Below are 57,671 nucleotides of genomic sequence, written 5' to 3'. Positions count from 1 at the left end.
CGCTGCTGCGTGCCTATAAGCTGCAGAGCAAGGCTGCCAAGGTAGGCTTTGACTGGCAGGACAGCGCATCCGTATGGGCTAAGGTACAGGAGGAGCTGGGCGAGCTGCAGGAGGCTTTGCAGGCAGGCGATAAGGCTGCTGCCGAGAGTGAGCTTGGCGATGTATTGTTTGCCGTGGTAAATTATGCGCGCCATAACGGTATCGAGCCGGAGGTTGCTTTGGACGGAACTAATAACCGTTTCGCTTCCCGCTTTAATTACGTGGAAAAGCAGGTGGAAGCCAGCGGCAAAACATGGCAGGATTTCACTTTGACTGAGCTGGATAAATTTTGGAATCAGGCTAAGGATTTGGAACGAAAGAACGATTTATAAGGTGAATTTACAATAAAGTTACTAAAATAACGCTATTTTCCCCGTAATTTATAAATATTTTCGGAAAAGGCTTGCAGGAAAACGTTTGACAGTGTAGAATACTATTGCTAGTTAAATTTGAGTTACGTTACGAAGTTACGAAGTTACGTGCTCCGCAAGCATTTGCAATAATAACTAAAGTCATAATTAAGGAGGAATTTTTGATGAACAAGACTGAGTTAATCGCTGCTGTTGCTGAAAAAGCCGGCTTAACCAAAAAAGACGTTGAAAAAACTATCACCGCTACCCTGGAAACCGTTAAAGAGGTAGTTGCTAAGGGTGACAAAGTACAAGTAGTAGGCTTTGGTACTTTTGAAGCACGTGCTCGTAAAGAACGTGAAGGTAAAAATCCGCAAAATGGTGAGAAGGTAGTTATTCCTGCTGCAACCATCCCTGCTTTCAAAGCCGGCAAAGCTTTCAAGGATGCTGTTAACGTAAAATAATAAGCTGTTTTAGTGCTTTAGGCCCGGCAGCTGCTGCCGGGCTTTTCTAAAAATATACTGCGGAATACTCAATGCTGGGGGGCTTTGATATGGTAAGACGTCGTGTAAGACATAAATCTAAAGCTTTTAATGTCTTTATGATGCTGCTGTTTGTTGCCTGCCTGTTCGTTATCGGCAAGCAGGAGTATTCTATTTATCAGATTAAACAGGAACAGGCTGCTACACAGCAACGTATTGCTGCTTTACAAAAACAGAAGACTGAGCTGGAGGCAGAGCGTAAACGTCTGGATGACCCGCGTTATATTGAAAAGCTCGCCCGTGAGGATTACAACATGGTGGGTAAAGACGAGGTGCCGCTGTTTATAGTTGATGAGAAAAAATAAGGCAGAACAAGAAATGATAGCTTTTGTTCTGCTTTTTTTATTGACACCATGAAAAATTAAAGAGTATAATACAAGAGTATTAAGAATTTTTAAGGGGGATTTTTTTCTCGATGTCACTTGAAGTAGGTGCAATTGTAGAGGGTGAAGTTACAGGTATCACCAATTTTGGCGCATTTGTCCAACTGCCTGAGGGCAAGGTTGGCCTGATTCACATTTCTGAGGTTTCTAATGTTTATGTAAAAGACGTGCATGACTTTTTAAAGGAGCACGACAAGGTTAAGGTTAAGGTATTATCTGTAGATGATCGCGGCAAAATTGGTCTGTCTATAAAACAGCTTACTCCGCCGCCTGCAAATCCGCAGCCGAGACCGCAGCGTCCGCAAAACGATAACCGCGAGCGCCGCAACAACAATGGTATGCGTCCGCAAGGCGACAATCGTGAACGCCGTGGCGGTATGCGCCCGCAAAGCGCAAGACCTATGGCGCCCGTTTCCTTTGAGGATAAATTATCCAAATTCCTGAAAGACAGCGATGACCGTATGCTGGATTTAAAACGTAATACTGAGTCCAAACGCGGTGGTCGTGGTGCCAGACGTGATAAATAAGCAAGCTGGTAATTAATGAAATGGCACTCCTGAGAGTGCCTTTTCTTTTATAGCATAGAAAAATGCGATACGACACGTTTAAACCGCTGCTGAAGGAGATATGCTATGAGGCAGATTGCACCTGCAGTCTACAAGCTGCGCAAAACAATTAAAAATTTGCTGCAGCCGGATGCTCATTACCTGCTGGCTGTTAGCGGCGGTGCCGATTCTCTGGCTTTGGCACATGCCTGTGCTGCTTTGGCAGCCCAGGGATGGGGAAGCTACAGCGTCTGTCACGTAGAACACGGACTTCGTGGTGAAGAGGCTTTGCGCGACATGCAGGCTGTGCAGCGTGCATGCGAAGCATGGGGACTGCCCTGCTTTACGGAGCACGTGCAGGCTGCAGCATATGCGGCGCAGAACCGGCTTTCTACAGAAGATGCTGCGCGCCGCCTGCGCTATGCGGCGCTTAGGCGCATAGCGGCGCAGCAGGGTGCTGTGGCGATTGTTACGGCGCATCACGAGGGTGACCAGGCGGAAACGCTGCTCTTAAGGCTGTTGCGCGGCGCAGGGCTGCAGGGACTTGCCGGAATGCGGGCGCAGCAGGGCGATATCATCAGACCGCTGCTGACTTTACCGAAAAGCCTGCTGGAGGAATACTGCAGCGCAGAAGGCATTGAAGTATGCTTTGACAGCACTAACGCAGATACAGCGTATACTCGTAACCGCGTGCGGCTGGAGCTGCTGCCTTATCTGGAGCGCAGCTTTAACCCTGCTGTGGTGCCGACGTTGGCGCGTACTGCCGCCTTGCTGGCGCAGGATGCGGAATGTCTGGAGCAAATGGCTGACGATGCTTACAGGCAGCTGGTGCGCAGGCAGGATGATGCTGTCAGTTTTCCGGTGACGCAGCTTACGGCGCTGCACAGTGCCGTAAGGCTGAGAGTATTGCGACGCGCGTATTTCGAGCTGGGCGGCGAGGAGCTGTCCTTCGAGCGTAGTCAGGCGATTGACTCTCTGCTGTTCCGACGCAGCGGTGGCAAGATCATCCAGCTGCCGCAGGGAATAAACGTAGTCTACAAAAATAAACAGCTTATTTTTGTTAAAATAATATAATATAAAGTATAAGGAGAATGAAAAAATGCATGACGATATTAAGACAGTTTTGCTGACCAAAGAAGAAATTGATGCTCGCGTACAGGAAATGGGTAAGCAGATTGCAGCTGATTATGCAGACAAGGAGCTTGTTGTCATTGTGCTGCTGAAGGGTGCTGCCTGGTTCGCTACCGACCTGACCCGCGCTATTGATATGCCGCTGCGCGTAGACTTCATGGTTGCTTCTTCCTATGGCAACGGAACCAGCACCAGCGGCAGTGTTAAGGTTAAGCTGGATGTCAGCGAGGATATCAAGGGTAAGGATGTGCTGGTAATCGATGATATCATTGACAGCGGCGTTACCTTCGCTTCTATTACCGACATGCTGCGTCACTATAAGCCCGCAACATTGAAAACCGCTGCTCTTTGCGACAAGGCCGAGCGTCGTGTAAACGGTCTGGAGGCTGATTATGTAGGTTTTAAAATTCCTGACGAATTCGTTGTAGGCTACGGTCTGGACTATGCGGGGGATTACCGCAATCTGCCGTTTATCGGTATCCTGAAGCCTGCTGTATACGCACGCAAATAAAAGCCTGTAAATTGCATAAAACAGTTGCTAGTTTTTCCTATCTATAATATAATAAAATATTATGAGCTAAGTGGAAGGAGGCTACGTGCTTGAATAAATTTTTTAAGAACGTACTTTTTTATCTGCTGATTATCATGGTAATTATCTGGATGTTTGACCTTTACGGTGAAAAGAATTCTAAGCCTGCCGATATAAGCTATACCAGCTTTATGCAGCATGTACAGCAGGACGAAATCAAACAGGTAACTATTGTTGATAATGTTATCAGCGGTAAATTAAAGGATGGCAAGGAATTTTCTACCGTTGCGCCTAATGACAGCAAGCTGGTAGAAAAGCTGGAAGCAAAGAAAGTAGATATTAAGGCAGAGCTGCCGCCGCAGCCACCTTGGTGGATGAGCATTCTCAGCTCTATTTTGCCGATGCTGATTATCGTAGGCCTGTGGTTCATGCTGATGAATCAGGGCGGTGCCGGTGGCGGCAAGGTGATGAACTTTGGCAAGAGCCGTGCGCGTCGCTACGATGAGGAAAAACTGAAGATAACCTTTAAGGATGTTGCCGGTGCCGAGGAAGCCAAGCAGGAGCTGGAAGAGGTTGTCGAATTCTTGAAGCATCCGCAGAAGTATAATGACTTGGGAGCTAAGATTCCTAAAGGTGTTTTGCTCTATGGCCCTCCGGGTACAGGCAAAACATTGTTGGCGAAGGCAGTTGCCGGTGAAGCGGGCGTTCCGTTCTTCAGCATTTCCGGTTCTGACTTCGTAGAAATGTTTGTCGGTGTCGGCGCATCCCGTGTACGTGATTTGTTCGACCAAGCAAAGAAAAGTGCACCATGCATCGTATTCATCGATGAGATTGATGCTGTAGGCCGTCAGCGCGGCGCCGGTCTTGGCGGTGGCCATGACGAGCGCGAGCAGACTCTGAACCAATTGCTGGTTGAGATGGACGGTTTCAGTGCTAACGAAGGCATCATTATGATTGCTGCAACCAACCGTCCGGACATTCTGGACCCGGCGCTGTTGCGTCCCGGCCGTTTCGACCGTCAGATTGTAGTAGACCGTCCTGATATCAAGGGACGTACCGAAATCCTGAAGGTACATGTTAAGGGCAAACCTATAGGACAGGATGTAAATCTGGACGTAATTGCTCAGCGTACCCCCGGCTTTACCGGTGCTGATTTATCCAATCTGGTTAATGAAGCAGCGCTGCTGACTGCCCGTAAGGACAAGAAGGCTATCAATATGCCGGAAATGGAAGAGGCTGCCGAGCGTGTTATCATGGGACCGGAGCGCAAGAGCCGTGTCATCAGCGATAAGGAAAAACGCCTGACTGCTTACCATGAAGGCGGTCATACTATCGTCGGTATGCTGCTTGAGCACACTGACCCTGTACATAAGGTTACCATCATTCCGCGTGGCCGTGCAGGTGGTTATACCCTGAGCCTGCCTAAGGAAGATAAGTATTATGCAACCCGCAGCGAAATGCTCGATGAGCTGAAGGTGCTGTTGGGCGGCCGTGTTGCCGAAGCTCTAGTGCTGAAGGAAATTTCCAGCGGCGCCAGCAATGATCTGCAGCGTGCAACTCAACTGGCACGTCAGATGATTTGCGAATATGGTATGAGCGAAAACATCGGACCTGTAACCTTTGGTCATCGTCAGGATCAGGTATTCCTGGGTCGCGACATTGCCCGCGACAAGGATTACAGTGAAGAAGTGGCAGCCGAAATTGATAAAGAGGTACGCTCCTTTATGGAAGATGCCTATGCTGCTACTGAAAAGCTGCTGTCCGACAATATCGACAAGCTGCATGTGATTGCTAAAGCTCTGATGGAGAAGGAAACTTTGGAAGAGGAAGAAATCAACCAGCTGGTAAAATACGGTCATATCCTTACCGCAGAAGAAAAGCTGCAATTAGTACAGCAATCTGTTGTGGATGAGGAAATAGCTGCTGCTCCCGTTGCCGAAGCTGACGCAAAGGCTGAAGCGCCTACCGCCGAAGCAGATGCACCGAAAGCTGCTGCGAATGCAGACGAAGAAGCACCCAAAGAATAAAAGCAAAAAATTAACGCTCGCGTTCTGAAGAACGCGGGCGTTTTTTGTGCTTCGCATATATAATTTTCCCTCCGCATGTTCCACACACTTCAAGCCGCGCCCGACAGGAACGGATGCTGGCCACAGTCGAGCATCTTTGTTCGTACAGCCTGCGCTGTTTTGGGAACTTCTCCTTCGTTTGACGCTCAACCGACATTGCTCTCTTTTATAGCACACCAACGTAACTTCGGTTCGCGGCAAACGTATGGCGAAAAGCACCGGAATCCTGCGCGCGGCCAAAGGAACTTTTGGTTACTTTTCCTTCCGTGGAAAAGTAACATAACCAGCTTATCTCTTATATCATCCTAACGGATGCACGCAACATGCCTTGCGCACGTCTAAAGGAACTTTTGGTTACTTTTCCTTCCGTGGAAAAGTAACATTATTAGCGTATCTTGCGGAAAAACTCCAAAAACCCCTCCGCCGCAGGCGATAATTTATATCCCTTACTCCAATACAACGTCTGATCAAAATGCAGCTTCTCATCAACAAGCTGCCGCCGCACCATCCCCTGCGGTACAGCATCACCATCCAACGCCGCAACAACCGCAACTCCCAGTCCGCTTGTCGCAAAGGTAAGCGCACTCTCCGCTGTAGTAGCAATAAAGGCAACACTCGGCTTAACAGCATAATCCTTAAACACATTGCGCAAAAGCGCATAACTGCCATAATTACAGCACAAGGGCACACATGCCAAATCCTCCGGCGAAAGCATACTTTTATTTGCCCACGGAACCGAAAATTCAGCATTATAGAAAGCATAAAAACTCTCCCGCTGCACCTTAATAGTAGCAAAATTGTGCGCTGCAGGCAGTGGTGCATTGGCAAAAGCAAAGTCAATACTGCCTGCCTCCAACTGCTGCTGCTGCTGCTCTACCGTAGCATCGTGAAACTGATAGCTGATGCCGGGATTTTCCTTGGCAAAGGGAATAAGATAGCTGCGCAGGAAATAGTCGGTACGCACGTGCGACACGCTGAAGCGCAGCGTACCTGCGGCACGCCTGCCGAAGGCCTGCATACGCAGGCTGATATCGTCTTCCGTATTGCACAGCTGACGCGACTGCTGCAAAAAGGTTTCGCCTGCTTCCGTCAGTTCAATGTGGCGCTTACCGCGCTGCATTTTGAAAAGCTGCACGCCGTAGTTTCTTTCGATAGCCTTCATCTGCGCACTTAGCGCCGGCTGTACGATGCCCAGACGTTTCGCCGCGGCGCTAAGATTACCTGTTTCGGCAACAGTGATAAAGTTTCTGTAAAAAGCGAAATCCATAGCAGTATCTCCTTAAAATATCAAAAAATATGATTATAATAATCAAAATAAAGTCTTTTACTTAATTATAGAACGGGAGTAGAATTAAGTAAATGCAAAAATAGAAGGCAAACTTCTATTTAACTCGGAGAGGAAGCTGTTATTATGAAAAAACACCGTTCGTTGAATGTTTTGTCAGGACCGTTACTTTTTCTGCTTGTCCTGCTTATACTGGCACCTGTTATTGAATTTAAGCAGGCGGCCGCTATTGCCACGATTTTCTGGATGGGCCTTTGGTGGGTGCTGCGTCCGGTAAATATTGCCGTAACCTCGTTGCTGCCGATTCCGCTGAACGCTATCTTCGGCATGGTGCCGATGGAGGGGATTATCAGCAAATACTTTTCGGAAATTGTCGTGCTGCTTGTCGGCAGTGACCTTATCAGTCTGGTGTGGGAAAAAACACATCTTGATAAGCGTCTGGCGATTAAAAGCCTTTGCGGCTTGGGAACATCGATGCGCGAGCAGATTTGCGTCTGGCTGGTAGCTTCAACGTTGCTGTCCATCTTTTTGCCTAACGTTGTTGTAGTTATGATTCTGTTGCCGGTGGCTGTAAGCATGCTGCGCTTTTTGGGGCAGCAGCAGATTACCGACAATCCCGTAGCAACACCGATTTTGCTGGCCATCGTCTGGGGCGCAGGCTTCGGCGGTTTCGGCTCACCTTTGGGCAGCAGCTCTAATCTGGTAGCAATCAGTTATCTGGAAAAGCTCACGGGACACGAATTCATGTATGTGGATTGGATTATCCGCTTTCTGCCGCTGCTGTTCATCATCATGCTGCTCATTCTGGCTTATCTGCTGCATCTGCCGCTGCCTGTTAAACGTCTTGACGGCGGCAATGAATACTTTCGTGCTGCTTATGCCAAGCTCGGCCCGATGAGCCGCGGCGAAAAATTAGGCCTGTGGCTTTTTATTCTCGCAACAGGCTTGGCCTTCGTCCGTCCGCTTTATGTGCAGTATCTGCCGCTGATGAAACCTGCCTATGTTTTCTTCACCTTCGGCATGCTCACTTTTATGCTTCGTAACGAAACAGGCCAGCTGCTTTTGACCTGGCGTGAGGCTGAAAAGGGCATCATGTGGGGAATGATTTTCCTTTTTTCCGGCGGTCTGGCGTTGGGCCAGCTGATTACAAAGACCGGTGCGGCAACGCAGATTGCCAAGGTAATTACGCTGCTGCCGTTGAGCGGAGGCTGGGAAACGATGTTCAGCCTGACGCTCTTTGCTACCTTCCTGACGGAAATCAGCAGCAATACCGCGGCGGCCTCCATCTCGATTCCTGTAGTACAAAGTATTTCGCAGCAGCTGGGGCTAAATCCTATTCCTTATATCCTGACCTCAATCGTTGCCGTAAACTGTGCCTTTATCCTGCCGGTCAGCACGCGTGCCGTGGGTGTAACCTACGGTCTGAATCCTGACGATTTACTGAAAAACGGTATCAAGCTTTCGGTAATCTGCATGTTGCTCGTCAGTGCGCTTGGCTGTATCTGCATGCATTGCTGGAGTCTTTTCAACCATCTTTAAAGGAGCCTTCTTTGTTTACTCCCTTGTCATTGCTGGGATGGCGGGGGAGTATTTTTTGCATAGAATTGTGGAGAAGTACGCTTGAAAATGATGCAAAATAGCGGAAAAATGAGGAAAATAGATTTTTTTTGTAAAATCGCTGATTTTAGTGCATTTTTTGCTATACAAACGCGGTTTTTTGTAGTAAAATCATATCACAAGAATTAAGGCGGAACGGAAGGTTCCACACATATGCTCAAGAAAGGTTGTGTTATTAAGGTAATGAACGAGCAATCCATGAATAGAAGTTTAAAGAACAGACACTTACAGATGATTTCTTTAGGTGGCATTATCGGCAGCTGTTATTTTTTAGGTGCCGGATATGCGATTGAGCAGGCCGGACCTGCTATTATTCTTTCTTATCTTTTTGGCGGTGCAATCGTCTTATGCGTTATGCTGTGCCTGGCGGAGCTGGCTGTAGCTAAGCCTATTTCCGGTTCCTTTGTTACCTATGCACGTGAGAATATATCCTCAACCTGGGCTTGCGGCGTTGGCTGGGCCTATTGGCTGAACTGGATGGCTTACGTGCCGTCTGAAATGATTGCTGCGGGTATCATTATGAATAATTTTGTACCTGCCGTCAGTCAACTGTGGTGGGCAATTCTTTTTGGCCTGCTGGTGACTGTAATTAACCTTTTTCATGTTGATAATTTTGGCGAAAGCGAATTCTGGCTTTCCATTATCAAAATTGCTGCCCTTGTGGGCTTTTGCGGCGTTGCCGGTCTGATCGTTTGCGGTCTTGTCGGTGACCAGGGCTATTTAGGCGCTAAGGTGCTGCTGAGCCAGGGCGGTTTTGCTCCTCAGGGATATTGGCCGATTGTGCTGACCATGGTTATTATTCTGGTTAACTTCCAGGGTACCGAAATTATCGGTCTGGCTGCGGGCGAATGCAAGGATCCTGCTAAAAGCATTCCTATTGCGGTTCGTAATGTTTCCTGGCGTGTCATTGCTTTATATATCATTCCTATTACATTACTGCTGTCCATTATGCCGTGGGATAAGGCCAGCCTGAAGGAGAGCGTATTTGCCGCTGCTTTGGCGGAATACGGCTTTGACGGCTTAGCCTCTGCGATTGCCTTTGTTGTACTGGTTGCTGGCGTTTCCTGCGCCAACTCCGGCTTGTACGGCGGTGCTCGTGCTCTGCATGCACTGGCTCGCATGGATATGGCACCGGCGTTTTTGGGCAAGCTCAATAAAAACGGTATGCCGCAGAATTCCATTATCGTTTCTGTGTGCGCCTGCTGGGCAGTTATCGTTTTCTATACCTTTAATCCCGATTCTACACTGTATACTTATTTGCTGGCAGTATCCGGCTTTACCGGAGCAATGGCTTGGATTTCCATTTGCTGGAGCCAATATAATTTCCGCCGCCGTCTGATTGCCGAAGGCAAGGAGGATACTCTGAAGTATAAAACACCGTTCTTCCCGTATGTTACGCATTTCGGTATCTGGTCGCAGGTTTTCTGCCTGGCAGTAATTGCTTTGACACCGGATTTGCGTCAGACGCTGTATGCAGGTGTACCGATGTTGGTGGTGCCGATGCTGTGCTATCGTTGGCGCAAGCATCACAAGAGCTTGCTCCAGACTAAAACTCAGGTAGCAATGGCACATAAATCTTAAAAGTATATGGAGGTTGCCGCAGATGCGGCAGCCTCTTTTTATGTAATGCACGAAAATATAAGAATATAGCAGAGCCTTTTGAGTATAATGCCGGAAGGTGTTATAATAGGTGTTAAAAGGAGAATGGTTATGCAATTAGTAGTAGATAAAATCGCCAAAGCATTTGGCATTCATGAAATATTTAAAGATGTAAGCTTTATGGTGGAGCAGGGAGAGCATGTCGGTCTTGTAGGCGTCAACGGCAGCGGCAAGACGACGCTGCTGCGTTGCCTGTTGCAGCCTGAATGGGTTGACAGCGGTGCGGTAAAATTCGAGCCCGGTATCAGTGTGGGCTATGTACAGCAGGGCTTTACCGATATCAGAGGTACTATCTGGCAGTTTATGCAGACAGCCTGTCCGGAAATCAGCAGCCTGCGCCAAAAGCTGGCACAGCTGGAGGCTGATTCCGGCAAGCTGCAGGGCGAAAAGCTGGACAGCTGCCTGGAGGAATACGGACGCGTACTTAAACGTTATGAGTTTATCGATGGTTATAATTACGAAAACCGCATTAAGCGTGTGCTTATCGGTTTGGGCTATACCGAGGATTGGTGGCAGCATGATGCGGCAACGCTGAGCGGCGGTCAGAAAACACGTCTGATGCTGGCGGCGGCACTGGTGCGTAATCCCGACTTCATGATTCTGGACGAACCGACAAACCATCTGGATATTGTTATGACGCAGTGGCTGGAAAAGTATCTGCAGGAATTTAAGGGCGGTCTGCTCGTTGTCAGCCATGACCGTGCCTTCCTTGATAATGTTGCTATGCGCATTCTGGAGATGGAGGGCGGCAAGCTGCAATCCTTTAAGGGCAATTACAGCCGCTATCTGGAGCAGAAGGCGATTCAGAGCAGTACGCTGACTGCTGCCTACAATGCACAGCAGGATTATATTGCGCGCACTGAGGCGTATATCCGTCGCTTCAAGGCAGGCATCAAGAGTAAAATGGCGCGTGGCCGTCAATCACAGCTCGACCGTCTGGAGCGCATTGATGCGCCGGTGCAGCACGAGGAGTTTGAACTGCGTTTGCCGCCGGCTGCCGAATGTGCGGACAGAGTGCTGATTATGGAGGACCTCACCATAGGCTACGGGGAGAAGGTGTTGGCCAAGGGTATTAACCTGACACTGCGCCGCGGCGAAAAGGCTGCGCTTTTGGGTGCCAACGGCACCGGTAAGACGACGCTGCTGCGTACTATCTTAGGTGAAATCACACCGCTGAAGGGCAAGGCAAAGATTGGCAGCAGAGTGCAGATCGGTTATTTTTCGCAGAGCTATGAGCGATTAAACCCGGAGCAGACGCTGCTGGAAAACTTTGTTGTTGAATACGGCTTTACGGAAGAGCATACACGCTCGATGCTTGGCGGTATGCTGTTCCACGGTGACGATGTGTTCAAAAAAATCGGTGAGCTGAGCGGCGGTCAGAAGGCACGTCTGGTGCTGCTGAAACTGGTGCTGGACGGTGCCAACTGTCTGGTGCTTGACGAACCGACAAACCATCTGGATATTATGGCACGCGAAGCCGTAGAGGCTGCGCTGGAGGCCTTTGACGGCACAGTGCTGGTAGTAAGCCATGACCGTTATTTCGTCAATGAGGTTGCGGACCGCATCTGGGAGATTGAGGATTTAGAGGTTAAGGACTACAAGGGCAATTACGATTTTTACCTCGAAGAGAAGCAGAAAAAGGCTGCGGCTTTGGCGCAGGCACAGGAGGAAGCGGAAAAGGCTGCGGCCTATGCGGAGGCACAGGCTAAAAAGCAGCAACAGCAGGTTGCTGCTGCGCCGGCGAAAGCGAAAAAGCAGGATGATAAAAAGCGCCGTTACAGTCCTGACGAGGCTGCGCGACTGCTGCCCAAGGTAGAGCTGCAGATTCGTGAGCAGGAGGCTATGATGGGCCTTTTGGAAAAGCAGATGGCGGACCCGGCAAATCACACCAGTCCTGAGCATAGCGCAGCTATGGCAGCAGAGCATGAGGAATACGAGCAAACCATTGCCGAGCTGATGGAAAAATGGGAGCTGCTGATGGAAGCGGCGGAGGATGCCTGATGGACGATAAAAAGTATATGCAGCTGGCGCTGGCTGAAGCACGCAAGGCCGCAGAGCTTGGTGAAATTCCTATCGGTGCGGTACTGGCGGACATGACAACGGGCGAGGTTATCGCCGCTGCGCACAATATGCGTGAAACGTGGCATGACGCAACGGCGCACGCTGAGGTCATCGTCATCCGCAAGGCCTGCGAGCGCCTGGGGCGTTGGCGTCTGAGCGGCTGTGCGCTTTACGTTACCGTTGAGCCCTGCCCGATGTGCAGCGGTGCCATTGTCAACGGCCGTGTCGACCGCGTTGTTTATGGCTGTCCTGATGTGAAGGCCGGCGGTGCGGAATCCATTTTCAATATTATTACGAATCCTAATCTTAATCACTGCGCGGAGGTTGTCAGCGGCATCTGTGAGGAGGAATGCGCGCAGGTGATGCGCGACTTTTTCCACCGTCGCCGTCAGGAAAACAAGGCGAAGCGCAGGAGTGAAGCTGGTGTGTCGCAGGAATAATTTCAGTATGCGGTTGCCAAGACGGGATTTTTCCTATATAATATTAATGTTAACCTGATGCGAATATATTCGCGCCAACAGAATAATGGAGACGTAGCGAAGTGGTCATAACGCGGCTGACTCGAAATCAGTTTGCCGTTTGCGCGGCACGTGGGTTCGAATCCCACCGTCTCCGCCAACGAAATTCAATCCCGCAGCTTATTTGGTTGCGGGATTTTTAGTGTGTAACATATTTATCATTTTGGTAGGTTTTATCGCCTATTAGTTAATTTCTTCTGCTTTTTGTTTGCCAAAGATGTCGCTAACTGTTAAAATGTCATACGAATGCTTTTGATTTTGGGGGATTATTATGACATCGGAAAAAATAATTGATATCTTAAAAAACGGTAAAATTCATCTGTCGTGCGAGCTGTTTCCGCCTAAGCAGGGCGCAGAACTGCAAAACAGTCTGGAGATTGTCAACAAAATTGCAGCCAGCAAGCCGTCCTATATGAGCGTCACCTATGGCGCAGGCGGCAGCACGGTAGGCTATTCGGCAGCACTGGCCAAAAAAGTAGAGGATAACGGCATGCCGGCTCTGGCTCATCTGACTTGTGTAAAGGCTGATGAAGCAAAGCTGGCAGAGGTACTTGGACAGCTGCAGGGCTTTGGCGTAAAAAATATTCTGGCGCTGCGCGGCGATATCCCGGCAGATATGCAGGGCGAGGCAATCGGCAGCTTTGCCCATGCCAGTGAGCTGATGCGCTTTGTGAAGCAGCAGGGCGATTTCTGCGTCGGCGGTGCTGCTTATCCCGAAGGCCATCCCGAATCCGGTTCCTTGGAACAGGATATAGAAAACACCAAGTACAAGGTAGATGCCGGCGTTGACTTTTTAGTGACGCAGATGTTTTTTGATAATACGATTTTATATAACTATATGTTCCGCCTGCTGCGTGCAGGCATCAATGTGCCGGTAGTGCCGGGTATTATGCCGGTGACAAATGCCAAGCAGATTATCCGTATCTGCCAGCTGAGCGGTACTAAGCTGCCGCCGCAGTTCCGTGCGATGGTAGAAAAATTTGCCGATAAGCCGGATGCACTGAAGCAGGCAGGTATCGCCTATGCTACCGGTCAAATTATTGATTTGATTGCCAATGGTTTTGACAATGTACACATCTATACGATGAACAAGCCGGAAATTTTTGCCGGTATTATGAATAATCTCGGAGAGATTGTAGATAAATAGTCCTGCGCTATGGCGCAAAAGTCAGGTTGTTGTTATGGAATTTAAGCAAAAGGAAGCGCTGCGCTATCTGCGGGCCAAGCCGGGAGATAAGGCAGCAGAAATTTTAGTGGATACGGTTTATCTGAAGCTGCGCAATGAGGTGCAGGCGCGTTATATCCTGCAAAAGCATGCGATAACGGCAGATGAGGCAGGCGTAACGCTGGACTGCGGCGTACGCTTTCATTCGCGTGCGTTGGCGCGTCATTTAAAGGGTTGCGACACTGTGCTGCTTATGGGTGCAACACTCGGCAGCAGGGTGGACGCAGCCATCCGCCGCCTTGCGCTCATCAGCGTTGCTGAAGGTGCGGCGGCTCAGGCTGTGGCAGCGGCGCTGATTGAAAGCTATTGCGATGAAGTGCAGGCGCAGGCTGAAACCGGCGGTCTGCTGCAGCGTCCGCGCTTTTCGCCTGGTTACGGAGATTGGCCGCTGGAGGAGCAGCGTCAGCTGTTCGCAGTGCTGAACTGCGCCAAACGCATCGGCCTGACGCTGACGGACGGACTGATGATGGCTCCGTCCAAGTCGGTGACGGCAATCATCGGCTTATCGGAAGATGCTGCCTGCGTGCAGAATAAATGTATGACCTGCAGTAATATAAACTGTCCTTACAGAGATACTGATATTAAGAAAGTTTGAGGAGAAGATTTAATTTATGAATTTTAAGGAATTGTTAGGCAAGCAAATGCTGTTCTTTGATGGTGCCACCGGCACACAGCTGCAGGCACGCGGTCTGCAGCCGGGTGAGCTGCCCGAAAGCTGGAATTTTACACACCCCGATATTGTAGAGGCTGTGCATCGCAGTTATCTTGATGTAGGCTCCAATATCGTAAAATCCAATACCTTCGGCGCTAATCCGTTGAAGCTGGCAGGCTCCGGCCTGGATTGCAAGGAAACCATCGAAGCGGCTGTGGCGATTGCCAAGAAGGCCTGCGGTGGCAGGGAAAATAAATTTGTTGCGCTGAATTTGGGACCGACAGGCAAGCTGTTGGCTCCTTATGGCGATTTGCCTTTTGAAAAGGCAGTAGAAGCCTACGGCGAAATGGTACGTTACGGTGCTGCTGCCGGTGCGGATCTTATTCTTATCGAAACGATGAGCGACACCTATGAAATCAAAGCTGCGGTTTTGGCGTCTAAGGAAAACTGTGATTTGCCGATTTGCGTGACCATGACCTTTGACGAGGATGGCAAGCTGTTGACCGGTGCTACGGTAGAGGCTGCCGCTCTGATGTGCGAAGGCCTGGGCGTAGATGCCATCGGCTTTAACTGCGGTCTGGGACCGGTGCAGGTGGGTAAGCTGTTCCAGCAGATGCTGGCGGCAACTAGCCTGCCATTGATTATCAATCCGAATGCCGGACTGCCGGTACAGCGTGACGGCAAGACCTGCTTTGATGTCGGCCCGGAGGAATATGCGGAGCTGATGTACGAGCTTGCAGGCAAGGGAGCAAGCATCGTCGGCGGCTGCTGCGGTACAACGCCGGAGCATATTGCGCAGATGATTGCCAAATGCAAAACTCTGCAGCCCGGAGGTACGCGTGATTGCCGTCTGACGGCGGTATCCTCCTACGGCAAGGCAGTGCATCTTGGCGAAGGTCCTATAATTATCGGCGAACGCATCAATCCTACAGGCAAAAAGCGTTTGAAGGAAGCATTGGTCAACAGTGACCTTGATTATGTGTGCCGCCTCGGTCTGGAGCAGATTGGCGTAGGCGCGCAGATTCTGGACGTTAACGTTGGAACGCCGGGCATTGACGAAGCGGCAATGGCCGCAAAGGCTGTGCCGGCGCTGCAGGCGATTACCGATACCCCGCTGCAGATTGATACATCTAATTACGAAGCAATGGAAAAAGCACTGCGCCTTTATAACGGCAAGCCGATGCTCAATTCCGTCAACGGCAAGGAGGACAGCCTGCAGCATGTGCTGCCGCTGGCTAAAAAATACGGCGCTGTGCTGGTTGCACTGTGTCTTGATGACAGCGGTATTCCCGCTACTGCAGCAGGACGTATCGCTGTGGCCGAAAAAATTATCGCCCGTGCGGCCGAATACGGCATTGAAAGCCGCAATATAGTTGTGGACCCGCTGGCACTGACGATTTCCACCGGTGCCGATAACGCGGCGATTGCCTGTGAGGTTATCCGCACGATGAAGGCACGCGGCATCAACACTGTTATGGGTGTTTCCAATATTTCCTTCGGTCTTCCCGGCCGTGATGCCGTCAACAGCACCTTCTTCAGCATGGCGATGGCAGCAGGCCTTTCCTGTGGCATTATCAATCCGCAGAGCAAGCCGATGATGGATGCTTATTACGGTTATCGTGCGCTGGCAGGCTATGACGAGGGTTGCAAGGAATACGTGCAGCATTATGCAGATGCACCGAAGGCTGCAGCAACAACAGTAAGCGAAATGGGTCTTTACGATGCCATTGTCAAAGGACTGCAGGGACCTGCGCGTCAGGCCGCAGCCAAGGCTCTGGAAAGCGAAAAGCCTTTGGATATCATTAACAAGTATATGATTCCTGCGCTTGATTTTGTCGGTCATGGCTTTGAAAAGAAAACTCTCTTCCTGCCGCAGCTTCTGATGAGCGCTGATGCGGCGAAGGCAGCCTTTGAGGTTATCCGTGAGGCTGTCGGCGTGGGTGAAACACAGGGAGAAACAGTGATTATTGCTACCGTCCACGGTGATATCCATGATATCGGCAAAAACATCGTTAAGGTACTGTTGGAAAACTATGGTTATCGCGTGCTTGACTTGGGCAAGGATGTGCCTGTGGAAGCAGTTGTGGAGGCAGCCAAGAAAACTGACGCCAAGGTTGTCGGTTTATCTGCATTGATGACAACGACAGTAGGCGCAATGGAAGAAACTATTGCTGCGTTGCATAATGAATGTGACTGTCAGGTTGTTGTCGGCGGTGCGGTGCTCACGCAGGAATACGCTGATACCATCGGTGCCGAGCATTATGCACCGAACGCTGTCAGTGCGGTAAACTACGTCAACGAAATCCTGGGCAAATAATTTATATACAGATAATTTGAGGACTATCATGCTTAGCGTGGTAGTCCTTTTTTACGTTGTTTCGACTTTGGGGTCTTTCAGCAGGAAAAACTGCTCCCTCCCAAGAATTAAACAAATATCACCATGAACGGAGGGATGCTGCATGAACATTTACGTTTGGCGACACAACAAAACATATCACAGTCACAGTATGATTGATGAGCCCTGCGTCAACAGCGAATTTTATCTTGATGCGATTGCTGTTGTGCTCGCACATGATTTGGAAGAAGCACTGACCAAGCTGGCGGAAGAAAACAAAGGCTGGCGCACGGAGGATCTGCGGCAGCTGCCGTGCAGCGTATATCCTGCAGATAAGGCGGCAGTAATTTTTTCCGAGCTGCGCGGGATTATTCCGCATCTCTAAAAACAAAAAAAGCCCGAATTCCCACATGAAATGTATGTGAGAATTTGGGCTTTTGCTTTATCTGCTTACCAGATGCTTTTTAAAATCGGCAGTAAAATCGGTGCCAGGATAGAGGTGCTGATGCCGGTAAGGGCAATCGCTACACCGCCGATAGCCAGCTGAACGGGGCTGACATTGGCGCAGACGCTGGTGCCGAGGCCGTGGCTGGAGGCGCCGATAGCGAGGCCGGCAGCCAAATGGCTTTTGATTCCCAGAAGACGCAGCAGCTTGTGATTAAAGGTTGAACCCAGCATGCCGGTAAAGATAACAGCAGCCGTAGTCAATGCCGGAATGCCGCCGATGGTTTTGGAAACGTCAATGGCGATTGGCGTGGTAATGGATTTGGGGATGAGCGAAAGCAGAACCTGCTCGCTGGTACCCATGGCCTTGCCACAGAAGTAAACCACTATGATAGCCGAAAGCGTTGCCAATGTAACGCCGCCGGCAATAGCACCGGCCTTGGCCATGATGAGTTCACGATTCTTGTACAGGGGCAGGGCCAGAGCGATGGTTGCCGGTCCTAAAAGAAAGTTAATGAATTCCGCACCTGCCTCGTACTGTTTGTACTCTACGCCGGGCGCCAGAACGATGACAGCAATGACCAGAGGGCAGGCGATAACGAAGGGCGGAATGATGTTCAGGCTGAAGCGGTCGATGATGATTTCGCTGATAACGTACAGGATAACTGTCAGACCGATGCCAAAGAGCGGTGAGTTAAGTAAAACGTCAGGAAAAAGCATCATTGACTCTCCTTTCCTTTAAGCATTGCTTCGATAAAGAAGGCTGTAATGCTCAGAACGACAATGCTGCAGACAACAATGGTAACAGTAATGGGCAGCAGCTCAGCTTTGATAACATCTACATATAATATAACGCTGACGCCTGCCGGTAAAAACAGCATGCCCATTTTGGAAATCAGGATATCGCAGATGCCCTCGATGGAGCTTGCCGGAATAACGTTGCCGCAGAGAAGTGCCGTTAAAATCAGCATTCCCAAAAGAGCGGGCGGAAATGGTACGCCGAGGGCGTTGATGATAAGCGTGGATACCCATTGCAAAAGCAGCAAAAAGGCAATACCGCGCAATAAGCTGGTGGGTGACATTTTGTTTCCTCCTCATAAAACATGACAAATAATATAATTATAGACCTGTTGGTGGAAGTACGCATAAAGGTCAAAACGGCCGGGGTTAGCCGATGGTCTTTGGGGTTAAGGGTACTTGGCCGACAGAACGACATGCTATTAATATTGCCACAAAGCTAACAATATGTCAACAAAATGATGGTAATTTTTCACTGAATTAACACAGAAAACTATTTGACTTTTTGACTTTTGCTGATATAATAGCAATTAGAAAGTGAATAGTGGTCCGGAAATGGAAAAGAGTCCATTCGGTTATTGACTGCTATTGAACCTGATAGAAGGAGGTGCAGCGTGATGAATGAACGCTACAGTGAAGAGGTAAAGGCTATATTGGAGGCTGCTCAGCAGCAGGCAGTTATGAACTATCACCAGGAGCTGACAACGGCACATGTTCTGGCAGCATTGTGCGGCAGCGACGGCTTCTTTAAATATTTGCTGCAGAGCCTGCACATTGATGAAAATGCTTTCAGCAAGGATGCTAAGGCTTTAGTAAAGAAAATCCCCGGAGTTAAAGGTCAGGACCGTCAGCTGATGATGGGTACCGGCTTTGCCAGAGTAATGGCTATTTTGGGACAAAGTAAGGAAGAAATCGGCATCGGCCAGCTGGTTGCGGCTATGGCAAGTGACGGTGACAGCGATGTAGTATCGCTCTTCCGTAAATATGGTATAGACAAGAAAAAAGTTGAGGCGGCATTTATGCAGTATCAAAATAGCGAAGCAAATGATGAAACTAAAAAGACGCTGGAAAAATACGGCCAGGATTTGACGGCAAAAGCTAAAGAAGGCAAGCTGGATCCGGTAATCGGCCGTGATGAGGAAATCCGTCGTACGATTGAAATCCTTTCGCGTCGTAAGAAAAATAATCCGGTGCTTATCGGTGAGCCTGGCGTTGGTAAAACTGCCATCGTCGAAGGTCTGGCAAGACGTATTATTGCCGGCGATGTACCGGAGAGCCTGAAGAATAAAACCCTGTATGCTCTGGACCTGGCAGCTCTGGTTGCCGGTGCCAAATACCGTGGTGAGTTCGAAGAGCGTCTGAAAAAAGTATTGAAGGCTGTCAGCGAAAGCGCCGGTCAGATTATCATGTTTATTGATGAGCTGCATACCGTTGTCGGTGCTGGTGCTGCTGAAGGTGCTATGGATGCAGGCAATATCCTGAAACCGATGCTGGCACGTGGCGAGCTGCGCTGCATCGGTGCAACTACGCTGAACGAATACCGTAAGTATATTGAAAAGGACAGTGCACTGGAGCGTCGTTTCCAGCCGGTAATGGTTAAGGAGCCAAGCGTTGAAGATACAATTTCCATCCTGCGTGGCCTGCGTGAGCGCTATGAGGTACATCATGGCGTGCGCATTAAAGACGCTGCCCTGGTGGCTGCTGCTGTGCTTTCTAACCGTTATATCAATGACCGTTTCTTACCTGATAAGGCTATTGACCTGGTAGATGAGGCTGCTGCCCGTCTGCGTACCGAAATTGATTCGCTGCCGACCGAGCTTGATGAAAGCAAACGTCGTATCCTGCAGCTGGAAATCGAAGCTCAGGCTTTGGGCAAAGAGGAGGATGCTCAGTCCAAGGATCGTTTGGCTAAGCTGAATGAGGAGCTGGCAAAGCTGCGTAAGGAAAATGACGAGCTTGTTAAACGCTGGGATGCAGAAAAGGCTTCTATTGCCCGCGTGCGTGAGGTAAAGAAGGAAATCGATGCTGTGAAAAACCAGATGGAGCAGGCTGAGCGCGACTATGACCTGAATAAAATGGCTGAATTGAAATACGGCCGTCTGCCTGAGCTGCAGAAGGAATTGGCTGCTTTGTCCAAGAAGGATGAAAACGGCAATGACAATGTTATGCTCAAGGAAGAGGTTGACGAAGAGGATATCGCCAAAGTTGTCAGCACCTGGACCGGCATTCCTGTTGCTCGCTTAGGCACCGGTGAACGTGCTAAACTTGTTCACCTGGAGGAAATCCTGCACGAGCATGTTATCGGTCAGGATGAAGCAGTCAAGGCTGTCAGCGAGGCTGTTATCCGTGCACGTGCCGGTATCAAGGATCCTAACCGTCCGATTGGTTCCTTTATCTTCCTTGGTCCTACCGGTGTCGGCAAGACTGAGCTGGCTAAGACCTTGGCCGAGGTGCTCTTTGATGATGAACGCAACATGGTTCGTATCGATATGAGCGAATACATGGAGAAGCATACCGTATCTCGTCTGATCGGTGCGCCTCCCGGATACGTCGGCTATGACGAAGGCGGTCAGCTGACCGAGGCTGTACGCCGTCATCCGTACAGCGTAATCCTGTTGGACGAAATCGAAAAGGCACATGCAGATGTCTTTAACGTATTGCTGCAGGTTCTGGACGATGGCCGTTTGACTGATGGTAAAGGCCGTATCGTTGACTTCAAGAATACTTTGATTATCATGACCAGTAACCTTGGCAGTAGCGAGATTATGAAGGCGCAGGGCTCTATGGACAGAGAAAAGATTCAGCAGATGCTGATGAACTTCTTCCGTCCGGAATTCCTGAACCGTGTTGATGACATCGTTGTGTTTAAACCGCTGCAGGCAGAACAGATTAAGGAAATCGTTAAACTGGTACTGCATGAACTGGGCGACCGTCTGAACAAGCAGCTTGAGTTGACGCTTACTTATACTGACGAGGCTGTTGCTTTCCTGGCAAAGGCCGGCTTTGATCCTGCCTTCGGTGCCCGTCCGTTGAAACGTCTGATTGTCCACACTGTTGAAAACATCCTGGGCAAGAAGATTGTTGCAGGCGAAATTAAAAATGGCGACAAGGTTGAGGTTGTGCTTGCTGATGATGCCATCGACGTTGTTGTAAAATAAAATATGCTGTGAGACTTGGCGCACTCTCTGCTGCCGTGAAAACGGCGGCAGGGGGTGCGCTTTTTGTGTGCGTGGACATATCTAAAGTAAGTTTAGCATTTTTGCCTTGTTTATTCTAAGATGGATATTGATGAGAAACCTAAAAGTGTTTGACTATTTTAGTATCTATAGTTGATAATAACAATAGATGTTAAAAACATTTGACTCTAGGGAGGGGAGAATGATATACTTTCTATAGATCAATTTGGAAAGGTGTGATATTTGTGGATGAGTATTCAAAGGATAATTGGGAATCAGTATTTTACACTACATATAATAGCATTGTAAATGGAGAGATAGCTCGACATAAAGCTGCTAAGAATTTAAAAAAATGTGTTTTGATGTCATTTAAGTTAATAGAAAATGATTATGGTATAGATAGAACGTTAGCTATTACTGATATAGTGAACAAGTGTGAAAATTATGCTGAAAAGGAATTTTCTATCTTGAAAGGGGAAAAACTTAAAACAGATAAAGTTAATGTTGAAATTAAATTGGAGATGTTAGATCTTTGTGATTTGATGAAGTCGTTAGGAGATGAGTTAGAACTTAAATTTAAATATGTGGATTCTATTGATGAGTATATTGGAAAGTGTCGTAGATTTGATAATGAAAAAAGAGTAGAGATAGAAAAATTATATCCTGATTTATTTAAAAGTACCAAATGGGTTGCATTAACAGTATATGCAATTTTTGGTGTAATTATGTTTTTGTTAGTGAAATTTGTTCCTTGTACAACTAGTGTAGAAAATAAAAAGATAGAAAATCAAACTAGTGAAAATAGAGTTGTGGACGTAACAAAAAATAAAACGCCAGAAATAGAAGAGGAAAAGAAAAAAATTGTTGATGCAGCAGTATTAAAAGAATTAATAGAATCATATGATAAAGTCCTTAGTAATACTCTAAATGGCCTATATGATGGATGCAGATTTAGAGGGCAATATTTTGTTGTTGTTTATGTAAATTCTAATTGGTATTATTTGAATAAGGGGCAAAAAGAAATAGTTGTGGAGAGAGTGGTAAAGACATATGCTGGAATGAATGGTGCAAGAGGATTAGAATTTGATATTGATAAGTTACATGTATATATTAAAAGTCCAACGTCTGAAAGAACTTTGGCTGATTGGGGACCTATCATGGGGATTGAGATAGAGGAGTGAGAATATTCAATGTGTAATACATAAATGTACTAAACATAGCGAAGTACATAACTGTCATGGAAGCGTATGGCTTTGGGGGCAGGCTTAACAGCGAAGCGACGTGCGTAGCAGAGCTGATGAAAATGTATAAGGTGTTGGTGGAGAAGTAGGGAAAGAAAAATTTGACAAGTTCAGTTATGTATAGTAAGATATGAATAGAGAACTGGCAACGGAGTGTGTCAGTATAAGTGGTGATGCCAAGAAGCGTGTCAGGATGCGGGACTTGGAGGAGCTTTATGTAGGGTTTTGCTATAGAAACCTCAACCTGACTTATGTACGTTCGTGTGCAGACATAAAAATAGCAAAATGCAGATGGACACTATTTTCTCGGTAGTGTCCATTTTGCTTATTTAAGAAAGGGGATTTATGGGACGAGATATTTTATTGATGGCGGCTCAGGCATATAAAAATTTGATAGCAGTTGAGTATCATATTGTTTTGGGTAGAAAGGGTAATACTTTTGATTTGAATATCGTTTTTATGCCAGAAAACTTTTATCATTTAGCTGGCTTTCATAAACTAAAGCAAAGATACTCGTTTCAGCAACGGACTAGTACGTGGATATTAGAGCATATTCTCAACGGAACAGTTACAAGTGATGTGATTGCAAGTGATAAAAATTTTTCGATATTAGAAGAACGCTTATATTCCTTGAAAATTTTAGAACAGGTTATAGATGCTCAGGAAACGAAATTTTATTCTTATGATAAGAACAGGGTTGCATTTGCTACAAGAATAACAGCTGATTATTTAGCAAAAGGGATGCTTGCCAATGAACCCATAGTATTTTCTTTCTTTGTGAGAACAGACAAGAAATATTGTATGAATTCTATATTTCAAGAAACTGCGTATGATTACAGCACGAGACAGACTCAATATACTGTGTTGTTGAAAGAGAAGAAAGTTGTTAGTAAAGGTTTAGTTAGCAGCGTCGAATTATATAGGCATAATAAGTACGCTGGAATATAGAGATTTTCGCGCACTCTCTGCTGCCGTGAAAGCGGCGGCGGAGGGTGCTTTTCCTTTGCTCTGAAGTTTTTCCGAACGATTTTCTAAAAAACTGTTAAAAAGTTCACAGTTTATTTGACGTTTACGCGTTGGATTGGTATAATTAAAGTGAATTATTTAAGTGATTGAGAACCCGGGTTAGATTTTGCACAGGATTTCGAAACTGAACAGCTTTCTGCTTGGGTTTTATTGTTTCTACAAGTAATTTTTGGGAGGTAGATTTCAATGAAAGTTGCAATTATCATGGGTAGTAATTCTGACTGGCCTGTACTTGAGGCTGCAGAAAAAACTCTGAAGGAGTTTGGCGTTGAAACTGAAGTAGTAGTTGCTTCCGCTCACCGTACTCCGGACGTAGTACAGAACTTTGCTAAGGGTGCCCGTGACCGTGGCGTAGAGGTAATTATTGCCGCAGCCGGCGCAGCTGCTCATCTGGGTGGTTTCATCGCTGCCTTTACTACTGTTCCTGTCATCGGTATTCCTATTAACGCAACACCGTTGGCCGGTATGGATGCACTGCTGAGCTTTGTACAGATGCCTTCCGGTGTACCTGTTGCAACGATGGCTATCAATGGTGCTAAGAATGCTGCATTGTTCGCGATTCAGATTCTTTCCGTCAAATATCCGGAGCTGGTAGAAAAACTGGCAGAGCATCGTGCAACAATGCGTGAAGAAGTAAGAGCTAAGGGTGAAAAACTGGCTTCCATGCGTGGCGTTCCTGCGCAGGAGTTCAAGGACTTACACCTGTAATAGTGAATAGTGAGTAGTGGATAGTGAATAGAAACTGACTGCTAAACATTAATAACTAATTACTGATCACTTATAACTAACCACTAATAACTGACAATTGATAACTAAAAACTAAAATTAAGGAGAAAAATTGTGGAGCAGATTTTCGAGGAGCAAAATTTTAGCGAGGACAAGCTGCATGAGGAGTGCGGTGTCTTTGGTATCTTCAGCCATAATGAGGATGTAGCACTCAACACCTATTGGGGACTGTATGCGCTGCAGCATCGTGGCCAGGAAAGTACCGGTATTGTTGTAACTGATGGCGAGCGCATGAAAATTAAAAAGGGCATGGGTCTGGTTGCCGATGTCTTTAAAGATGGCGTTGCTGATTTGCAGGGCTATGCGGCTATCGGCCACGTACGTTATTCCACCACCGGTGCCAGCATGCCGTATAACATTCAGCCGCTGAAGGTTTATTTTGACGGCGGTAACCTTGCGCTGAGCCACAACGGTAACCTGACTAATGCCGGTCAGCTGCGTGCTAACCTGGCTAAGGAAGGCGCAGTATTTAATACTACTGTTGACAGTGAGGTTGTATTGAACTTGATTGCCTACAGTGCACGTCCGACTATTGAAGAGCGTGTAGCAGAGGCTGTTAACCAGATTAAGGGCGCTTTTGCTATTCTGCTGTTGACTGATAACAAAATTATCGCAGTACGCGATCCATACGGCTTCCGTCCGCTGGTACTCGGCAAGATGGAAAACGGCTGGTGCGTTGCTTCCGAATCCTGTGCCTTTGACCTGGTTGGTGCAGAGCTGGTACGCGATGTTAAGCCCGGCGAAATGATTATTATCGACAGCGATAACTCCGAGCCGCGCAGCATGATGTGGGCTGAAAACAAACCGGCAAAGCCTGCGCACTGCATTTTTGAATATGTTTACTTTGCTCGTAATGACAGTATCATCGACAACCAGTCTGTATATGATGCACGTATCCAGATGGGACGCGAGCTGGCTAAGGAAACGCCTGATATTCATCCGGATATCGTTATATCCGTTCCTGACAGCGGTACTCCGGCGGCAATCGGCTATGCTATGGAGGCCGGTGTCCCCTTCCTGGAAGGTCTTACCAAAAACCGTTATGTAGGCCGTACCTTTATTCAGCCGACGCAAAAGCAACGTGCTAATGCAGTACGTCTGAAGCTGAATCCGGTACGCAGCGTTGTAGAAGGCAAATCTGTTGTCATGGTCGATGACTCCATCGTTCGCGGCACTACCAGCGGCAAGATTGTTAAACTGCTGAAGGAGGCAGGCGCACGTGAGGTGCATGTATGCATTTCTTCTCCCCCGGTAACAGACAGCTGCTACTATGGTATTGATACCTCCGAGCGCAAGGAGCTGATTGCGGCACGTTGCACGGAAAATGAAATCTGCCGTTATATTGGGGCAGACAGTCTGCATTATATTTCTCTGGATGGCATGAAACGTGCTATTGATAAAATTGATCCAGATGGTTTGTGCTGTGCCTGCTTCAGCGCTAAATATCCCGATAACGCAGATAGTGTAATAAAAGCAGAACCTGAAAGCATTATTGAATAACAGGAGGAAGGCTCATGAGCGAGGAAAAGAAACAACTTACTTATGCTGATGCCGGTGTAGATATTGATGCTGGTAATAAAGCAGTAGAATTAATGAAGGACAGCGTGCGTGCTACCTACAGACCTGAGGTTATCGGTGATCTGGGCGGTTTCGGCGGCCTGTTTGCTTTAAACAGCGGCAAATACAAGGAGCCTGTGCTTGTCAGCGGTACTGACGGCGTAGGCACTAAGCTGAAGCTGGCTTTCATGGCTGATAAGCATGATACTATCGGCCAGGACGCTGTAGCAATGTGCGTTAACGATATTCTGGTACAAGGCGCAGAGCCCTTGTTCTTCCTGGATTATATTGCAGTAGATAAGGTTGATTCCCAAAAGGTTGCCAACATTGTTAAGGGTGTTGCCAATGCCTGCAAGGAAAGCGGCTGCGCTTTAATCGGCGGCGAAACTGCCGAAATGGCCGGCTTCTACTCCAAAGGCGAATACGATATTGCAGGCTTCTGTGTTGGCGTTGTTGATAAGAGCAAGATGATTACCGGCGATAAGGTTAAGGCCGGTGACGTGCTTTTGGGCCTGCCCTCCAGCGGTGTGCATTCCAACGGCTTCTCCCTCGTGCGTAAAATCTGCTTCGAGGCTATGGGTTATACTATGGATACCGAAGTACCGGAATTTGGCTGTACCTTGGGCGAAAAGCTGCTGACTCCGACTCGTCTGTATCCGAAAACCTGCCTGCCGCTGATTGAGAAATTCGACCTGCACGGCATGGTGCACATCACCGGCGGCGGCTTCTATGATAATATTCCCCGCATTCTGCCCGAAGATTGCGATGCTGAGGTAAATGCCGAGGCTTGGGAAGTTCCTGTTGTCTTCAAAAAGCTGCAGGAATGGGGCAATGTACCTTGGGCTGAAATGTACCGCACCTTCAACATGGGCGTAGGCATGGTATTGGTTGTTGACCCGTCTGAGGCTGACGCTGTACGCGCTCACCTGAAGGCTGAGGGCGAAACCTTCTATGAGCTGGGCAAGGTTGTTCCCGGACACAAAGAAACGATTATGAAAGGCGGCGTTTTCGGTGCATAAAATCGGCGTACTTGTAAGCGGTCGCGGCAGTAATCTGCAGGCAATTATGGACCGTATCGCTGATGGCTATCTGCCGCTGGAAATCGCGGTTGTAATCAGCGATAAGCCTGATGCTTTTGCTTTGGAACGTGCGCAAAAGGCCGATATCAAAACCGTTGCCGTAGAGCGTAAGGCTTGCGCTTCCAAAGAAGAATTTGAAGCAAAAATCAACGCTGCTCTGGAGGCAGAGGGCTGTGAGCTGGTAGTTCTCGCAGGCTTCATGCGTATTCTGAGCGCTGATTTCGTAAATAAATGGCAGCATAAAATTATTAACATTCATCCGGCGCTGCTCCCGAGCTTCCCCGGTCTGCACGGCCAGAAGCAGGCTGTGGACTACGGTGTAAAATTCAGCGGCTGCACCGTTCATTTTGTCGATGCAGGCACTGACAGCGGCCCGATTATCCTGCAGAAGGTTGTTCCTGTTATGGACGACGACACCGAGGATACTTTGGCTGACCGTATTCTGGTGCAGGAGCATATCGCAATGCCGGAGGCTTTAAAGCTTTGGGCAGAAGGAAAGCTGACAATCGAAGGCAGAAAGGTAAAGGTTAAAGCATGAAAATTAAAAGAGCATTATTAAGCGTTAGTGATAAAACCGGCATTGTAGAGCTGGCAAAATTCCTGAGTGACAACGGTGTAGAAATTATTTCTACCGGCGGCACTATGAAGGCTATTAAGGAAGCAGGCATTCCTGTAACCTATGTAAGTGATGTAACCGGCTTCCCGGAAATCATGGATGGCCGTGTAAAAACTCTGAATCCGAAAATTCATGGCGCAATCCTGGCTGTACGCAGCAATCCGGAGCATATGAAGGCTTTGGCTGAGCATGACATCACTCCGATTGACCTGGTTGTTGTTAACCTCTATCCCTTCCGTGAAACTGTTGCCAAACCCGGCGTAACCGAGGATGAGGCAATTGAAAACATTGATATCGGCGGTCCGGCAATGGTACGTGCCAGCGCTAAAAACTTCAAGGACGTTGTTATCGTAACCTATCCTAGCCGTTATGCCGGCTTAATGGAAATGCTCGCTAAAGAAGGCGACGTTGATGCACGCACCCGTAAGGAGCTGGCATTGGAAGCCTTCACTCATACTGCTGAATACGATGCAATGATCAGCGAATATCTGAAGAAGCAACTGGAGAAATAACCATGAATATTTTATTAATCGGCGGCGGCGGCCGCGAGCACGCTTTAGCGTGGAAGCTGGCGCAAAGCCCTAAGGTTGAAAAAATTTATGCTGCTCCCGGCAACCCGGGCATGGCACTGCTGCCTAAATGCGAATGCATCGCTCTGGATGTTGAGAATCTGGAGGGCGTAGCAGATTACGCTGAGGAAAAAAGCATTGACCTGACTGTTGTAGGTCCGGAAGCACCGCTTGTTGCAGGTCTTGCGGACGTTTGCAAACGCCGCGGTCTGCCGGTGTTCGGTCCTTCTAAGGCTGCAGCGCAGCTGGAAGGTTCCAAGGCATTTTCCAAAGAGCTGATGGCAAAATACAATATTCCTACCGCTTTCTTCAAAATTTGCGAGGATATTGAAACCGCTAAGGCTTACGTTGAAGAAAAGGGCGCACCTATCGTAGTTAAGGCTGACGGTCTTGCTGCAGGCAAGGGTGTTGTCGTTGCTATGACTAAGCAGGAAGCACTTGACGCTATCGACGAAATGATGGCTGACCATAAATTCGGCAATGCAGGCGCACGCCTCGTTCTGGAAGAATACATGGAAGGCGAGGAGGCTTCTCTCCTGGCATTTACCGACGGCAAAACAATTGTGCCGATGATTGCTTCTCAGGACCACAAGCGCGTATTTGACGGTGACGAAGGTCCTAATACCGGCGGTATGGGCACCTATGCTCCTGCTCCAGTTATGACCGACGTGCTGCGTTTAAAAGCAACTGAGCTGATTCTGAAGCCCGTTATCGCTGCCATGGCAGCGGAAGGCATGCCTTATCAGGGCTGTCTCTATGCTGGCCTGATGATTAAGGGCGACAGCGTGAAGGTTGTAGAATTCAACTGCCGCTTTGGTGACCCCGAAACTCAGGTAGTACTGCCGCTGCTGGACGGTGATTTGGCTGAAATTATGCTGGCCTGCGCTACCGGTACTCTGGATCAGGTAGATTTCGGCTGGTACGACAAGGCTGCTGTATGCGTAGTAATGGCTTCCGGCGGTTATCCCGAAAGCTATGCTAAGGGCATGGAAATTACCGGTCTGGCTGACGCTGCTGCAGATAAAGACGTTGTTGTATTCCACGCAGGTACAAAGGCTGACGGCGCTAAGGTTCTTACCAACGGCGGACGTGTGCTTGGTGTAACTGCCGTAGACGCAAATATCAAGGCTGCACGTGACCGCGCATATACTGCTGTAGAAAAAATTAATTTTAATGGCGCTTTTTGCAGAAAAGATATTGCATGGAGAGCCTTAAAGAGGTAAAATAGATAAAATACCTACTCGGACCGCAGAAAGGCAATTTTTTCAAGTAATTATGTTACATGATTAACAGTTGCTTTGGCTGTGGTAAACAAAAAAATTATTAAGAAAAGGATGATGAAAGAATGGCTTTTTATTATGATGAACCTGCTCACACATTTAGTGAGTACCTGTTAGTTCCCGGTTATTCCTCCGAAAAATGTATCCCCGCCAATGTAGACCTGCGTACGCCGCTGGTTAAATACAAAAAAGGTGAAGAACCGGCAATTACTATGAACATCCCGATGGTTTCTGCTATCATGCAGGCTGTTTCCGGAGAAAAGCTGGCTGTAGCTCTTTCCAAAGAGGGCGGCGTTTCTTTCATCTATGGTTCTCAATCCGTAGAGGATGAAGCTGCTATGGTTGCTCGTGTTAAAGGCTATCGCGCAGGCTTTGTAAGCAGCGACTCCAATATCCGTCCGGACAGCACTCTGGCTGACATCCTGGCACTGAAGGAACGCACCGGTCACTCCACTGTTGCTGTTACCAGCGATGGTACCGCTAACGGCAAGCTGGAAGGCATTGTTACCAGCCGTGACTATCGTCCGAGCCGTATGTCTATGGATGCTAAGGTTCGTGACTTCATGACTCCGATTGACAAAATGGTTTACGCTCCGAAAGATACCACCCTGCAACAGGCTAACGATATCATCTGGGAGAAAAAACTCAACACTCTGCCTATCGTTGATGATGACGGCCGTATGCTGTACATGGTATTCCGTAAAGACTATGCAACTCATAAGGAATATCCGTTAGAGCTGCTGGACAGCAAAAAACGCCACATCGTCGGCGCAGGTATCAACACCCGCGACTATGCTGAGCGTGTTCCCGCATTAATTGATGCAGGCGTAGACGTGCTCTGCATTGACTCTTCCGAAGGCTACAGCGCATGGCAGAAAATCACTCTGGACTGGATCCGTGAGCACTACGGTGACAGCGTTAAGGTTGGTGCAGGCAACGTAGTAGACGCTGAAGGCTTCCGCTTCCTGGCTGAGGCTGGCGCTGACTTTATTAAAGTTGGTATCGGCGGCGGTTCTATCTGCATTACCCGTGAACAAAAAGGTATCGGCCGTGGCCAGGCAACTGCTCTGATTGATGTTTGCAAGGCTCGTGACGAATACTTCGAAGAAACCGGCGTATACATTCCTGTATGCTCCGACGGTGGTATCGTTTATGATTACCACATGACTCTGGCTCTGGCTATGGGCGCTGACTTCATGATGCTGGGCCGTTACTTCGCTCGTTTCGACGAAAGCCCGACCAACAAGGTTAACATTAACGGCACCTACATGAAGGAATACTGGGGCGAAGGTTCCAGCCGTGCACGTAACTGGCAACGTTATGACATGGGCGGCGCAGCTAAGCTGTCCTTCGAAGAAGGCGTTGACTCCTACGTTCCGTACGCAGGCAGCCTGAAGGATAACGTAAACCTGACTTTGGCAAAGGTTCGTTCCACCATGTGCAACTGTGGTGCTCTGAACATCCGCGAGCTGCAGGAGAAGGCTAAGCTGACTCTGGTTTCCGCAACCAGCTTGGTTGAAGGCGGCGCACATGACGTTATGCTGAAAGAAAACTCCAACAGCAACTATCCTAAATAATTAAATGAACGTAAATAGCAAGCTCTCGAAGAAATTCGAGGGCTTGTTTTTGTATACAAAAAGCTCCCCTGAACGATTCGTTCAGGGGAGCCTGTCTGTTTCTAAGCGGAGTTTCGCTGTTATATTACCTTGTAAAGCTGAAAGCCTTGCGTATCGCAGGAAACCAGCTTGTAGTTGATTCCTTCGCGCAATCCTTCAAAAACGGGAATGTGGTTTTCACCGTGAATGTGGCCGTAGACACAGTGCTGCACACCGTACCGCAGCATCAGATTAGTAAAGCAGGTATGCTCCGTGCGTGCAAAAAGCGGCGGATAGTGAAAGGCCGTAATTATCTGCTGTGCCTGCATTTTATGTGCCTGCTGCAGGGAAAGCTCCAGGCGTATACCTTCGCGATTGTAAATTTTTCTGTCGGCGTCACTGAAGCTTTCGGCTGAGGGCAGCAGCCAGCCGCGGGTGCCGCAGACAGCAATATCTTCTACCATAATGCAGTCGTTCTGCAGAAATTCAAAATGAGCACCGTAACGCTGCTGCATTTTGCTCAGGCTGCTCCACCAGTAGTCGTGGTTACCGCGCAGCAGCAGCTTGCGACCGGGAAGCTGTGCCAGCCAGTCTAAATCCTGTGCTGCTTCTTCCAAAGTCATGGCCCAGGAAATGTCACCGCAGACAATGACTGTATCCTGTGCGGTTACGGTGTTTTGCCAATTAGCGGCAACCTTTTCTTTATGGTTGCGCCAATGCTCGCCGAAAACCTCCATGGGCTTGCTCGCCGGTTCGCCTGATAAATGCAGGTCACCGATTGCGTAAATATGCATAATATTATCACCTTTGCGTGTTAAATTCGTTCTTACGCTTTGCTCAGCAGAAAGCGTGCTAAGGCCGGGACATCAGAAACATAGTAATCGGCACCTGCCTCCGACAATTCCTCGTAGCTGCCGAAGCCGAAGCCTGCGCCGATGCAGGCGATGCCGTTGGCGTGAGCTGCAAGAACATCTTCACGGCGGTCGCCGATAAGTGCTACAGTCTTTTTAGCTTCTGGTGTAGTAAGCTGCCATTTTTCCAGAGCGGCAGCAACTACTAAAGCTTTCTTATCGGTTTTGCCGTCCAGGCTGCAGCCGGTAATATCTTCCAGATAGGGGTTGAAGCCAAAGCGTTTGGCAATTCTCAGCGCAAAAACCTCCGGCTTGGCGGTAGCCATGCCGAGGCGGCGGCCATCCTGCTGCAAGTCAGCTAAGAGCTCCATGATACCGGGATAAACCTTGTTTTCCCAGATGCCTATATCAGTGTAGCGTTCACGATATTTTTCTACACCGGCCTCAGCCTCTTCTCTGGTCATGCCGTAGTATTTGATAAAGCTGTCGCGCAGAGGCGGACCGATGAAAACCTCCAGCTTTTTCAAATCAGGCTCTTCAATATTTTGAGCGCGCAGGGCATATTGTACGCATTTGGTGATACCCTCGGCGGAATTTGTCAGGGTACCGTCTAAATCAAAGAGTAAATTTTGAAACATTTATTGCTCCTTATTCGCTTCAATAGAATTTTTTTGGACTTGTATAACTGATTATAACACACTTTAGCAAATTAGTGATACAATAATGGTTATTAGAGACAGATAGATTTCATGAGGGGGAATAAAAAATGACAATTAAGCTTTTTGAAAATAATTCTTTGCTCAAACAGTGCGTGGCGAAGGTTACGGCCTGCACGCCTAAGGATGGCAAATATCTGGTTGAGCTTGACCAGACGGTTTTCTTTCCGGAGGGAGGCGGTCAGCTGAGCGACAGAGGCAAGCTGGCTGATGCGGTCGTAAGCCATGTAAGTGAAAAGGATGGTCACATTTACCATGAGTGCGACAAGCCGTTGGAGGTTGGTGCCGAGGCAGAGGCTGTGCTGGACTGGCCTGTGCGTCTGGACAGAATGCAGCAGCATTTGGGCGAGCATCTTTTGTCCTACGCCTGCTGGAAGCTGTTTAAGGCCAACAATATCGGCTTCCACATGAATGAGGATGATGTTTTCATTGACCTTGATAAGGAGCTGACGGACGAGGAGCTGCTGCAGGCAGAATTATATACGAATGAAATCATCTGGGAGAATCGCCCGGTACATATCAGCTATATGGACAGCACAGAGGCTGTCAAGCTGAAGGATAAAATGCGTAAGTTCAACAGCAAGCTGACAGGCACGTTGCGTATTGTTTCGGTTGAGGACGCCGATATCTGCACCTGCTGTGGTACGCATCCACCATTTACAGGGATGCTGGGCAGTGTTAAGGTCATCCGTCATGAAAAGCATAAGGGTGGTTGCCGCGTAGAGTTTGTCTGCGGCCGCAGAGCGCTATTGGATGCTGATGCCAAGAACAGCACATTACTTAGCGTCGCTGCAAGTCTTTCCGTAAAGCCCGAGCAGGTGCCTGCTGCCGTAAATAAGCAGAAAAATGATTTGCTTGCACAGCTTGACATTGCCAAGAGCAAGCTGCTGAAGATTGAAGAAGAAAAGCTGCAGGAAACGTTTGCTGCTGCACCGGTGAATGCTGATGGAGTAAAGGTTTTGGCTTTGCCTATGGAAGGTCACGATGCCAAGGATATCAAAGCCTTTCTGCCGAAGGTTACTGCCTTGAAAAACACGCTGAGCCTTTTGGTAGCAGTGCAGCCTGAGCGCATCAGCTACGCAGTTGCTTTGGGGGCTGATACTGCAGGCGATTGCCGTAGTGTTATTAAGCTGCTCAACGAAGCCTTTGGCGGCCGTGGCGGCGGCAAGAGCGATTGCGCGCAGGGCGGTGCGGATTATTGCGCCGACTGGCAGGAAAAGCTGCAGAGCGTTGTAGAAAAGTTGAAGTAAAAAGAGCAAAATAAAAAAGACGGTCGAGCAACCGTCTTTTTATTTTTGCGAACATATTGTCAACAAATAAGATAGCTGTTATAATAACACTAGAGATTCTGACAGGTCGGTTCCTCCGTAAGGAGGTGGGAGCATGAGAGTAGCCGAAGCGTTACAGATAATGTTAACATTTGGTTTGCTTGTTGCGACCATTATGTCTAAACGTAAGTAATTTTGCTTACAATATAACAAAAGACCGACATTAGAGGTCAATGTCAGCCTTTTGTCAAATAACAACAATCAACAGAGAGGGCTGACACGCGACTGTCAGAGTCTCTCTTTATTTTTATTATAGCAAATTTACGTTTTCTGTCAAGCTTACAGCTTGTTGATCATAGCAATGAGTCTGTCAACCTCTTCGTCCTTGGTTGCCCAGCTGGTGCAGATGCGCACGCTGTAATTGCCGTCCTCCAGATAAGCAATGTGGCTGAGAGCAAATTCCTCGCTCAGCTTTTCAAACTGTGCCGGAGTCATAATCACAAATTGCTGGTTGGTGGGGGATTCAGTAACGAACTTGAAGCCTTTGGCTAACAGTGCATCACGGATTTTCAGCGCCTGCAGTGTGCCCTTACCGCAGATTTTGCTGTAAAGGTCATCTTTCATAATTGCGCCAAACTGTACGCCGAGCAGACGTCCTTTGGCCATGATAGAACCGCATTGCTTAGCAATAGTGCGGAAGTCAGGCTTAAGTGCATCGTTCAAAATAACAACTGCTTCGCCGAAGAGCAGGCCGCATTTGGTGCCGCCGATATAGAAAACGTCGCAGTTTGCTGCTAAATCCGCAGCAGTCATATCGTTGTCGGGAGCGCCGAGAACATAGCCTAAGCGTGCGCCGTCAACAAAGAGGTAAAGACCGCAGTCCTTGCAGGCCTGGTATAAATCCTGCAGCTCTTTTTTGCTGTACATGCTGCCGATTTCAGTCGGTTGGGAGATATAAACCATTTTCGGCTGTGCCCAATGCTCACGGCTTGGATCAGTATCGTACATTTTCCATTCGTGGCGGATTTGCTCTGCGGTTAGCTTGCCGTCCTCGCTCGGAAGTGGCAGTACGCGGTGACCTACATGCTCAATCGCACCGGCCTCATGCGTATTAATATGGCTGGGAACAGCGCCGTAAACAGCCTGATGCGGACGCAAGGCGGCGCAGATAACCGTCAGGTTGGTTTGGGTGCCACCAACGAGAAAATGTACGTCAGCGTTCGGGCAGGCGAAGGATTCTCTAATCAATTTACGTGCTTCGTCGCAGTAGGGATCAAGGCCGTAGCCATCGGTCTGCTCCATGTTGGTTTGCACGAGTTTTTCAAGGACTGCAGGATGGCAGCCTTCGGTGTAATCACTGTTAAAACGATAAGTCATTTTAAATCACCCTCAATTTTTAAAATTTATATATGTACTTTGGAGTTTAACTGTGTAAAGGCTCTCCTTGGGGAGAGCCTGTTACCAAAATTCCAAGACCTTCTTATTTCTTGCCTAAAATTTTCTTGCCTACGAATTCATATAATACAGGCAGCAGGGAGAAGACGATGATGCCAAAAGTTACCAGCGTAAAATTATGCTTGATGGCAGGGATGTTACCGAAGAAGTAACCGCCGCCGACAAAGAGAAATACCCACACTACGGCACCGATGACATTGTAATGAGCAAAGGTCAGGTAGTGCATCTTGCCGATGCCGGCAACGAAGGGTGCAAAGGTGCGAACAATCGGCACGAAGCGGGCTAGGAAAATAGCCTTATGACCATGCTTGTCATAAAATGCGCTGGCCTTGTCGACATGCTCCTTCTTAATGATATTTTTCTTAATCATGTGCATACCGAGATGCTCGCCTATCATATAATTGCAGGCGTCGCCCAGCACAGCCGAAACTAAAAAGATGGGCACGATAATTTTTATATCCATGCCTTCGGGTGCGGCAGCGGCAAGGGCGCCACAGGCGAAAAGCAGCGAATCGCCCGGTAAAAACGGGGTGACTACCAGACCGGTTTCGCAGAACACTACCATGAATAGGATGGCGTAAATCAGATGACCATAGGCCATCATAATTTCCGGCAGATGCTTGTCCAGGTGCAGAATTAAATCGATAAAATACATTGCATATGCTTCCATAAAAATTTCCTTTCTTAACATTGAGTCATATAAAATAATTTTAACACAAAAAACCGAACGTTGTAAGAGAATTTTAAGCTAAAAATGTGATTTTTCCCTTAAATATGTGGTAAAATAGAAGTCATAAGGTTGTAATGTACAAGTTGTAACAATTATTTAGATAAGGAGTGTTTTCTTTGGACCAAGAATTATGTTGGTGTGGCAGCGGTAAAGCGTATGCAGATTGCCACAAAATGAATGATGCCAAAATTGCGTTGCTGCAGGCTCAGGGCTGCGAGGTTCCTGACCGCGATATGATTAAAACCCCGGAGCAGATTGCAGGTATCCGTGCAGCCTGCAAAATCAATACCGGTGTATTGGATGAGGTTGCCAAATATATTAAGGCAGGTATGACTACTGCTGATATCGACAGAATCGTTTACGAATATACAGTAGCGCATAACGCTATCCCTGCACCGTTGGGTTATGAGGGTTTCCCGAAGAGCGTGTGTACCTCTATCAATGACCAGGTTTGCCATGGCATTCCCAGCGAGCATGACGTGCTGCGCAGCGGTGACATTGTAAACGTAGACGTTTCTACTATTTACAATGGTTATTATGCTGACGCATCCCGTATGTTTATGATTGGCAAGGTTGCTAAGCCGGCTGCAGATTTGGTTGCAATCACCAAGCAATGTCTGCTGCGCGGTATTGAAGCAGCTCAGCCTTGGGGTTTTCTGGGAGATATCGGAGCTGCTGTTTCCAAGCTGGCACATAAGCACGGCTATTCCGTTGTCGAAGAATTCGGCGGCCACGGCGTTGGTGTAGAATTCCATGAGGATCCGTTCGTCTGCCATGTAGGCAAACGCAAAACCGGTATGGTGCTTGTACCGGGAATGATTTTTACTATTGAGCCGATGATTAACATGGGACACAGAGATATCTTTGTTGACGAAGCCAATAACTGGACTGTTTATACCTGTGACGGCAGTCTTTCCGCTCAATGGGAGCATCAGATTCTGATTACAGAAAACGGTCCGGAGATTTTAACATATTAATGGCTTGAAGGCTGTGCAGGCAGTCTTAATCTTTATTATTGTGCCCGGGCCCTGCAGCTTGGGCAAATAGATAGCATAGGAGGCTATAATAATGACAGACTTTTTGGAAAAAACATTTCGCCTGAAGGAACATCAGACGGATGTCCGCACAGAAATTCTTGCCGGTATCACCACCTTTATGACGATGGCTTATATTTTAGCTGTTAACCCCGGCATTTTAAGTGCTGCCGGTATGGATGCGGGCGCTGTATTTACCGCTACTGCTTTGGGTGCTTGCCTTGGTACTCTGCTCATGGCGCTGTTCTCTAACTATCCTTTTGCTCTTGCTCCCGGTATGGGCCTGAACGCCTTTTTTGCTTATACTGTTGTAGGACAGATGGGTTACAGCTGGCAGGTTGCGTTGGCAGCAGTTTTTGTTGAAGGTATTCTGTTCATTGTTCTGTCCCTGACTAAGGTGCGCGAAGCGTTGTTCAACTCCATTCCGCCTGCGCTGAAGTTCGGTGTTACCAGCGGTATCGGTCTGTTTATTACCTTTATCGGCCTGCAGAATTCCAAGCTCGTTGTTGCCGGACCGACTCTCGTTGGTCTGTATCCGTTTAAGGCTGCTTTGGCAGACGGCACCTTCTGGTCCACCGGTATCGGTGCTTTGCTGGCGCTTATCGGTATTCTGCTGACCGCTGTAATGATGACGAAAAAGGTTCCCGGCGGTATCCTCGTAGGTATTCTGGTTACCTGGGGCTTAGGCATGATTTGCGAGCTGACCGGTATTTATGTACCGAATCCGAAACTCGGCATGTTCTCCGTTATGCCCAGCTTTGCTAACGGCATTTCTGTTCCCAGCTTGGCACCGACATTCATGCAGTTGGACTTCAGTGCTATCTTCACCTTTAACTTCATTACAATCATGCTTTCCTTCATGTTTGTAGATTTGTTTGATACTCTCGGCACTTTGATTGGTGTTGCTTCCAAAGCTAAAATGCTGGACAAGGACGGCAAACTGCCGAAGATTGAAGGCGCTCTGCTGGCTGACTCCATCGCTACTACAGGTGGTGCACTGCTGGGTACCTCCACCGTTACTACCTTCGTAGAAAGCAGCGCCGGCGTTGCTGTTGGCGGCCGTACCGGTCTGACTGCAGTTACCGCAGCTGTTCTCTTCTTCCTCAGCTTGTTCTTCGCACCGATTTTCCTGGCAATTCCTGCCTTCGCTACCGCTCCGGCACTGGTAATTGTAGGCTTTTTGATGGTAAGCAGCCTGCTGAATGTAGACTTTGACGATATGACCGAAGCGATTCCTGCTTTTATCGCAGCAGTAGCAATGCCTTTCATGTATTCTATCTCCGAAGGTATTTCCATGGGCGTTATCTCCTATGTGGCAATTAACCTGCTCAGCGGTGAATACAAAAACAAAAAAACCAGCTGGATTGTATATGTGCTGGCAGTAATCTTTATCCTGAAATATATTTACGTGTAAAAGGATTGAGGTAAAAATATGATGGACCGTGTAAGAGCGGTCGCACTCGGTAACAGCCCTGCTGATATTCTTTTGAAGAACGGCAGGGTTGTTGATGTGCTGACCGAAACAATTTACGAAGCTGATGTTGCTATCGCCGAGGGCGTGATTGCCGGCGTCGGCAGCTATGACAAGGCAGAAAAAATCATTGACCTGAAAGGCGCCTATGTTGCCCCCGGTCTGATTAATGCGCATTGCCATGTGGAAAGCTCTATGGCTGTACCGGAGCATTACTGCGATGAGGAACTGCGCTGGGGCGTAACCACACTGATTACCGACCCGCACGAAATTGCCAACGTAGCGGGTGCGGCAGGCATTCACTATATGCTGGAGGCCGGCGGACAGATGCCGCTGAACTATTATGTGAATCTGCCCAGCTGCGTGCCTGCCACACGCTTCGAGCACAGCGGCTGTGTAATGGACGCGCGCGATATGATTAAGCTTGTCAATGAACCCGGCGTACTGGGCATGGGCGAGATGATGAATGTGCCGGGAGTTATTTATAATTCCGCCGAGGTACAGAAAAAGCTGGACCTGTTCCAAAGTTTGGGCCGTGTAATCGACGGCCACGCACCCTGCGTGCGTGGCAAGGAGCTGGCTGCCTATGTTGCCAGCGGCATTGATACCGACCACGAGAGCATCAGCTGGGACGAGGCGAAGGAAAAGCTGCGCAACGGTCTGGCAGTGCTGGTGCGCGAGGGCAGTGCTTCGCGTAATCTGACGACAATTTTGCGCGGCGTTATTGAAGAAGGTATTGATGTCAGCAGTTTGGCCTTCTGCACCGATGATAAGCATCTTGCCGATATCCGCCGCGAGGGCACTATCCGTCACTGCGTACAAATGGCGATAGAATTGGGCATGGAGCCGGTGCGTGCTTTGCGTCTGGCAACTATCAACGCTGCGCGTATTTACGGCCTGCGCCGCGTGGGTGCCGTTGCTCCCGGCTGGCAGGCGGATTTGGTAGTTTTTGACAACCTGCAAAGCCTTACGCCGCAGGCTGTTTTCCATAAGGGCGTGGATGCGCTCAAGGCCTGCGAAAAGATTACGCCTGTTACGCCCACTACCAGCCTGCAGGGCAGCGTGAAGCCTGCGGCATTTGATGCCGAAACATTCTCTTTATCGCATTTTGCCGACGACAGGGAATATCCTGTTATTACTATGCTTCCAGGTGAAATCTTTACCGAGAAGAGTACTATTATGGGCAAGGATATTGCCTCTGCCTTGGAAAAAGAAGATGTGTACCTGATTGCCGTACTGGAAAGACACCACGGCACCGGCAATGTAGGCTTAGGCCTCCTGCGCGGCTACGGACTGAAGGACGGCGCGGTAGCGACAACGGTAGCACACGATTCACATAACCTGATTGTTATCGGCACAAGTCCGGAAGCAATGAATGTTGCGGCTAAGGAGCTGGTACGCGTACAGGGCGGTTATACCTTGGTCAAGGGCACCGAGGTTATTGATACGCTGCCGCTGAATATCTGCGGCCTGATGAGCAGCGCGCCTGCCGAAGAGCTTATCGGCAGTCTTGATGAGATTGCGGCGAAGGCACATGCGCAGGGTGTATCGGACGGCATAGACCCGTTCATTAGCCTGAGCTTTATGGCGCTGCCGGTTATTCCCAAGCTGCGCATTACAGATATGGGCATGTTCGATACAGAGAAATTTGAATTTATAAAATAGAGATATTTGAGGGGAAAGATATGCATAAGCTTGTATCACAATTAGTTATTTACCGCAATCTGCCGGCGGACAATTTGCTGGAGCCGTTGGCAGAAATCTGCGCTGAATTTTCAGCAGGTGATTATAACCGCGAGGAGCTGACAGCGGAAATTTATGAGCAGGTACATAAGCTGCTTGATATTGGCACCGTTTATGGCTTTGACAAGAATCTTTGGCATAATTATCTGGCGTTTTTGCTCGTCAGCTGTGAAAATCCCTTTGCCATTACCTGTGAAAAGGTTGGTGCCTGCGATGGCAGCGTGAATCAGTTTGCCAAGCATGACTTCAAAATCTTTCAGCAGCTGTTTGCTTATGACTTCAGCGAGCTGGAGCGTGCACTGGGGATTAACTGCTTTTCGCTAATCAGCAATTATCAGGCTGTGGTAAAGCAGGAGCGTTGCTATAACAAAAATATCAGCGACAAGGTGCAGGCACTCAGCACTGCTTTGGAAGGTGCTGCCGATGCTGAGGAGCTTTTCGCCTGCGTTACCAAATTCTATCATGATTACGGCGTGGGCAAGCTTGGTCTGAACAAGGCCTTCCGCATAGCGGAGGCACAGCAGGGCGAGCCGGAGCTGGTGCCGATATCCAATACGGAGCAGATTACCTTTGCTGACCTTATCGGTTATGAGGACCAGAAGCAGCGCCTGCTGGAAAATACGGAGGCTTTTGTAGCAGGCCGCCCGGCAAATAACGTGCTGCTTTTCGGTGACAGTGGTACAGGCAAATCCAGCAGCATTAAGGCGCTTATCAACAAATATTATGATCAGGGCCTGCGGATGATAGAAATCTACAAGCATCAGTTCCGCGATTTATCGCAGGTGATTGCCCAAATTAAAAATCGCAACTACCGCTTCATTATTTATATGGATGATTTGTCATTTGAGGAATTTGAAATCGAATACAAATATCTGAAGGCTATCATCGAAGGCGGTCTGGAGGTGCGTCCGGATAATATTTTAATTTACGCTACCTCTAACCGCAGACATCTGATTAATGAAACGTGGAAGGACCGCAACGATGTAACACAGGAGGACGGTATATACAAGTCGGATACGATGCAGGAAAAGCTTTCTCTGGTTAACCGCTTCGGCTGCACGATTTATTATGGACAGCCTACGCAGAAGGAATACTACAAAATCGTCTGCGAGCTGGCTAAAAAGCAGGGACTGGAGCTTGACGAAGACTTCCTTTGTGCCGAAGCGCGTAAGTGGGAGCTGCATCACGGCGGCATTTCCGGACGTACAGCGCAGCAGTTTATTAATTATCTGCAGGGTGTTGCCGATTTTAGTAAAAAATAGCTTGCGTTTACTTGTAGGATATGTTACACTAATCTAGTGTTAATGCAAGCCGCTTTGCCAAGCAAGGCAGCTTCTAAATTATGAATATAATGTTCTTAGCAAAGAGAGGTGTAAAGAATGAAAGAAAAGATTCATCCGAATTACGGTGAAGTTACTGCTACCTGCGCATGTGGTGCAAGCTTCGTAACTGGTAGCACTAAGAAAGAATTACGCGTGGATGTTTGCTCTAAATGCCATCCATTCTTCACTGGTCAACAACGTAACGTAGCTGCTCGTGGTCGTATCGAGAAGTTCAACAAACGTTACAACAAAGAACAATAATCTATACAATAAGGCAGGGCTTGCACATGCGGGTTCTGCTTTATTTAGTTTTATGGAGTATATCTATGAGCACGAAAAAATTATCTGTAGGCGGACAAGCTGTAATTGAGGGCGTTATGATGCGCGGACCACATAAGGTGGCTGTTGCCGTGCGCCAACCTGACGGAGAAATTGCCGTGGATGTAAATCCTGTCAACAGTATCCGTGATAAATATCCTATTTTGAAAAAACCGCTGCTTCGCGGCGTTATTGCTTTATTTGAATCATTATATGACGGCATCAAGGCCTTGGCCTATTCGGCACAGGTTTCCGGCGAAGAGGACGAGCAGCTGACAGGCAAGGAGATGGCAATGACTATTGCTACATCTGTATTGCTGGCTGTAGGTCTGTTTATTGTTATTCCGACCTGGTCTATGCGTTTTCTGCATGAGCTGACTGAGGATCCGATGATGCTCAACCTGGCTGAGGGCGTGCTGCGTATGGTTATTTTCCTGGCCTATATTGCAGCGATTTCCTCTATGGAGGACATTCAGCGCGTCTTCCAATATCATGGCGCGGAGCATAAAACTATTTACACCTATGAGGCAGGCCTGCCCCTGCGTGTAGAAAATGTGCGTCCGTTCAGCACACTGCACCCGCGCTGCGGCACCAACTTTCTGATGATTGTCATGCTGATAAGCATGTTTATTTTTACCTTCCTGGGCTGGCCCAGCCTGCTGGAACGCATTGCTTCCCGTGTAGTGCTGATGCCGGTAATTGCGGGCGTCAGCTATGAGATTATTCGTTTTGCCGGTGCGCATAACGATAATAAGCTGGTGCATATGGCAATTATGCCGGGACTTTTGCTGCAGAAGCTGACTACGCGTCAGCCTGATGACAGCCAGATTGAGGTGGCGATTGCTTCGCTGAAGGCAGTGCTGCCGCCTGAAGAAATTATAGAGTAAAATACGTGAGAGGAGAATTTCTAATGCTCGACAAATTGCAGGCACTAGAAGATAGATATTTAGACTTAGAGGCAAAAATCAGCGACCCCGAGGTTATTGCCGACCAGACCAACTGGCTGAAGGCTACCAAAGCGCATGCCAAGCTTGAACCGATTGTTACCGCTTACCGTGAATACCGCGATATGATTAAGGCTCGTGATGAGGCAGAGGAGCTGCTTGCGGCAGGCGATGACGAAGAGCTGGTTGAAATGGCTAAAGAGGAACTGAAGGAGCTCAAACCGCAGATTGAAGAATATGAGGAGAAGCTCACGATTCTTTTGCTGCCTTCCGACCCGAATGATGATAAAAACGTTATCGTGGAAATCCGCGGCGGTGCCGGCGGTGATGAGGCTGCACTTTTTGCCGGTGTTCTCTTCCGTATGTATCTGCGTTATGCAGAAACCCGTGGCTGGCGCGTTGAGGTTATGGATTCCAACCCGACTGAGCTGGGCGGCTTTAAGGAGGTCGTTTTCCAAATCAGCGGTGACAGCGTTTACAGCCGTATGAAATTCGAAAGCGGCGTACACCGTGTACAGCGCGTGCCGGAAACCGAATCTCAGGGACGCGTACACACCTCTACCGTTACAGTGGCTGTACTGCCAGAGGCTGAAGAGGTTGATGTAGAGATTAACCCTGCAGACTTGCGTGTCGATACCTATCGTGCAGGTGGTGCCGGCGGCCAGTACGTAAACAAAACCGAATCTGCAGTTCGTATTACCCATATTCCGACAGGCATTGTAGCACAGTGCCAGGATGAAAAATCTCAGCTGAAGAACCGTGAAAAATGTATGCGCGTATTGCGTGCGCGTATTTTGGAGCAGGCGCAGGAAGAGCAGCGTGCCGCTACTGCCGAGGACCGCAAGAGCCAGGTAGGCACCGGCGACCGCAGCGAGCGTATCCGCACCTACAATTATCCGCAGGGACGCGTTACCGACCACCGCATCGGTCTGACCTTGCATAAGCTGGACAGCATTGTCAACGGTGATCTGGACGAGCTGCTGAGTGCGCTGATTACTGCTAAGCAAAGCGAACAATTACGGCAGGTGAAATAAAATGGTTAAGCCGGTTTGGACAATTATGGAAATCTTAAACTGGACTAAGCAGCACTTTGAGGCGAAAGGCGTGGAAAATCCGCGCCTTGATGCCGAAGTGCTGCTTTGTGCTGTCTTGAAATGTGAACGCATCAAGCTGTATACCGAGTTTGACAAACCTCTCAGTGAGGAGGAGCGCGACAAGATGCGCTCATATGTAGAGCGCCGCGCTAAGCATGAGCCGCTGGCCTACATTATCGGTGAGCGTGCTTTTATGCGCAACAACTTTAAGGTTACGCCTGCTACCCTGGTGCCGCGCCCGGAAACGGAGCTGTTGGTGGAAAGCCTGGTGAAGGCAGCGCCGATGCTGCGTGCAGACGGTGCCGTAAAGGCTTTGGATATCGGTACCGGCAGCGGTGCTATTATCGTTTCGCTGCTTGATTATCTGCCTGCTGCCGTTGGCGTGGGCGTGGATATCAGCAATGATGCTTTGGCAGTAGCGAAAGAAAACGCTGCCGCTATCGGCGTGGATAAGCGTGTGGCCTTCCGTCAAAGCGATTTGTTCAGCAACGTACCTGTAGAGAAAAAATTTGATATCATCGTTTCCAATCCGCCGTATATTCCTGCTGCCGATATTGCAACGCTGGCGCAGGATGTACAGCAGGAGCCACGCACTGCACTTGACGGCGGTGCGGACGGACTGGATTTTTACCGCCGCATCTGTGCCGAGGCTGCGGAGCATCTGGCCGAAGATGGTTTGCTGGCGTTTGAAATCGGCATCGACCAAAGCGAGGCGGTACAAAAGCTGTGCTTGGAGCATGGCTTTGCCAAAACTGCCGTGCGCTTGGACTATGCAGGCATACCGCGCATGGTTTTTGCTTTAAAAGAAAAAGAGGGTGAGGATAAATATGAAAACATCCTACTGGAAATTACAAAAGAACTCTGATAATCAAGAGATTATGCAGGATGCAGCGGCACTGATTCGTGCGGGTGAGGTTGTATCGTTTCCGACGGAAACAGTTTACGGCCTGGGTGCGGATGGATTGAATCCTGAGGCTGTAGCCAAGATTTTTGCTGCCAAGGGCAGACCTAACGATAATCCGCTGATTCTGCACATTGCTAAAAAGGAAGATATTGCGCAGCTGACTACCGGCCTGAATGCTAATGCCAAAAAGCTCATGGAGCATTTTTGGCCGGGACCACTGACACTGATTGTCAATAAATCTGCTATTGTGCCTGACGCTGTAAGCGCAGGACTGGAAACTGTCGCTGTACGCTTCCCATCTAATAAATTCGCTCAGGATTTTATCCGTGCCTGCGGTTGTCCGATCGCGGCGCCGTCGGCTAATATTTCCGGTCGCCCGAGCCCGACGAATGCACAGGATGTGCTGGAGGATATGCAGGGTAAAATTGCCGGTATGCTTGATGGCGGCAACTGCGGCATCGGTCTGGAATCCACCGTGGTGGATACAACGAGCGCTGTTCCCACTATCCTGCGACCGGGCGCCATTACCTATGAAATGCTGACGGAGGTTATGGGTGCGGTAGAAATCGACCCGGCGCTGCAGGGAGATAAAAACTTTAAGCCCAAGGCACCGGGAATGAAGTACCGTCATTATGCGCCAAAGGCACCTGTGTACCTGTTTGAAGGCGAGGCTTGCAAATGTTTGCCGCAGGTTATTGCCAAAGCTTTGGCTGAGGGCAAAACCGTCGGCGTGCTTTGCGGACGTGAGCTGGAGAGCGAGCTGGCAGCGCTTGTCGAAAAGCAGCAGCTGCAGCTTTCCTGCTGGGGCGACAGCCGTGAGCAGCTGGCAGCGGATTTGTTCTACCTGCTGCGCGATTTTGACCGTACCTGTCCGGACGTCATCCTCGCCGAAGGCGTAGAGGAGGACGGCTTGGGACTGGCAATCATGAACCGCCTGCGTAAGGCTGCGGGCTATCAGATCATAACGCTGGAAAACGGCAGCCTGCATTTAAAAAATAATGTAAATTTACCGTCATTTATGTTACAATAAAGGTTAAAGATAATCCCGGCATTAAAAAGCAGGAGAGGAGAAGATTATTTATGAAAATTGCAATGGCTTGTGATCATGGCGGCTTCCATCTGAAGGAGCATATCAAAAAATATTTAGAGGATAAAGGCATCGAGGTTGTTGACCATGGTACCTACAGCGAAGATTCCGTAGATTATCCCGACTATGCTGCAAAGCTGTGCGAGGATATTACCAGCGGTGCCAGCGGTGCGCAAAAGGGCATCCTGATTTGCGGTACCGGTATCGGTATTTCTATCGCTGCCAATAAATGCAAGGGCATTCGCGCTGCTCTGTGCGGTGATGTTTTCTCCGCTAAAATGTGCCGTGAGCATAACAATGCCAACGTGCTCTGCATGGGCGAGCGTGTTCTGGGCGTAGGTTTGGCAGAAATGATTACCGACGCTTGGCTGGAAACCGAATTTGCCGGTGGTCGTCATGAACGCCGTGTAAATAAAATCATGGATTTGGAAGCAAAATAATCGTCTTTGCGTTGCAGCCTAAACGATTCTTGCGTTTCTGAAAATAAACAGAAAAGAAGTAAAGCAACAATGGAAACAAATATGCAAATAGCTAAGGAGCTTGCAGCAGCTGCTGAAGAGCTCATTAGTATAGCAAAGCCTAAAAAGGGACAGATTTTCGTGCTTGGCTGCAGTACCAGCGAAGTACTCGGCAACAAAATCGGCACCGGCGGCAGCAGTGAAACAGCTGTTGCTATGTTCAAGGCGCTGAAGGCAGTGTGCGATGCACACGAGCTTTATCTTGCCGTACAATGCTGCGAGCATCTCAACCGTTCCTTAGTAGTAGAGGCAGAAACAGCCGAACGCTACAATCTTGAGGAGGTTACCGTGCGTCCGGTGGCTCATGCCGGCGGCGCTATGGCAACTGCTGCCTACGAAAATTTTGCTGAACCTGTAGTGGTAGAAAAGATTTCTGCCCATCTTGGTATTGATATTGGCCAGACGCTCATCGGCATGCATCTCAAACGAGTTGCTGTTCCTGTACGCCTGCAATATAAAAAAATCGGCGAAGCAGTGCTGACTGCCGCTAAAACCCGTCCGCCATTGGTTGGAGGACCGCGTGCCCAATACCTGGAAAATCGTCCATAAGGCACCGTCTGCGTCTTTTAGTAGAGCAGAATTTCTGAGCGCTTATCCACAGCCTGTGGATAAAACTGGTTGATATTTAATGTTTTATTTTTAGGAGGGACTTAAAATGAATCTGGAAAAACTTAGCGTAGTTGATCCTGAGCTGAAAGGTTACATTGATGCGGAGCTGAACCGCCAACGTGACAAAATAGAACTGATTGCATCCGAAAACATCGTTACTCCCGCAGTAATGGAGGCTATGGGCAGCGTACTGACCAATAAGTATGCTGAAGGCTATCCCGGTCATCGTTATTATGGCGGCTGTGAATATGTTGATAAGGTTGAAACTTTGGCAATCGAACGTGCCAAAAAATTATTCCATGCCGAATATGCTAACGTACAGGCTCACTGCGGTGCCAGCACCAATCTGACCGTGTACTTTGCTTTCCTGAAACCCGGCGACACCATCATGGGTATGGACCTGTCTCAAGGCGGTCATCTGAGCCATGGATCCCCGGTAAATATTTCCGGTACTTATTTCAACGTTGTTCATTATGGCGTTGATCCGGAAACCGAGCTGATTGATTATGAAGCTATGGACAAGCTGGCTAAAGAGCATCATCCGAAGCTGATTGTTGCCGGTGCCAGCGCTTATCCGCGTATTATCGATTTCAAACGCATCGCTGATATTGCTCATGCTAACGGTGCTTTGCTGCTGGTTGATATGGCACACATCGCTGGTCTGGTTGCAGCAGGTCTGCATCCGTCTCCGGTTCCGTATGCTGATATCGTAACCACTACCACCCACAAAACTCTGCGTGGTCCTCGCGGCGGTCTGATTCTGACCAATAACGAGGAATATGCCAAGAAAATCAACAAGGCTATTTTCCCCGGCATCCAGGGTGGCCCGCTGATGCATGTTATTGCTGCTAAGGCTGTTGCTTTCGGCGAAGCTCTGAAGCCTGAATTCAGAGAGTACGCAGAAAACATTGTCAAGAATGCCAAGGCTTTTGCCGAAGGCCTGAAGGCTGAGGGCTTCCGTCTGGTTTCCGGCGGTACTGACAACCATCTGATTCTGGTTGATGTACGCAACAAAAACCTGACCGGTAAGGAAGCAGAGAAGCTGCTGGATAATATTGGCATTACCTGCAATAAAAACACTATTCCGTTTGATCCTGCCAGCCCGTTTGTAACCAGTGGCATCCGTCTGGGTACTCCGGCTGCTACTACCCGCGGCTTCAAAGAAGAGGACTTCAAAGAGGTTGCGGCTATCATGGGCCTGGTGCTCAATAACCCTGAAGATACTGATAAGCATGCAGAGGCTGCAAAACGTGTTGCTGCACTGTGCGCTAAGTATCCGTTATATACTAATTTATAATTAAGACGACCGATAAAGCTTTATCCGCTTCGTCTTAATCAGAAAAGGAGCGATATATCCAATGCAAATCAATGTAGTAAACCATCCTTTGCTGCAAGCAAAAATGACTATCCTGCGTGACAAGGATACTAAGAGCGTAACTTTCCGCCACATCATCAGTGAGGTTGCAGCGCTGCTGACCTTTGAAACTACCAGAGATTTACCTGTGGAAGAAGTAAAGGTTACAACTCCGCTGTGCGAAACCACCGGCTGCCGTATTAAAGGCAGTGTCACTGTTGTGCCTATCCTGCGTGCAGGCCTGGGCTTTATGGAGGGCGTACTCAGTGTTATTCCCGAAGCCAATGTTGGTCATATCGGCATGAGCCGTAACGAAGAAACTTTGCTGCCGATGGAGTATTACTGCAAGCTGCCTGCGGATATGGACGCTTATACTATCGTTGTTGACCCGATGCTGGCAACCGGTGGCAGTGCTATTGCTGCTATTGACCAGCTCAAAAAGCGTGGTATGAAAAACCTGCGCTTCATGTGCCTCGTTGCTGCTCCCGAGGGTGTAGAAAAGCTGAATGCAGCGCATCCCGACGTGCCTATCTACACTGTCGTGCTCGATGACCATCTCAATGAGCATGGCTACATCGTTCCGGGCTTGGGCGATGCAGGCGACAGAATTTTTGGTACGGTATAAAAAATTATGGAACGCAAAACAAGACCCGGCTGGGATGATTACTTTATGGAGATTGCCAGAGTAGTTAGCAGCCGTTCAACCTGTATGCGCCGCAGTGTCGGCGCGGTAATCGTCAAAAATAAACAGATTGTAGCAACTGGCTATAACGGTACGCCTAAGGATTTGCCTCACTGTGAGGTTACGGGCTGCCTGCGCGAGCAGCTGCATGTGCCTTCGGGGCAGATGCATGAGCTGTGCCGCGGTATTCACGCAGAGCAGAATGCTGTTGTGCAGGCTGCCTATCATGGTGTGTCTGTCAACGGCGGTACAATTTATTGTACGCATCAGCCCTGTGTGGTCTGCACCAAGATTTTGATTAACGCAGGCATTAAGCGCATTGTTTATGCTAATCCTTATCCGGATAAGCTGGCGGAGGATATGATGGCTGCATCGGGAATTGAAATCTGCGTACTGGATAAGAAGTAAATATGCTGTAAAAAAGCACTGCTCACATTTCCTTATGGGAGAAGCGGAGCAGTGCTTTGCTTTTTATGTTTATTATTTTACTTTGACATAGGTAACGCCTGCGGCGTAGCAGTCAAGCTCGTAGGGCTGGTACATCAGATAAAGATGACCGTCCTCGGTGATGATATAATCCTTGCTTACTTTGAAGTTGTCGATGTTGTCAATAAACGGCGCTTCGCTGACAGTTTTCAAATCTGCACCGTATACAGGCAGCTTCTTGGCCTTGATATCCTGCTTCAGCTGCTCGGCATTCAGCTTTTCCATGAAGCGGGTGTAGGGAACACGCTTGCCGGTATCCTTGTCGTAAACGATGCCGTGTGTATAGTACATACCATGAGCAGCCTTATCATAATAGTACCAGGTGTTGAAGGTGAGGCAGACAAACTGGTCATTTTCGTAAATCACCTCATAATTGCTGCCGACAGCACGCATATCCGGCTGGCGCAAATCCTTACGCGACTTGCTGACCATTTTTTGGATATCGCGGTTCATGCGCTGTGCGGCCTGCGGATTTTCCTGCGTGAAAACAGGATATTTATAGTCAAAGCGGTCGCCCTTGTCGACTTCGGTTTGCTGCGCAGCCGACGCACCTGCTGCTACTGCCATCGCCAAAAATAACGTGAGAAGAGTTTTTTTCATTCGTATTAGCCTCCTTTGTAGGAATTGTATTTGGTACTATAATAGTATAAAATAAAAGAGTATCTGTAAAGATGCCTGAGCGGGGGAAGTGTAAAATCTTTGTAGCCTGCGCAGGAAGTATTTGTAAACTTGAGGGGATATTGAAAATGTTAGGAACAATCGTTAATGTAAGTGCAATTTTAACCGGCTCTGTAATCGGCAGCTTTCTCAGCAGAGGTGTTAACGAACGCTATAAAACAGCGCTTTTCGACGGCCTTGGTCTGGCAACCGTGGGCCTGGGAGCGAATGCCTTTGTCAGCAATATGCCGAAAACAACCTACCCGGTATTATTCATCGCCAGCATTGCCATTGGTACGGTGATAGGAACCTGGCTGGATATAGACGGCCGTTTTCACAAGCTTTTGGCAAGCGCCAAGGGTGGCAGCAAGCTGGCGGAAGGACTTTCAACCGCTATTTTGCTTTTCTGCATCGGCACGCTTTCTATTTTGGGGCCGATTGAAAGCAGGCTCAATGGCAATAACACTTATCTGTATACCAACGCGACGCTTGATTTTGTTTCGTCGATTATTCTTGGCTCTGCCTATGGCATTGGCATTGCCGCGGCAGCCTTGGTGCTGCTTTTGTGGCAGGGGAGCATTTTTCTTTTCGCCGGAGTGATTGCGCCTTATATGACGCCGGCGCTGATGGGAGAAATTTCTGTTTTGGGCGGCATTTTTCTGATGAGCAGCGGCTTGGGAATTTTGCAGCTGCGTGACTGCAAAACGCTGAATATGCTGCCGGCGCTTGTCGTGCCGCCGCTTTTTTACGCACTGATGGCAGCAGTAAGATGATTTTTTAGAGTTCATCAAAACGATGCAAAGTTCACAGATTATCCATTGACTAATCAGTCAGTTCGCCTTATAATAAGCTCATCAGTTAGCAATCCCACTGACTGATACATAATACCCCTTTTCTTTTTATACATCCTTTCACAACATCAACCCTCTGAAAGCAGCAGTGCCGAACGCATGGCACTGCTGCTTTTTTTATGCAGGGAGCGGGCTTGCGGTTTTTGCTATTATTCTTAATAGGAATAAATATTATTCTGTTAAAAATTTTCTGAAAAAATCTCTTGACTAGGCAGTCACCCGCAATTATAATATAAGTATGATTTAGATTAGAGTAAGTCAAAAAAATGAAATACTCCAATCTATAATTTCACCCCTTGATTATGAAATCCTTGACACAGGCGAAGCTCGTGCATGGTAGAGGAAACAAGGCAACTCTTACCGGACTTGCAAGCGGGGACTTGCGAAGGATTTTGTAATAAATAAAAATCTCTTAAGATAAGAGGAGGAAATTACAATGAAAAAATCCTTAGTACTCGCAATGGCAATGGCTCTTGGTGTAACCGCATCCGCTTACGCTGCTAACCCGTTCTCTGACGTTCCTGCTGGCCACTGGGCTTATGACAGCATCAACAAACTGGCTGCTGCTGGCGTAATCGAAGGCTATGGCGACTCCACCTTCGGTGGCGACAAACTGATGACCCGTTATGAAATGGCTCAAATCGTTGCTAAAGCAATGGCTAAAGGCGCTAACGTTGATAAACTGGCTGCTGAATTCGCTGACGAGCTGGATAACCTGGGCGTTCGCGTTGCTAGCCTGGAGAAAAAAGCTGACAATGTAAAGATTACCGGCGAACTGCGTTATCACTACAAAGATGATGGTGCAGATATCAATGGCTACGCAACTAAACTGCGTTCCCGTATTTGGATTAAAGGTGCAATCAATGATGACTGGACTTATACCGGCATGCTGCAAAACGAACAAGACCTGAAAGACAACGCTGGCAACGAAAATACTGATTTCCAACGTGCTTACGTAAATGGTAAACTGGGTGGCTTGAAAGTTCAGGCTGGTCGTTACAACAACAAACTGGCTGAAGGCAATGTTTATGATAACCGTTTTGATGGCGTTCAAGTTGCTTATGGCAAAGACGTTAAATTAGTAGCTGGTTATGGTAAAGCTGACCCTGGCAGCAGTGAGAAAATTAAAGCTGACGAAGCTTACTATGCAGAGTTGTCCGGTAAAGCTGACAAACTGTCCTTAGCTGCTGGCTATTATGACTTCAAAGATATTGATCGTCAAAAAGCTACTGCTAAAGCAACTGGAAAAGATCAAAGCATTTGGGCTGTAGCTGCTAACTATGCATTTGATAAAAACTTCAAACTGGGTGCTATGTATCTGAATGGTGATGAAGATGGTTACAAGGGCGACGATGACGGCTTTGTAGTAACTGCTTCCTACAAAGGTGCAAAAGCTGCTAAAGCTGGTTCCTGGGGCTTAGTTGCTAAATACTATGATCAAGGTCTTGCTACCTATGTTGATCATACTATGAACGGCTATGCTGATAGCTATAAAGCTGCTGATCAAGGCTTCAAAGGTTATAGCGTAACTGCTAACTACACCTTTGCTAAGAACATTGTTGGCCAGGTTGAATGGTATGATCTGGAAGCTAAGGAAGGCACTAAAGACGCACAAACCCTGTGGTCTCAAGTTGTATTCACTTTCTAATTCCAACCACATACAACAACTTAACATTTAACACGCGCGTATAAGAAGACGGCCGCCCGGAAGGGCGGTCGTTTTTTGAATTATAATTTACAATAAAAAGCAATGACTACCAAGTCAGAAAATTTTAAGCAAACACTGTATTTTTCCCTAAATTTATGCTAAAATATACTTATATTCTGCATTACTTTAATGCGTTTGGAGGAATAAGAATGAAAAAAGTTTTACGTTATTTATTGATGACCGTTATGGCTATCTGCTTCAGCATCCCCTGCTTTGGTGCAGCTGAAGCTGCAAGCGTTGCCCTGCTGCCCTTAATCAACAATGTTGAAGGCGGAGATGAGTTGGCAAGTCAGGTTTTCTACAAAAACGCTCTGTCTGTTCTGAACAGCAAAAAAGGCTTTGTAGTAGTAGAAAACGACAAGCTGACCGCTGTTATTGATGCTGCTAAGATTGGCAACAAGGTTCCCAGTGCTGCAACTCTGGAAAAGATTGCTAAAGATGGCGATGTTGACATCGTTATCGCTGTTCAACTGGACAAGCTGGATGACAAAGCTATTGATTCCAGCGAAGAGCGCAGACTGCAAATCGACCTGCAAGGCTATGCAGTTGCTTACAACAAGCTCACCGGTAAAGCTTACGAGCATCGCATTTACAGCGACAAAACAATCCCTGAAGCTCTGACTAGCCGTTGGGATTGGACTCATGAAGAATTTGGCCGTGCAGTACGCATCGAAGTAGACCGTGCTCTGCGTGTTAAATAATTCTTATACTGAGTTAGTTTAAACATCGAACCGCCTCGGCAACTATTGCAGAGGCGGTTTTTATTGCGAGCAAATAGCTTCAAAGAAAACCTATTATATAAATGATTATTTGAGAAGGAGAGTTTCTTTATTTGGTGAATTTAAGAAAAATTTGTGAAACCCTTGTAGGATAGTTATAAACGTGGTACAATAAGCTTATGAAAAATTTGCTTTTGCTAACTGCTGAGGGCTGAGAAAAATGCAGACTGCAAAGAGTATGGTAGAGGAAACAAGGCAACTCTTACTGAAAGCTGCGGCGAGCCGAGTATCAAAGCCAAGGCGAAGAAGCATAGCAGAATTTTTCAAATGTATTTTCCTAAAGGAGGAAATAAAAATGAAAAAATCTTTAGTATTAGCTATGGCTATGGCTCTGGGCGTAACTGCTTCCGCATACGCTGCTAACCCGTTCTCTGACGTTCCTGCTGGTCACTGGGCTTATGACAGCATCAACAAACTGGCTGCTGCCGGCGTAATCGAAGGCTACGGCGACTCCACCTTCGGTGGCGACAAACTGATGACCCGTTATGAAATGGCTCAAATCGTTGCTAAAGCAATGGCTAAAGGCGCTAACGTTGATAAACTGGCTGCTGAATTCGCTGACGAACTGGACACCCTGGGCGTTCGCGTTGCTAACCTGGAGAAAAAAGCTGACAATGTAAAAGTAACCGGCGAACTGCGTTACAAATACATGAGCAAACAAGGTGATGCTAACGAAGGCCAATCCTTTGAAAATGATCTGCGTTCCCGTATTTGGGTAACCGGTCAAATCAATGATGACTGGTCCTACACCGGCATGATTGAAAACACTCAAGATTTCTATGGCGAAAGCGCTAACAAAGGCGATGAAGATACTTCCTTTGCTCGTGCTTATGTTGAAGGTAAAATCGGTGGTCTGAATGTAACTGCTGGCCGTTACAATGCATTCCTGGCTAACGGCAACATTTATGATGATAAAGTTGATGGCGCTGAAGTTTCCTACGGCGACAAAGTAAAAGTAACCGGCTTTGCTGGTAAAGCTACCGAAGTTGACGGCGGCAACTATGCTGGCGGCGAACTGAGCACTTCCTTCGGTGACATGAATGTTGCTGCTGGTTATGTAAACTACAAAGACCTTGCAAAAGATAGCATTGGTAAAGGCTTAGATAACGCTATCTGGTATGTTGGTGCTGATTACACCATGGGCGATGTAAACCTGTCCGGTATGTACCTGAAAGGCGACATGAGCTACAATGATGTTGATGAAAAAGTTCTTGATGATGATGGTTGGACTGTAGGTCTTGCTTATAAAGGCGCTGAAGCTACCGAAGCTGGTTCCTGGGGCCTGTTCGCTAACTACTATGATCTCGGTGGTCAAACCTACATTGCACACACCACTGATGCAAACACCTTTGATGGCGTCGGCTTCAAAGGCTATGGCGTTGGCGCTAACTATACCTTCGCTAAAAACATCGTTGGTACTGTAGCTTACTACGATACCGAAAACAAACTGAACAGCAAGGTTGATGACCAACGCGTTTGGGCTGACCTGACCTTCACTTTCTAATTTAACGATTAGCAAGTAACACAAAATAATACACGCGCGTATAAAGGCCCCATCGCCGAAAGGTGAGGGGGCTTTGTGTTGCAAGAAAGATAAAAAAACTACCGCCCTCGCAGCTTTGCTGCGCAGGACGGTAGTTTTGCTTTGTAAAATTACAGGCCGGCCTGCTCAATACCGCTGAACAGGAAGCCTAAATGATTGGTGGAGTTCAGCAGCACTACGCGCCAAACACCTTCATTATATTCCAGTACATTAATGCAGGTGTTATCCTGCTTAATCTGCCAGAAGTGCGACATATCAAGTCCAAGCAAATCGCAGATGATCGCCTTGTTCACTGCGTCATGCGCAGCAACCAGCACTGTTTTGCCGGCATATTTTTCTGCATAGTCGTCAAAGGCAGCGCGCGCACGCTTGCGCACATCCTCCAGGCTTTCACCGCCGTCAGGCATTTGTACCAGGTGCGGCTGGGTGTGCCACAGGGCGAACTCTTGCGGAAATTGCTTGGCAATTTCCGGCGCCAACACGCCTTCCCAGCTGCCGTGATTGATTTCCAGCAGACGTTCATCTGTGGCCACCGGCAGCTTGTGCAAATCAGCACAAAGCTTGCAGGTCCGGTAGGAGCGCTGCAGCGGGCTGGAGATGCACACATCGATAGGGATGTGGTGCAAGCCTTCGGCCAGCAGGTGGCCTTGGCGCAGACCGCGCTCGCTCAGCGGCGTATCCTCCTGACCTTGGTAACGGCCTTCTATATTCCAGGTTGTTTCACCATGTCGGACTAAAATTATTCTCATAAAATTTCCTCACTGTAATTTATTTAGATAAAAGTCTTAGCCTTCGCAGTTGATGAGCTTAACGTCAATAATGCCTTCCACACCGCGCAGCTGCAGCATGATATCGTTCGGAATGTCGTCGCCGACAGCAATTGCCATAATGTTGGTGTCGGATTTAGGAGTGCTGCCAACCTGCATGCCGTTGATGTTTATGCCGGCGCTGCCCAAAATAGTTGCCATTTGACCGATCATATTAGGCTTGTTGACGTGCGGTGCCAGCAGCAGGTAGCCTTCTGGATTGAAGTCAACATGATATTGGTCGATTTGTACAATCTTAGGCTGCTTGCCGTCGAACAGGGTGCCTTCGATTTTATGTGTGCCCTTGGCAGTAGCAATTTTTACATTGATAGCAGTAGTGAAGTAACCGGGCTTGTTGGCCTTAACTTCTTTAACCTCCAGGTTACGTTTTTTAGCAATGCCGGGAGCATTGACAAAGTTAACGCTTTCCTGCAGAATCGGGTTCAGCAGGCCTTTGAGGAAGGCGGTAGTGAGTGCCTGTGTTTCAGTTTCAGCAAGTGCGCCGGTGTATTCAACTTCCACGCTCTTAATGGGGCCGTCTGCTAAATAGATGCCCACGGTACCCATGCGCTCTGCCAGCTTGAAGTAAGGTTGGATAACTGTTGCCACGCTTTTCGGAATGGGAGCCATATTAACGGCGGTCATAACCGGACGGCCTTCAAGTGCATCAATTACGCCGTAAGCAACGTCAACAGCTACGCCGATTTGCGCTTCGATGGTGGAAGCGCCGAGGTGCGGAGTTTGTACAACGTTGAACAGGCCCAGGAAGGGGTTGTTTTCTTTGGTAAGCGGTTCAGTCGGATAAACGTCGATAGCGGCGCCGGCAATTTTACCGGATTTTACGCCTTCGGCAATAGCTTCGGGGTCCATGCAGCCGCCACGGGCGCAGTTGACAATGCGCACGCCGTCCTTCATTTTGGCAATAGCGTCAGCGTTCAGCATCTTTTCGGTTTCCTTGGTGAGCGGAGTGTGAATGGTGATATAATCGGATTTAGCCAGCAGAGTGTCAAAATCAACCAGCTCAACGCCAACCTGATGCGCACGTTCTTCGGTAATATACGGGTCATAACCAATGGTAGTCATTTCCATAGCCTGCATACGTTTGGCAACGCGGCTGCCGATACGGCCTACGCCGATGATACCTAAGGTTTTGCCCTGTACCTGAATGCCGTCGAAGGATTTGCGGTCCCATTTGCCTTCCTGAATGGATTGATGAGCCTGCGGAATGTGGCGTGTCATAGCCATCATCATAGCAACGGTGTGCTCGGTAGCAGCCATAGTGTTGCCTTCCGGGGTGTTGAGTACGACAATGCCTTTAGCGGTAGCGGCGGGGATATCAATGTTGTCAACGCCAACACCGGCGCGCCCGATAACCTTCAGACGGGTAGAAGCTTCGATAACCTCTTTGGTTACCTTGGTCATGCTGCGGGTTACCAGGCCATCGTAATTGTTAATAACCTTGATAAGCTCCTCCGGCTTCATGTTGGGCATTACATCTACATCAAAGTGTTCGCGCAGCAGAGCTACGCCTTTTTCGCTGATATCGTTGCTGACAAAAATTTTCATGGTGATTTATCTCCTTTATGTATAATTTGTAGGTTATTTGGATTGAAGTAAGTAACTGATTATGAAGTAAG

At 48.2% G+C, this 57,671-nt stretch carries 55 protein-coding genes and 1 tRNA gene (1 of these 56 running past the window's edge); 46 read left to right on the top strand and 10 right to left on the bottom strand.

Features of this window, described 5'->3' with window-relative positions:
- The 7 genes from mazG to ftsH form a co-directional block, all read left to right on the top strand.
- Positions 1-371, top strand: partial view of a nucleoside triphosphate pyrophosphohydrolase gene (gene mazG / locus Q7Q81_RS04610; RefSeq protein ID WP_304273989.1) — the 3' end only. The gene continues 1,231 nt to the left of window position 1, outside the view; the window shows 371 of its 1,602 coding nt (coding positions 1,232-1,602); its start codon lies off the left edge, out of view; it ends in the stop codon at positions 369-371.
- A gap of 203 nt (positions 372-574) precedes the next feature.
- Complete coding sequence (locus tag Q7Q81_RS04605; RefSeq protein WP_040565310.1) at positions 575-853, top strand: HU family DNA-binding protein; 279 nt, start codon at positions 575-577, stop codon at positions 851-853.
- 89 nt (positions 854-942) lie between these two features.
- Entirely contained in the window at positions 943-1,236 is a 294-nt protein-coding gene (locus Q7Q81_RS04600; RefSeq protein WP_210683786.1) for an FtsB family cell division protein, read from the top strand.
- Positions 1,237-1,346: 110 nt separating this feature from the next.
- Entirely contained in the window at positions 1,347-1,841 is a 495-nt protein-coding gene (locus Q7Q81_RS04595; protein ID WP_293694626.1) for a S1 domain-containing RNA-binding protein, read from the top strand.
- Between the two features lie 105 nt (positions 1,842-1,946).
- Positions 1,947-2,933 (top strand): tRNA lysidine(34) synthetase TilS, encoded by a 987-nt coding sequence (gene tilS / locus Q7Q81_RS04590; RefSeq protein WP_304273988.1) that lies wholly within the window; start codon positions 1,947-1,949, stop codon positions 2,931-2,933.
- A gap of 25 nt (positions 2,934-2,958) precedes the next feature.
- Positions 2,959-3,501, top strand: coding sequence for a hypoxanthine phosphoribosyltransferase (hpt, locus tag Q7Q81_RS04585; protein ID WP_303710230.1), 543 nt, complete (start codon positions 2,959-2,961; stop codon positions 3,499-3,501).
- Between the two features lie 89 nt (positions 3,502-3,590).
- Complete coding sequence (gene ftsH / locus Q7Q81_RS04580) at positions 3,591-5,546, top strand: ATP-dependent zinc metalloprotease FtsH (RefSeq protein WP_304273987.1); 1,956 nt, start codon at positions 3,591-3,593, stop codon at positions 5,544-5,546.
- A 424-nt stretch (positions 5,547-5,970) separates the two neighbouring features.
- On the opposite strand, the gene Q7Q81_RS04575 is transcribed toward ftsH, so the two are convergent.
- Positions 5,971-6,852 (bottom strand): LysR family transcriptional regulator, encoded by an 882-nt coding sequence (locus Q7Q81_RS04575; protein WP_304273986.1) that lies wholly within the window; start codon positions 6,850-6,852, stop codon positions 5,971-5,973.
- A gap of 144 nt (positions 6,853-6,996) precedes the next feature.
- On the opposite strand from Q7Q81_RS04575, the gene Q7Q81_RS04570 reads away from it, so the two are divergent.
- From Q7Q81_RS04570 to Q7Q81_RS04530, 9 genes are all read left to right on the top strand, one after another.
- Positions 6,997-8,409 (top strand): SLC13 family permease, encoded by a 1,413-nt coding sequence (locus tag Q7Q81_RS04570; protein ID WP_304273984.1) that lies wholly within the window; start codon positions 6,997-6,999, stop codon positions 8,407-8,409.
- A gap of 261 nt (positions 8,410-8,670) precedes the next feature.
- Complete coding sequence (locus Q7Q81_RS04565) at positions 8,671-10,068, top strand: amino acid permease (protein ID WP_368502109.1); 1,398 nt, start codon at positions 8,671-8,673, stop codon at positions 10,066-10,068.
- Between the two features lie 129 nt (positions 10,069-10,197).
- Positions 10,198-12,147, top strand: coding sequence for an ABC-F family ATP-binding cassette domain-containing protein (locus Q7Q81_RS04560; RefSeq protein WP_304273980.1), 1,950 nt, complete (start codon positions 10,198-10,200; stop codon positions 12,145-12,147).
- Positions 12,147-12,647: a tRNA adenosine(34) deaminase TadA gene (gene tadA / locus Q7Q81_RS04555; RefSeq protein WP_304273978.1), complete on the top strand. Its 501-nt coding sequence runs from the start codon at positions 12,147-12,149 to the stop codon at positions 12,645-12,647. The genes Q7Q81_RS04560 and tadA overlap by 1 nt, the downstream gene beginning before the upstream one ends.
- Before the next feature lie 87 nt (positions 12,648-12,734).
- Positions 12,735-12,825 (top strand) — tRNA-Ser (locus tag Q7Q81_RS04550).
- Positions 12,826-12,996: 171 nt separating this feature from the next.
- Positions 12,997-13,872 carry a methylenetetrahydrofolate reductase gene (locus Q7Q81_RS04545; RefSeq protein ID WP_304273975.1) on the top strand — a complete coding sequence of 292 codons (876 nt, stop codon included), beginning with the start codon at positions 12,997-12,999 and terminating at the stop codon, positions 13,870-13,872.
- Between the two features lie 34 nt (positions 13,873-13,906).
- Positions 13,907-14,545: a vitamin B12 dependent-methionine synthase activation domain-containing protein gene (locus Q7Q81_RS04540; RefSeq protein WP_293811758.1), complete on the top strand. Its 639-nt coding sequence runs from the start codon at positions 13,907-13,909 to the stop codon at positions 14,543-14,545.
- A 16-nt stretch (positions 14,546-14,561) separates the two neighbouring features.
- Entirely contained in the window at positions 14,562-16,919 is a 2,358-nt protein-coding gene (locus Q7Q81_RS04535) for a homocysteine S-methyltransferase family protein (protein WP_304273973.1), read from the top strand.
- A 142-nt stretch (positions 16,920-17,061) separates the two neighbouring features.
- Complete coding sequence (locus Q7Q81_RS04530; RefSeq protein ID WP_021720293.1) at positions 17,062-17,322, top strand: hypothetical protein; 261 nt, start codon at positions 17,062-17,064, stop codon at positions 17,320-17,322.
- A gap of 65 nt (positions 17,323-17,387) precedes the next feature.
- Here Q7Q81_RS04530 and Q7Q81_RS04525 read toward each other — a convergent pair whose 3' ends face one another.
- Positions 17,388-18,104: an LrgB family protein gene (locus Q7Q81_RS04525; RefSeq protein ID WP_304273971.1), complete on the bottom strand. Its 717-nt coding sequence runs from the start codon at positions 18,102-18,104 to the stop codon at positions 17,388-17,390.
- Positions 18,101-18,463, bottom strand: coding sequence for a CidA/LrgA family protein (locus Q7Q81_RS04520; RefSeq protein ID WP_304093428.1), 363 nt, complete (start codon positions 18,461-18,463; stop codon positions 18,101-18,103). Before Q7Q81_RS04520 ends, Q7Q81_RS04525 begins: the two co-directional genes overlap by 4 nt.
- A 333-nt stretch (positions 18,464-18,796) precedes the next feature.
- Here Q7Q81_RS04520 and clpB point away from each other — a divergent pair, with 333 nt between their 5' ends.
- From clpB to Q7Q81_RS04470, 10 genes are all read left to right on the top strand, one after another.
- Positions 18,797-21,337 carry an ATP-dependent chaperone ClpB gene (clpB, locus tag Q7Q81_RS04515; protein WP_304273968.1) on the top strand — a complete coding sequence of 847 codons (2,541 nt, stop codon included), beginning with the start codon at positions 18,797-18,799 and terminating at the stop codon, positions 21,335-21,337.
- 263 nt (positions 21,338-21,600) lie between these two features.
- Entirely contained in the window at positions 21,601-22,536 is a 936-nt protein-coding gene (locus tag Q7Q81_RS04510) for a hypothetical protein (RefSeq protein WP_304273966.1), read from the top strand.
- Between the two features lie 405 nt (positions 22,537-22,941).
- A complete protein-coding gene (locus Q7Q81_RS04505) occupies positions 22,942-23,544 on the top strand; it encodes a PBECR4 domain-containing protein (protein WP_302291478.1) in 603 nt (200 codons plus the stop codon).
- A 264-nt stretch (positions 23,545-23,808) separates the two neighbouring features.
- The gene (purE, locus tag Q7Q81_RS04500) at positions 23,809-24,330 is read left to right on the top strand and encodes a 5-(carboxyamino)imidazole ribonucleotide mutase (RefSeq protein WP_009146062.1); all 522 of its coding nucleotides are present in this window, start codon (positions 23,809-23,811) and stop codon (positions 24,328-24,330) included.
- Between the two features lie 132 nt (positions 24,331-24,462).
- Positions 24,463-25,908, top strand: coding sequence for an amidophosphoribosyltransferase (gene purF / locus Q7Q81_RS04495; protein ID WP_293392748.1), 1,446 nt, complete (start codon positions 24,463-24,465; stop codon positions 25,906-25,908).
- 14 nt (positions 25,909-25,922) lie between these two features.
- Positions 25,923-26,984 (top strand): phosphoribosylformylglycinamidine cyclo-ligase, encoded by a 1,062-nt coding sequence (gene purM / locus Q7Q81_RS04490; RefSeq protein ID WP_304273962.1) that lies wholly within the window; start codon positions 25,923-25,925, stop codon positions 26,982-26,984.
- Positions 26,977-27,582 carry a phosphoribosylglycinamide formyltransferase gene (purN, locus tag Q7Q81_RS04485; RefSeq protein WP_009146065.1) on the top strand — a complete coding sequence of 202 codons (606 nt, stop codon included), beginning with the start codon at positions 26,977-26,979 and terminating at the stop codon, positions 27,580-27,582. The genes purM and purN overlap by 8 nt, the downstream gene beginning before the upstream one ends.
- Positions 27,579-28,172 (top strand): IMP cyclohydrolase, encoded by a 594-nt coding sequence (locus Q7Q81_RS04480; protein ID WP_304273960.1) that lies wholly within the window; start codon positions 27,579-27,581, stop codon positions 28,170-28,172. Before purN ends, Q7Q81_RS04480 begins: the two co-directional genes overlap by 4 nt.
- 2 nt (positions 28,173-28,174) lie before the next feature.
- Entirely contained in the window at positions 28,175-29,452 is a 1,278-nt protein-coding gene (purD, locus tag Q7Q81_RS04475) for a phosphoribosylamine--glycine ligase (RefSeq protein WP_210683811.1), read from the top strand.
- Positions 29,453-29,574: 122 nt separating this feature from the next.
- Positions 29,575-31,086 carry an IMP dehydrogenase gene (locus tag Q7Q81_RS04470; RefSeq protein WP_009146068.1) on the top strand — a complete coding sequence of 504 codons (1,512 nt, stop codon included), beginning with the start codon at positions 29,575-29,577 and terminating at the stop codon, positions 31,084-31,086.
- A gap of 119 nt (positions 31,087-31,205) precedes the next feature.
- On the opposite strand, the gene Q7Q81_RS04465 is transcribed toward Q7Q81_RS04470, so the two are convergent.
- A complete protein-coding gene (locus tag Q7Q81_RS04465; protein WP_299824673.1) occupies positions 31,206-31,898 on the bottom strand; it encodes a metallophosphoesterase in 693 nt (230 codons plus the stop codon).
- 32 nt (positions 31,899-31,930) lie between these two features.
- Entirely contained in the window at positions 31,931-32,593 is a 663-nt protein-coding gene (locus Q7Q81_RS04460; RefSeq protein ID WP_293806992.1) for an HAD hydrolase-like protein, read from the bottom strand.
- A 128-nt stretch (positions 32,594-32,721) separates the two neighbouring features.
- Between Q7Q81_RS04460 and Q7Q81_RS04455 the strand changes: the two genes are divergently transcribed.
- Complete coding sequence (locus Q7Q81_RS04455; RefSeq protein ID WP_304273957.1) at positions 32,722-33,921, top strand: alanyl-tRNA editing protein; 1,200 nt, start codon at positions 32,722-32,724, stop codon at positions 33,919-33,921.
- Between the two features lie 133 nt (positions 33,922-34,054).
- Positions 34,055-34,132 carry a putative holin-like toxin gene (locus Q7Q81_RS11070; protein ID WP_368502108.1) on the top strand — a complete coding sequence of 26 codons (78 nt, stop codon included), beginning with the start codon at positions 34,055-34,057 and terminating at the stop codon, positions 34,130-34,132.
- Positions 34,133-34,278: 146 nt separating this feature from the next.
- On the opposite strand, the gene Q7Q81_RS04450 is transcribed toward Q7Q81_RS11070, so the two are convergent.
- Complete coding sequence (locus Q7Q81_RS04450; protein WP_304273955.1) at positions 34,279-35,316, bottom strand: threonine aldolase family protein; 1,038 nt, start codon at positions 35,314-35,316, stop codon at positions 34,279-34,281.
- 103 nt (positions 35,317-35,419) lie between these two features.
- Positions 35,420-36,064, bottom strand: a complete 645-nt coding sequence (locus Q7Q81_RS04445; RefSeq protein WP_304273953.1) for a DedA family protein — start codon at positions 36,062-36,064, stop codon at positions 35,420-35,422.
- Between the two features lie 167 nt (positions 36,065-36,231).
- Between Q7Q81_RS04445 and Q7Q81_RS04440 the strand changes: the two genes are divergently transcribed.
- The 14 genes from Q7Q81_RS04440 to Q7Q81_RS04375 all read left to right on the top strand — a co-directional run bounded on the left by Q7Q81_RS04440 (position 36,232) and on the right by Q7Q81_RS04375 (position 49,612).
- Positions 36,232-37,101 carry a methionyl aminopeptidase gene (locus Q7Q81_RS04440; protein WP_276765064.1) on the top strand — a complete coding sequence of 290 codons (870 nt, stop codon included), beginning with the start codon at positions 36,232-36,234 and terminating at the stop codon, positions 37,099-37,101.
- Positions 37,102-37,192: 91 nt separating this feature from the next.
- Positions 37,193-38,572 carry an NCS2 family permease gene (locus Q7Q81_RS04435; RefSeq protein ID WP_304097690.1) on the top strand — a complete coding sequence of 460 codons (1,380 nt, stop codon included), beginning with the start codon at positions 37,193-37,195 and terminating at the stop codon, positions 38,570-38,572.
- 18 nt (positions 38,573-38,590) lie between these two features.
- Positions 38,591-40,294: an adenine deaminase gene (gene ade, locus Q7Q81_RS04430; protein ID WP_304273951.1), complete on the top strand. Its 1,704-nt coding sequence runs from the start codon at positions 38,591-38,593 to the stop codon at positions 40,292-40,294.
- A gap of 20 nt (positions 40,295-40,314) precedes the next feature.
- Entirely contained in the window at positions 40,315-41,634 is a 1,320-nt protein-coding gene (locus tag Q7Q81_RS04425) for an ATP-binding protein (protein WP_304273949.1), read from the top strand.
- Positions 41,635-41,751: 117 nt separating this feature from the next.
- Complete coding sequence (gene rpmE, locus Q7Q81_RS04420) at positions 41,752-41,955, top strand: 50S ribosomal protein L31 (protein ID WP_021720275.1); 204 nt, start codon at positions 41,752-41,754, stop codon at positions 41,953-41,955.
- A gap of 65 nt (positions 41,956-42,020) precedes the next feature.
- Positions 42,021-42,899 carry a DUF1385 domain-containing protein gene (locus Q7Q81_RS04415; protein ID WP_210683825.1) on the top strand — a complete coding sequence of 293 codons (879 nt, stop codon included), beginning with the start codon at positions 42,021-42,023 and terminating at the stop codon, positions 42,897-42,899.
- Positions 42,900-42,922: 23 nt separating this feature from the next.
- Positions 42,923-43,990, top strand: coding sequence for a peptide chain release factor 1 (prfA, locus tag Q7Q81_RS04410; protein WP_303679432.1), 1,068 nt, complete (start codon positions 42,923-42,925; stop codon positions 43,988-43,990).
- Between the two features lies 1 nt (position 43,991).
- Positions 43,992-44,915: a peptide chain release factor N(5)-glutamine methyltransferase gene (gene prmC / locus Q7Q81_RS04405; RefSeq protein WP_304273947.1), complete on the top strand. Its 924-nt coding sequence runs from the start codon at positions 43,992-43,994 to the stop codon at positions 44,913-44,915.
- Entirely contained in the window at positions 44,878-45,984 is a 1,107-nt protein-coding gene (locus tag Q7Q81_RS04400) for an L-threonylcarbamoyladenylate synthase (RefSeq protein ID WP_304273944.1), read from the top strand. The genes prmC and Q7Q81_RS04400 overlap by 38 nt, the downstream gene beginning before the upstream one ends.
- Before the next feature lie 50 nt (positions 45,985-46,034).
- On the top strand, positions 46,035-46,481 hold the full coding sequence (gene rpiB, locus Q7Q81_RS04395) for a ribose 5-phosphate isomerase B (protein WP_021720271.1): 447 nt from the start codon (positions 46,035-46,037) through the stop codon (positions 46,479-46,481).
- A gap of 69 nt (positions 46,482-46,550) precedes the next feature.
- Positions 46,551-47,108: a TIGR01440 family protein gene (locus Q7Q81_RS04390; protein ID WP_304273942.1), complete on the top strand. Its 558-nt coding sequence runs from the start codon at positions 46,551-46,553 to the stop codon at positions 47,106-47,108.
- Positions 47,109-47,214: 106 nt separating this feature from the next.
- Entirely contained in the window at positions 47,215-48,465 is a 1,251-nt protein-coding gene (gene glyA, locus Q7Q81_RS04385; protein ID WP_304223098.1) for a serine hydroxymethyltransferase, read from the top strand.
- Between the two features lie 61 nt (positions 48,466-48,526).
- Positions 48,527-49,147 carry a uracil phosphoribosyltransferase gene (upp, locus tag Q7Q81_RS04380; RefSeq protein WP_009146085.1) on the top strand — a complete coding sequence of 207 codons (621 nt, stop codon included), beginning with the start codon at positions 48,527-48,529 and terminating at the stop codon, positions 49,145-49,147.
- A 6-nt stretch (positions 49,148-49,153) separates the two neighbouring features.
- On the top strand, positions 49,154-49,612 hold the full coding sequence (locus Q7Q81_RS04375) for a deoxycytidylate deaminase (protein ID WP_021720267.1): 459 nt from the start codon (positions 49,154-49,156) through the stop codon (positions 49,610-49,612).
- A 72-nt stretch (positions 49,613-49,684) separates the two neighbouring features.
- On the opposite strand, the gene Q7Q81_RS04370 is transcribed toward Q7Q81_RS04375, so the two are convergent.
- Positions 49,685-50,290 (bottom strand): DUF3298 and DUF4163 domain-containing protein, encoded by a 606-nt coding sequence (locus Q7Q81_RS04370; RefSeq protein WP_304273940.1) that lies wholly within the window; start codon positions 50,288-50,290, stop codon positions 49,685-49,687.
- Between the two features lie 146 nt (positions 50,291-50,436).
- Here Q7Q81_RS04370 and Q7Q81_RS04365 point away from each other — a divergent pair, with 146 nt between their 5' ends.
- The 4 genes from Q7Q81_RS04365 (at position 50,437) to Q7Q81_RS04350 (ending at position 55,189) form a co-directional block, all read left to right on the top strand.
- Positions 50,437-51,120 carry a DUF554 domain-containing protein gene (locus Q7Q81_RS04365; RefSeq protein ID WP_304273938.1) on the top strand — a complete coding sequence of 228 codons (684 nt, stop codon included), beginning with the start codon at positions 50,437-50,439 and terminating at the stop codon, positions 51,118-51,120.
- Between the two features lie 514 nt (positions 51,121-51,634).
- The gene (locus tag Q7Q81_RS04360; RefSeq protein ID WP_304273936.1) at positions 51,635-52,846 is read left to right on the top strand and encodes an S-layer homology domain-containing protein; all 1,212 of its coding nucleotides are present in this window, start codon (positions 51,635-51,637) and stop codon (positions 52,844-52,846) included.
- Between the two features lie 209 nt (positions 52,847-53,055).
- On the top strand, positions 53,056-53,607 hold the full coding sequence (locus tag Q7Q81_RS04355; protein WP_303680228.1) for a hypothetical protein: 552 nt from the start codon (positions 53,056-53,058) through the stop codon (positions 53,605-53,607).
- A 373-nt stretch (positions 53,608-53,980) separates the two neighbouring features.
- A complete protein-coding gene (locus tag Q7Q81_RS04350; RefSeq protein WP_304273934.1) occupies positions 53,981-55,189 on the top strand; it encodes an S-layer homology domain-containing protein in 1,209 nt (402 codons plus the stop codon).
- A gap of 149 nt (positions 55,190-55,338) precedes the next feature.
- On the opposite strand, the gene Q7Q81_RS04345 is transcribed toward Q7Q81_RS04350, so the two are convergent.
- Together Q7Q81_RS04345 and serA are read right to left on the bottom strand one after the other, a co-directional pair.
- Positions 55,339-55,977, bottom strand: a complete 639-nt coding sequence (locus Q7Q81_RS04345; RefSeq protein WP_304273932.1) for a histidine phosphatase family protein — start codon at positions 55,975-55,977, stop codon at positions 55,339-55,341.
- Between the two features lie 36 nt (positions 55,978-56,013).
- Positions 56,014-57,600 carry a phosphoglycerate dehydrogenase gene (gene serA / locus Q7Q81_RS04340; RefSeq protein ID WP_293823170.1) on the bottom strand — a complete coding sequence of 529 codons (1,587 nt, stop codon included), beginning with the start codon at positions 57,598-57,600 and terminating at the stop codon, positions 56,014-56,016.
- Positions 57,601-57,671 lie beyond the last annotated feature (71 nt).

This window comes from Phascolarctobacterium succinatutens (assembly GCF_958453765.1).
Classification (GTDB): Bacteria; Bacillota; Negativicutes; order Acidaminococcales; family Acidaminococcaceae; genus Phascolarctobacterium_A; species Phascolarctobacterium_A succinatutens_B.
Note: the sequence above shows the minus strand (reverse complement) of the source record. Positions and strands in the feature narration are given on the sequence as shown.

Excerpts from the sequence above, each read along its gene's own strand:
- Q7Q81_RS04560 (WP_304273980.1), top strand. The coding sequence starts at position 10,198 with ATGCAATTAGTAGTAGATAAAATCGCCAAAGCATTTGGCATTCATGAA.
- purE (WP_009146062.1), top strand. The coding sequence starts at position 23,809 with ATGAAAGTTGCAATTATCATGGGTAGTAATTCTGACTGGCCTGTACTT.
- rpmE (WP_021720275.1), top strand. The coding sequence starts at position 41,752 with ATGAAAGAAAAGATTCATCCGAATTACGGTGAAGTTACTGCTACCTGC.
- Q7Q81_RS04595 (WP_293694626.1), top strand. The coding sequence starts at position 1,347 with ATGTCACTTGAAGTAGGTGCAATTGTAGAGGGTGAAGTTACAGGTATC.
- Q7Q81_RS04350 (WP_304273934.1), top strand. The coding sequence starts at position 53,981 with ATGAAAAAATCTTTAGTATTAGCTATGGCTATGGCTCTGGGCGTAACT.
- prfA (WP_303679432.1), top strand. The coding sequence starts at position 42,923 with ATGCTCGACAAATTGCAGGCACTAGAAGATAGATATTTAGACTTAGAG.
- Q7Q81_RS04565 (WP_368502109.1), top strand. The coding sequence starts at position 8,671 with ATGAACGAGCAATCCATGAATAGAAGTTTAAAGAACAGACACTTACAG.
- Q7Q81_RS04465 (WP_299824673.1), bottom strand. The coding sequence starts at position 31,898 with ATGCATATTTACGCAATCGGTGACCTGCATTTATCAGGCGAACCGGCG.
- Q7Q81_RS04505 (WP_302291478.1), top strand. The coding sequence starts at position 22,942 with ATGGGACGAGATATTTTATTGATGGCGGCTCAGGCATATAAAAATTTG.
- ade (WP_304273951.1), top strand. The coding sequence starts at position 38,591 with ATGATGGACCGTGTAAGAGCGGTCGCACTCGGTAACAGCCCTGCTGAT.
- Q7Q81_RS11070 (WP_368502108.1), top strand. The coding sequence starts at position 34,055 with ATGAGAGTAGCCGAAGCGTTACAGATAATGTTAACATTTGGTTTGCTT.
- Q7Q81_RS04425 (WP_304273949.1), top strand. The coding sequence starts at position 40,315 with ATGCATAAGCTTGTATCACAATTAGTTATTTACCGCAATCTGCCGGCG.
- Q7Q81_RS04355 (WP_303680228.1), top strand. The coding sequence starts at position 53,056 with ATGAAAAAAGTTTTACGTTATTTATTGATGACCGTTATGGCTATCTGC.
- Q7Q81_RS04455 (WP_304273957.1), top strand. The coding sequence starts at position 32,722 with ATGACAATTAAGCTTTTTGAAAATAATTCTTTGCTCAAACAGTGCGTG.
- upp (WP_009146085.1), top strand. The coding sequence starts at position 48,527 with ATGCAAATCAATGTAGTAAACCATCCTTTGCTGCAAGCAAAAATGACT.
- Q7Q81_RS04535 (WP_304273973.1), top strand. The coding sequence starts at position 14,562 with ATGAATTTTAAGGAATTGTTAGGCAAGCAAATGCTGTTCTTTGATGGT.
- Q7Q81_RS04370 (WP_304273940.1), bottom strand. The coding sequence starts at position 50,290 with ATGAAAAAAACTCTTCTCACGTTATTTTTGGCGATGGCAGTAGCAGCA.
- Q7Q81_RS04600 (WP_210683786.1), top strand. The coding sequence starts at position 943 with ATGGTAAGACGTCGTGTAAGACATAAATCTAAAGCTTTTAATGTCTTT.
- Q7Q81_RS04445 (WP_304273953.1), bottom strand. The coding sequence starts at position 36,064 with ATGGAAGCATATGCAATGTATTTTATCGATTTAATTCTGCACCTGGAC.
- rpiB (WP_021720271.1), top strand. The coding sequence starts at position 46,035 with ATGAAAATTGCAATGGCTTGTGATCATGGCGGCTTCCATCTGAAGGAG.
- glyA (WP_304223098.1), top strand. The coding sequence starts at position 47,215 with ATGAATCTGGAAAAACTTAGCGTAGTTGATCCTGAGCTGAAAGGTTAC.
- Q7Q81_RS04540 (WP_293811758.1), top strand. The coding sequence starts at position 13,907 with ATGGAATTTAAGCAAAAGGAAGCGCTGCGCTATCTGCGGGCCAAGCCG.
- Q7Q81_RS04480 (WP_304273960.1), top strand. The coding sequence starts at position 27,579 with ATGAAAATTAAAAGAGCATTATTAAGCGTTAGTGATAAAACCGGCATT.
- Q7Q81_RS04545 (WP_304273975.1), top strand. The coding sequence starts at position 12,997 with ATGACATCGGAAAAAATAATTGATATCTTAAAAAACGGTAAAATTCAT.
- Q7Q81_RS04520 (WP_304093428.1), bottom strand. The coding sequence starts at position 18,463 with ATGTCACCCACCAGCTTATTGCGCGGTATTGCCTTTTTGCTGCTTTTG.
- purD (WP_210683811.1), top strand. The coding sequence starts at position 28,175 with ATGAATATTTTATTAATCGGCGGCGGCGGCCGCGAGCACGCTTTAGCG.
- Q7Q81_RS04605 (WP_040565310.1), top strand. The coding sequence starts at position 575 with ATGAACAAGACTGAGTTAATCGCTGCTGTTGCTGAAAAAGCCGGCTTA.
- serA (WP_293823170.1), bottom strand. The coding sequence starts at position 57,600 with ATGAAAATTTTTGTCAGCAACGATATCAGCGAAAAAGGCGTAGCTCTG.
- Q7Q81_RS04470 (WP_009146068.1), top strand. The coding sequence starts at position 29,575 with ATGGCTTTTTATTATGATGAACCTGCTCACACATTTAGTGAGTACCTG.
- Q7Q81_RS04525 (WP_304273971.1), bottom strand. The coding sequence starts at position 18,104 with ATGATGCTTTTTCCTGACGTTTTACTTAACTCACCGCTCTTTGGCATC.
- prmC (WP_304273947.1), top strand. The coding sequence starts at position 43,992 with ATGGTTAAGCCGGTTTGGACAATTATGGAAATCTTAAACTGGACTAAG.
- Q7Q81_RS04570 (WP_304273984.1), top strand. The coding sequence starts at position 6,997 with ATGAAAAAACACCGTTCGTTGAATGTTTTGTCAGGACCGTTACTTTTT.
- Q7Q81_RS04390 (WP_304273942.1), top strand. The coding sequence starts at position 46,551 with ATGGAAACAAATATGCAAATAGCTAAGGAGCTTGCAGCAGCTGCTGAA.
- Q7Q81_RS04345 (WP_304273932.1), bottom strand. The coding sequence starts at position 55,977 with ATGAGAATAATTTTAGTCCGACATGGTGAAACAACCTGGAATATAGAA.
- tilS (WP_304273988.1), top strand. The coding sequence starts at position 1,947 with ATGAGGCAGATTGCACCTGCAGTCTACAAGCTGCGCAAAACAATTAAA.
- Q7Q81_RS04375 (WP_021720267.1), top strand. The coding sequence starts at position 49,154 with ATGGAACGCAAAACAAGACCCGGCTGGGATGATTACTTTATGGAGATT.
- Q7Q81_RS04435 (WP_304097690.1), top strand. The coding sequence starts at position 37,193 with ATGACAGACTTTTTGGAAAAAACATTTCGCCTGAAGGAACATCAGACG.
- Q7Q81_RS04360 (WP_304273936.1), top strand. The coding sequence starts at position 51,635 with ATGAAAAAATCCTTAGTACTCGCAATGGCAATGGCTCTTGGTGTAACC.
- hpt (WP_303710230.1), top strand. The coding sequence starts at position 2,959 with ATGCATGACGATATTAAGACAGTTTTGCTGACCAAAGAAGAAATTGAT.
- Q7Q81_RS04415 (WP_210683825.1), top strand. The coding sequence starts at position 42,021 with ATGAGCACGAAAAAATTATCTGTAGGCGGACAAGCTGTAATTGAGGGC.
- Q7Q81_RS04530 (WP_021720293.1), top strand. The coding sequence starts at position 17,062 with ATGAACATTTACGTTTGGCGACACAACAAAACATATCACAGTCACAGT.
- Q7Q81_RS04575 (WP_304273986.1), bottom strand. The coding sequence starts at position 6,852 with ATGGATTTCGCTTTTTACAGAAACTTTATCACTGTTGCCGAAACAGGT.
- Q7Q81_RS04365 (WP_304273938.1), top strand. The coding sequence starts at position 50,437 with ATGTTAGGAACAATCGTTAATGTAAGTGCAATTTTAACCGGCTCTGTA.
- clpB (WP_304273968.1), top strand. The coding sequence starts at position 18,797 with ATGAATGAACGCTACAGTGAAGAGGTAAAGGCTATATTGGAGGCTGCT.
- Q7Q81_RS04450 (WP_304273955.1), bottom strand. The coding sequence starts at position 35,316 with ATGACTTATCGTTTTAACAGTGATTACACCGAAGGCTGCCATCCTGCA.
- purM (WP_304273962.1), top strand. The coding sequence starts at position 25,923 with ATGAGCGAGGAAAAGAAACAACTTACTTATGCTGATGCCGGTGTAGAT.
- tadA (WP_304273978.1), top strand. The coding sequence starts at position 12,147 with ATGGACGATAAAAAGTATATGCAGCTGGCGCTGGCTGAAGCACGCAAG.
- Q7Q81_RS04460 (WP_293806992.1), bottom strand. The coding sequence starts at position 32,593 with ATGTTTCAAAATTTACTCTTTGATTTAGACGGTACCCTGACAAATTCC.
- Q7Q81_RS04400 (WP_304273944.1), top strand. The coding sequence starts at position 44,878 with ATGAAAACATCCTACTGGAAATTACAAAAGAACTCTGATAATCAAGAG.